Here is a 55,629-nt window from a genome sequence, read left to right on the forward strand (position 1 = left end):
CGACGGACAGCGACCACTACGGCGGCGGCGACCTGGTCAGGTTCCTCGTGTTCCCAGAATCGGAGCACCGTCCAGCCGGCAGCGCACAGCTGTGCCGTCGTATCAGCGTCTCGAGCGACGTTTCGGCGCAGCTTCTCAGCCCAGTAGGGCGCGTTCGAACGCGCGATGGTCCGATGCTGTGGACAGGCATGCCAGTAGCAGCCGTCGATGAAGACGGCGATGCGCTGCTTGGTGAAGACGATGTCCGCGGTACGACGGAGGGATGGTTCGGGACGATGGGCGACCCGAAACCGAAGGCCGGCGGCGTGCAACCGTCGGCGAACCGCTAACTCGGGCGAAGTGTCCCGTGACCGGTTTCCTTGCATGACCTTCCGGGAGGCGGGGCTGCTCGCCCAACTCACGTAACGCTCCATCGGTCCATTGTTGCCCGCGTGGAACCATCGACAAGCCATTGCCAGTTGGTGCCCAAACGGCGGCCCGATCAGACCGGAAGTTTCCAAACCCCGTCATAGGCCCTGCCGGCAAGGAGTTCACAACGCAGCTCGATCTCGCGAGCGGTCCAGACCGACTTGTCGAGAACGCCGCCGATATCGAACGCCAGGCCGGCCGCCCCCAAGATCTTCTTCTTGCTGGCGAAGTCTGCATTGTCGAGCTTGCCGTTGACCTTCTCGCTCACAAGCAGCAGGTTGCCAATTGAGCCCACCGTCTCGACAGCCACCCCGGCGGCGATCTGGTCCTGTGGCATTAGGTGCTCGATGGTGAGATCGGCGAGTCCGGTGGTCGGATTGGCGTGTTGGAGCAGGCGCCGTAGGACGTACTGCACAAGCTTCTTGTCGCGCGTGTGACTGTTAGTGAAGAGGAATCTCTCCTTGAAAGCCAGGATGAACTGGTCGCGATCTGGACGCCGCTTTTCCAGCTTCTCCCGAATGTCCTTGAGCACGCTCGCGCGTGCCTGCTGATCCGAGCCGGCGCCGTAGAGATCGCGCGCCGCCTTCGCATACATCTGTGACAGGCCACCGCTACTGCTCAGCTGGCTCACGACCGTGTGCTGGAAGTGGTAGCGCTCGATCGACTGCAGCGTCTTGTTGAAGTGCACCGCCTTCAGCTTTGGTGTGCTGCTCCGTGCACGCATGAGCGAGAGCAACGGGGCTGCTGCACGAGTAGGTGACATCTGATCTGTGGTGCCGAGAGGTGCCACTGGAAGGATGTGCACTGTGCCGAAGCCGTATCCCAAGGAGTTCCGCGAGGACGTCGTTCGGGTTGCCAGGAATCGTGAGCCGGGCGTCCACTTGAAGCAGATCGCTGCCGACTTCGGCATCAGCGAGTCGTGCCTGACGAACTGGATGAAGACCGCCGACGTCGAGGACGGCGTGAAGCCCGGCACGACATCGGCTGAGAACGCCGAGAACCGCGAGTTGAAGAAGCGGATCCGGCTGCTGGAGCAGGAGAACGAGGTCCTGCGCCGGGCGGCTGCCTATCTGTCGCAGGCCAACCTGCCGGGAAAATGATGTACCCGCTCGTCCGCGAGCTGGCCGCCAAGGACGCCCCGATCCGGGTGCCCGTGACGGTGACGTGCCGGGTGCTCAAGATCGCTCGCCAGCCCTACTACCGCTGGCTGGCTGCCCCGGTCACCGATGCCGAGCTCGAGCAGGCCTACCGCGCCAATGCTCTGTTCGACGCCCACCGCGACGATCCGGAGTTCGGCTACCGGTTCCTCGTCGACGAGGCCCGTGAAGCGGGCGAGGCGATGGCCGAGCGGACCGCGTGGCGGATCTGCTCACAGCAGGGCTGGTGGTCGACGTTCGGCAAGCCCAAGCGCGGCAAGCCCAAGAAGCCCGGCCCTCCGGTCCACGACGACCTGTGTGCCGTGACCGACAGGCACGGCGTGATCCGCCATGTCTTCGCCGCTGAGGGTCCGAACCAGCTGTGGCTCAGCGACATCACCGAGCACTGGACCGGTGAGGGCAAGCTCTACGTTTGCGCGATCAAGGATGTCTACTCCAACCGGATCGTGGGCTACTCGATCGACTCGAGGATGAAGTCCCGGCTGGCCGTCGCCGCACTCAACAACGCCGTGGCCCGACGTGGTGACGTGGCCGGCTGCGTGGTTCACACCGATAGAGGATCGCAATTTCGCAGTCGCAAGTTCGTACACGCGCTCAACCGTCACGGCATGGTCGGATCGATGGGTCGCGTCGGTGCTGCGGGCGACAACGCCGCCATGGAGAGCTTCTTCAGCTTGCTCCAGAGGAATGTCCTCGATCGTCGCTCCTGGGCCACTCGCGAGGAGCTCCGGATCGAGGTCGTGACCTGGATCGAGAGGACCTACCACCGCCGCCGTCGACAGGCAGCCCTCGGCCGATTGACCCCCATCGAGTTCGAGACCATCATGACCGCGCCAGCCACTCAGGCTGCGTGACCCAACCTGTCACCTGACCGTGCAGCAGCCCCAACAGAGGGGCCGGCTGCACGACACCAAATAGTGCGAGAGCTTCGAGGCTGTCGCGGGCAGCGGCCTCCTCCAGGGGCCACGTACGAGTCCCGGGCTCGACTACAGCCCGGTACAGCGGACCGTCCAGCGTGAGTTGCTCCAAGCAAGCCTGAGCCGCTGGCTTCGACTTGATCGTCTTCTTGATCTCGGAGAAGAGCTTGCGCTGGGCGACGTAGTCAGTCCGGGACTGCCACCAGTGCAGGATGAAACGATTGGCATCGATCCGGGCTCGCCCGTCGGATGCTTCGAGTTGATCGCGCATCTTGTCCCACTTCAGCCTGACTGTGTCTGCGCGCGCGTTGCGGGTGCCGCGAAGTCGGTTCAGGAGGTGGTTCTTCAGCAGGTCGACGACCTCAAGGTCCTTGCCGCGGCTGTTGAGCGTCTCGAAAATGATGTAGGCGTCGTCTTCGTTGCCGTGCTCAACCCAGATCACCTTCAGGCCGAGCAGTCGATCGCGCAACTCGATCAGCCACTTCTGCGGATGCTGACGCCTGGCAACCTCGGCACCGATCAGCTGGCGGATCTGCTGGAGTGCGTTCGACAGCGCCGACTCCTCCTCGGACGCCGGCTCGATGGTGGAGTCGGGCGGCGACTTCAGGATCGCGTTGCTGAGGAAGACCGAACTGACCTCGGTCTGCAAGGTGAACTGCAGCTCGTTGTTCCGGTCAGCCTTCTCGAGGTAGCGGTGCACGCCACTGGCGAGCTTGCTCTCACTGAGTTCCTGCAGCTGGTCACGCAAGACGGCGAACATGATGGCGATGGTGGTCAGGCGTTGCTGCCCATCGACGATACGTCGGATCGGGTTGTCCTTGTCCCGCCAGGCGACCATAGGACCGATGAAGTAGCCGACGTCGTTGTCGAAGACGACGTCGGTCCAGAAATCCTCGAGGTTCGCTGCCTCCCAGCTGTAAGGGCGCTGGAAGCGTGGGATGACGTAATAGTCGGCTCCGACTAACAGATCCTCGATGGACTTCTTCTCGGGGTTGAAGTCGATCACTGACACGACTGCTCCGCTCATTCCGGCTGCTGGGTGCCGATCCTAGTTGCGCGCTCCACCCTGGGGACCTGGTCCTGATTCACTCTTTCTGAGCCTTTTGCCGACGAGATTGCAGTCGCTGAACCCCGGGGACCAGGTCTGATGCGCCGCAGTCGGACGCGTGGACGAGTGGATGAACCACCAGATCCTGGACCCATCGGCAGCGACCGGAGACGGTCGACCGACTCCAACTCTTGCGACGATTACTGACGAACTTTGACGAGTCCGATAACCCGCTCTCCGTAAGCGAATCCGAAGCCTCGAAACCGAGCGGCACGCATGCTACGAAGGTCCGTAGATCGGTCCGCCCTCAGGGGCGGACCGAGCGTCATTTCAAGGCTAGATGACGAGTACTTATGGGCAGTGACGAGGCTGATGCACGGGGGAGTGAAGTTCTACCGCGGCTGTGCCGCTGCCGCGCGTTCCTACGTGGAGGCCGACCCCTCACGCGCCGACGATTACTACCTGGCCGAAGGCAGCGGCTTGGCCGAGCACTGCATCGCCGGCCCCGGAGCTGTGCAGCGCGTCGGCTACCTCGACGGTCCGACGTACGAGCGCTGGGTCGGCGGGTACGACGTGCTGACTGGTGCTGCTAAGGGGCGCCTGCGCAACGACGCACGCGCGCTGCGGTTCGTCGAGGTCGTCATCAACGGGCCAAAGTCCTGGTCGCTCGCCGCCGCGCTCCACCCCGACATCGCCGCGGCGTACGACGCGGCGATGGATCGGGCGTCTAGTGAGTTGATCGGGTGGGTGGCTGAGCACGCCACCACTCGGGTTGGGCCGCGTGGCCGTCAGGTGCAGGTGCCGGTGGAGATGATCGAGGCCGCCGTTGTCCGTCACTACACCTCGCGAGCCGGCGACCCGCACCGTCACCTCCACGTCCAGATCAACGCGCGCGTCTTCGCGCGCGGGGCGTGGCGCGGACTGCACTCAGTTGGCGTCGTCGACAACATCGAGGCGCTCAACGGGATCGGTCACGCCGCCGTGATGTGCGACCCCGGGTTCCGCGCCGCGCTCGCGGGCCGTGGCTACACCCTCGACGACGAGGGTGAGATCCAGCAGCTCGCTCGGTACGCCGGTGGGTTCAGCCAGCGCGCGGCTCAGATGAGCCGCAACGTCGACCGGTACGAGGCGGGATGGCGAGCCGAGCACCCCGACCAGGAGCCGGGGCCGCGACTGCGTCGTACCTGGGACCGACGCGCGTGGGCGGACGCTCGACCCGACAAGGTTGTGCCCCAGGGTGGCGCCGACCTCGTCGCCGCATGGAACAGCGAGCTGCGCGACCTCGGCTTCACGCCACCGACCAACCCGGTGCCGGGCCCGGGCCTCCAGATCGGTCGGATCAACCGTGACGTCGCCGCCGACCTCGTGCTCACCCGGCTCGGCGCCAAACGCTCGGCGTGGAATGGCGCGGACATTCGCGGCGAGGCCGAACGACTGATCGCCTCCGTTGGCGTGGTCGCCGAACGACCCGTGCGGCACGAACTGGTCGGGGATGTCGTCGACCGTGCCAGATCGCGGTGCGTGCCGTTGCTGGAACGCGACGACGTCCCCGCGCACGTCCGCAGCCTGACGTCCGAACGTGTCCTCACCGTGGAAGCCGACCTGGTCGAGAGCATCGCCGCACGCTCCGCGGGTCCGGTCACCCACGCGAGCCGGCTCTCTGGCATCGACCACCTCGACCCTGCCCAACGACGGGTCGTCGCGGCGCTCGCCGGCGACTCCGGCCTGCTAGTGATCGAAGGGGCCGCAGGCACCGGCAAGACCACCACGCTGGCCGCCGCACGCCACGTACTCGACGATGCCTATCGCCGACTCGTGGTCGTCATACCCACCCTCAAGGCAGCCCAAGCAGCGCGACAGCAGGTCGGCTACGACGCCTTCTCCGCGGCCTGGCTCATCCATCAGCACGGCTACCGCTGGGACGACGACGGCCACTGGTCGCAGATCGACGCCTCGCCCGAGGAACGCGCACGCCTGCTCCCCGGCGACGTCCTCCTCGTCGACGAGGCCGGCATGCTCGACCAGGACACCGCCCGTGCTCTGTTCGCCATCGCCGACCGAGCACACGCGACCGTCGCGCTCCTCGGCGATCGGCACCAGTTGCCGGCCGTCGGCCGCGGCGGCGTTCTCGACCTCGCCGCGCGCTGGGTGCGACCCGACGCTCACCACGAGCTCGACTCCGTCCATCGGTTCAGCGATCCTGCGTACGCCGACCTCAGCCTGCAGATGCGTTCTGGTGAGCGTTCTGGTGAGGTTTTCGACGCTCTCCTCGAGCGCGGCGAGGTCGTCGTCCATGCCAGTGAGGTCGAACGCACAACGGCCCTAGCCGGGATCGGCGCCGACCGCGACCAACTTGTCATCACCGACACGCGCGATCAGGTCGGCGCGCTCAACTCGGCCATCCGCGACCGTCGCCGCGCCGCTGGTGAGGATGCTGGTGAGCATGTCACCCGTCGTGGTGAGCGCATCGGGCTCGGCGACAGGGTCAGCACCCGGCGCAACGACCGCTTTCTCGCAGTCGCGAACCGGGACATCTGGACCGTGACCGAGGTTGGTTGCGACGGCAGCCTGCTGGTCACGGGCCACCCGGGCCAACGCATCCTCCCCGCCGCGTACGTGCGCGAGCACGTCGAGCTCGCGTTCGCCACTACCGTCTACGGAGCGCAGGGAGAGACCGTCAACTCCGCCCACCTCGCGCTAGGGGATGCCACCGGCGCCGCCTCGGCATATGTCGGCATGACCCGCGGCCGCCACCGGAACGTGGCACACCTCGTTGCTGAGTCCATCGAGGATGCCCGCAGCCAATGGGTGGACGTCTTCAACCGTGACCGCGCCGATCTGGGGCCCTGGCACGCAGCGGCGAGGGCCGCAGTCGACATTGACCGGTACGGACCGAACGCCCAGACCGGCGTTATAGGCCGTCGGGCCGCGGTTCCGCGCAACGTGCCCCGTCCGGCGCCCCGACCAATACCGCGTCCCCGACCGAGCTCTCGCGGGGTTGACCGCTGACCGGTTCCTCGTATCGAACAATCGCGCGGGGCCAGGACGTCGATGGCCAGGACGGGCCCGAGTCTCGACAACAACGGATACAAGCGTCCGAGATGCAGGACGCGCCTTGCTTCTCCCGGTAGGAGTCGCCCAATCAGCTCGGCGACCGTGGCGAGAGGCGAAGTGATGGTGACACCCATCGGCATCCCGGACGACTGGGACGACGACTCCCTGATCTTGTTCGGGGAGTTCTGCGAGCTCATCCGCACACCGCAGCGAACCGTCCGTGACTGGCGCCGGCGAGGCGTCGGGCCGCGATGGGCCCGCTTCCAAGGCGTCGGCCGGCTGTACATCACCGTCGCGGAGGCCCGACGCTTCCTCGCCTCAGCCACCGTCACGCGGGCGGAGGTGCGTTCCGATGGCTGAGCGACGCGCCGTCCCGGTGTATGTCAGTCTCGGCGAGGCGGCCGACGCCATGTCGGTCTCCGTCAAGACCATCCGACGGTGGATCGCAAGCGGCGCTCTCCCGGCGTACCGATGTGGCAAGCGAGCAATCCGGATCCGGCTCGAGGACCTCGAGGCCGCCCCTCGGCAGATTCCGACAGCGCGGTGGTGACTCTGATGAGCGTCAGCGACTCCACTCCGTCGGTGTCTGCCGCGCAATGCGCTGAATGATGTTTGTTCGGTTCAAGTCACCTGAGGCGCCGTATGGTCAGTCAGGCGGGACTTGAGTTGTCGAGTGTGTCTTCGAGCGCGCAAACGACCCGCGTCCTTTAGCGTCTCGGTATGAACGACGCTGCAGCGGGACGGCCGGATGATCTCGTCCGCGCTCATGAGGAGCGGGTCAATGCGTTGGCCGAAAGGCTCTTGCGTCCGTACTTAAGTGCATTGAGCGGGCGACCGTCGTCGAAGCAGGCGAAGGAGTTCAACGACCCGATCTGGGGAACGCTGTACCTGCACTCGGAGGAGATCGTCGTCCTCGACAGCCCCGTCCTGCAGCGTCTTCGTCGCATCCGGCAACTGGGCGTGGGGCACTACGTCTATCCGGCAGCCACGCACACGCGTCTGGAGCACAGCCTTGGTGTGGTCCATCAGGTCCAGCGGATGGTATCGAGCATCAACGACCGCGGCGCGATCAGCGGAGAGAACGGACAAACGACCCCTGGTGACGTAATCGACGAGGACTTGCTGCGCGTCCTTCGCATGGCTGCGCTCTGCCACGACGTCGGCCACGGTTTCATGTCGCACGTCAGCGAATACGCATTGGACTCAAACCGGGATTGCGAGGACCTACGGCTCCAGTTCCAGCAGTTCATCCAACGGCCGCAGAAGAGTCAGCTCTCCGAGATGACCGCACACTTCTTGGTCAAGAGCCCAGCGTTTGCGGAACTCATTGACATCGCGTATTCCACCACCCCGAGGCACCCACCTGAGGATCTGACCGAGCGCATGGGCCAACTCATCCTTGGCCGACCGATTGACGAGAAGGTCCTTCTTCTTCACGAGTTCATCAGCGGTCCATTCGACGCCGACAAGATGGACTACCTGGCGCGCGACGCGATGATGTGCGGCGTACCAAATATCACTGACATTCCTCGCTTAGTGCAGAAGCTACGAGCTACCGAACGCAGCAAGGAGCAGTTGCCCGATGGGCTACGGCGGGCCGTGAAGGCTCAGCGCGCGGCATACGTTGTGACCGGCGTGGCCGCTTCTGGCGGTCGGACGCTGGATGAGATTGCGCTGGCACGAACGTTGTTGTTCGACAAGGTGTATCGGCACCAGAAGGTACGTGCTGTGGAGTCGATGGTGACGCAGATCGTCATCCTCTTGGCCGAGCACGGGGCCGGCCACGCCTCCGACATCCCGTTCCGGCTCTCGGACGATCAGCTTCTGGAACTCAACGACGACGCCCTCGAGCAAGCCCTCGGCCGGCAGCTCGTCGACGACGATGCGTCCTGGGCCCCGGTCGTCCGCGACCTCTCGCGTTGTCTTCGTGACCGTGACCTCTTCGTACGCGGCTTCGCGTTCGCATCGGTAATGACCGGCGACGACTACCGAGACGATCCGGATCAGAAAGATGCGCTGAGGGCGTTCCTGGATGCATGCACCATGCCCGCGGCGGCGGCCGAGTTCATGGGCGAGGTCATCCAACTGCTCGTCGGTATCGCGGACATCCTGGATCAACCCTTGCCGGTTGACCCTTCGCAGCTTGCTCACTACGTGTGCCTATCGCGGCCGAAGCCCGCGCCTCGGCTTGACGGGTCGGATACGGGTAGGGCGCACCTGATCGAGGCGGATGGAAAGGCGACGCAGGCCTCGGTTGACGCTGCGGAGACAAGCCCGTGGGCAGATGCGTACATCGCGACTCGAGACCTGGGTCATATCTTCTGCCCGCGGCAACTCGCCCACCTTGTCTACGTCGCCGCGGAGAACGTTGTCTTCGAGAGATTTGGGCTCCGGCTTCCGTCGTCGATGCAGCACTACGCGAAACAGGTGCCGTCCGAGGTGGACACAGTGCGCCGAAAGCTCCAAGAAGCCGGCTGGTACGACGACCGTCCGTTGGAGTTGCGTCCCATCCCCGAGGCGCTGCGTGCAGGCGACATCGAGGATCGGCTTCAGAAGGTCGTCGACGCGCTCACCAACTACCAGGGGCCAGCGCGAGCTGATGACGCCGGATCGAAGGCTGGTGGGGCAGGCAGCGTAGGACGGGCTCAGGTCCTCTCCTATGTACGGCAATTCGCTGAGGGCGGGGACGACGTGGTGAACGCTGCCCTAGACGTGTTGGCACAGGTTCGGGTGATCGATAGGGATGCCGTTGTGTCGTCTCTACGGGCATTCCTCGACTCGAACGAAACGTTCCGTGGTGCTTCGATCGCCCCGTTAGGTTCTCCGAAGGACTCCAGCGCAGTCTTGACATATTTCGTGGGCGACCTCGCCGAAGAGTACGAACTCAACATCCGGTCCTTGGACCAGGCGCTGATCTACCCAGAGCCGATTGTTCTGGTGGACGACTTCATCGGCACAGGTCGCCAAGCCGTTGACATCCTCCAGGTCTACATGGGCGTCGAACGCGACGATCCACTAGACGAGGAGCGGGAGACGCTCCCTGACGACGGACGGGCCCTGCTGACGACGCGGCCGGTAGCCTTCGTATTCGCCACGGGAACTGAGGCGGGCCGCATGAAGCTCGAGGAGAAGGCCGCCGAACTCGGAATCGACGCAACCGCGTACGTCCATACGAGCGAGATCCCGAGCCTGGACAGTGTGTTGAACGGTCACCCCCACCGGGTCGCGTTCATCGAGTTCGCACGTAAGAAGGGGTACGAGGCGACGGCGATGCTCAATGGCGAGGAGCGCGACGACGAGTGGCGCACCGAACGATCGCTAGGCTACGGCAACCGTGGCCTGTTGCTGACGAGTGCGTTCAACACCCCGACCGCGGCGACCACCATCCTGTGGGCTGACGGCGCAGGCTGGGTGCCGCTCATGCCGAGGCGGACGAAGCGATGAGGTCTCGCGTGGCGGGGATTCCGCGAGGTGTGATAGGTCGTACAGTCTGCTCTGGGAAGGCACTACGCCCGCACGAGGTTGTGGACGGAGACGGGAGGCGCCAAATCGTGTCAGAGTGTCGGAGCTGGAAGGCAGGATGAGCTCATGAGCACTGATATCACGGTAGATGACTTCATGACTGGCGTGATCGCCGCTTGTAAAGCCAAGGGTTACCAGTCGATCTCGATGCGAGATGAGCGCTTCTACCGCGGCATGAAGGCCGGTTTCGACGAGTTGCAGCGCGAAGCAACCGAACACGACCTCGACGTTCGATTCTGGGTGTTCTTGGACCAGTTCCACCACGACAGCCCGGTTATCAGCGAGGCCGTTCGAGGTGCTGTCGTCCGCAACCTTGTGAGCTTGGACAACCCCGAATTTGTGAACATGAGGATCAAGGTCGACGTCCCGACCGCCGAGTCGCTACTAGACCGACTTCCGGGGGGCGCTGATCTCTACCTCCGCTTGGCGGACGTCTTCCTATCGTCAGCATCGGCGCCAGTCGGTGCAGACGCCTGACGGGGGATTCGATTCCGCGCCGTGACACTGAACGAAGTCATGCGCGGTCACGCCACGCCAGATACGTGGCCCCGATCTTCTCGGCCAACGACTGGTCGCGGTCGAGGGTTGCGTGCTGGTAGATCGCCATCGCCGATTGGGAGGCGTGCCCGGCGCGGGCCTGAAGTTCGGCGGCGGTGGCGCCGTGCTGACCTGCCAGAGTCAAGGCGGTGTGGCGCAGGTGGTGGATGGTCAGGTCGGGACGGCCAGCCGCCTCGCGAGCCGGACGGTAGCGGTCCATGACGTACCGAACGCTCATGTGGTCGGTGCGGTCGCCGGGGAAGAGTAGGCCGGCCGGTCCCGCGGTGGTGTGCTCGAGCAGGTGCTGCTGCAACATCGGCAGGAATGGCGGCGGCACGTGGACTGTGCGAACGCCGCTCGCCGTCTTTGGGGCGCCAATCACGCGGCCACAGTTCGAACAGGCGCCCGCCGCACCCGGAATAGCGTCCTTGTCGATCTTGCGCGTCACCGAGATTCGTCCGGTTACGCCGTCGACGTCGGAGCGCCGCAGCTCGAGCAGCTCGCCCTGCCGCAGACCGACGTACGCCGCAAGGACGATGAGCAGCTTCAACCGGTCGGGCATGTGGTCGGTGATGGTCGCCAGTTCGTCGAGCGTCGCCGGCACGGCCACCCGTCGTACCCTAGCCGTGGATGCGCCGCGGACCTTCGGCGGAACCCGGTCGATCAGCTCTTCCTCCTCCGCGGCTTGAAGGATCGATCGCAGCAGGCGGTAAGCGGCCGCGTTGGTCGAATCGGTCGACGGGTTTAACGATGTCCGCCACGCCTTGATCGCTGACAGCGTGATGTCACGCAGGGCCGTCTCACCGAAGTAGGGGAGAATCCGCGACCTGAGCAGTGCGCGGTAGCCCTTCACGGTGTTCGGCCGCAGCCCCCGCTCCGTCAGATAGCGCTCGGCGAAGCTCGGAAGGGTGTTGAACGCGGCCTCCCGTAGTCGGCGTTCCTCCGCTTCTCGGCGAGCCCTGGGCGGCGTCCACTCGTCGCGGTCGATCAGGGCCCGCTCTGACGTGAGCCACGCTTCCGCATCCATCTTGGTTGCGAGCGTCCGCGAGAACCGAGTCCCGTCAGGTCTGGCGTAGCGAGCCCGATAGCTCACCTGGCCGGACTTGCTGACGCGTCGCTCGACCTCACCGAAACCGCGCCGCCCTGCTGTGGACGGCGCTCGAAGACTGGTCGAATGCGGCAGTTGAAAAGTGAGCGGTTGTCGGGAGTCTAGGACTCGCCTTGGTCGGCGGTGGTGCGGATGCTGGGCAGGCTGTCGATGCCCCGCCCGCGGAGTCGGTAGCTGGCGCCTTTGAGGGTCAGGACGTCGGCGTGGTGGACGATTCGGTCGATCATCGCCGCGGCGACTGCTTGGTCGCCGAACACGCCGCCCCAGCTGCTGAATGGCAGGTTGCTGGTGAGGATCAGCGAGGCGTGCTCGTAGCGGGAGGACACGAGCTGGAAGAACAGGTTCGCCGCGTCTTGCTCAAAGGGCAGGTAGCCGACCTCGTCGACGACGATCAGCCCGTAGCGGCGCAGTCGTGTGAGCTCGTTGGGGAGCCGGCCGGCGCGGTGGGCCTCAGTGAGCCGGGTGACCCACTCGGTCGCGGTCGCGAACAGCACGCGGTGTCCTGTCCGTGCGGCGGCTACGCCCAGGGCGGTGGCCAGGTGGGTCTTCCCGGTGCCCGGTGGGCCGAGGAGGACGACGTTGCGGGCCTCGGCCAAGAACCCACCTGATGCGAGTGCGGCGACCTGCTGACGGACGGCCGGTTGGGCGTCGAAGTCGAAGTCCTCGAGCGTCTTCACGCCGGGGAAGCCAGCGGCACGGATCCGTAACTGGGCACCGGAAGCGTTGCGGGCGGACACCTCGCGTTCCAGGACCGCTGCGAGGTAGTCCTCATGGGTCCAGCCGGCGTCGCGGGCTTGGTCGGCCAACCGGGCGGCGGCCTCGGTGATCCGCGGTGCCTTCAACGCAGTCGCCAGATAGGTGATCTGCTTGACCGCCTCGGTCGGCTTGCCAGTTCCGGTCGCGGTGCTCTTCGTCGCCATCAGCCGATCTCCTGCTCGCCAACGGGATCGGCCAGTCGGTCTTCAAGCCCGAAGGCTCGGTCGTAGTCGGCCAGGTCCCGCACCAGCTCGTCATCGCCAGCAGCGACAGCACGAGGGTGTTGGAACTGGTGTTGGAACTGGTGACGCAACCGCGCTGCTGCCTCGACGTGCGCCGGATCGGTGACGGTGGTGCCTCTGGCCCACACGCGAGCGTGTTCGGCCACGACCCGGCCTTCGACGCGGACCCTGACGCGGTCGAGGTCGGCTGCCACGTCGACCATCCGGCCGATCACGTGCGGGTCCACGGAGTAGTCGTTGGTGTCCAGGCGCACGTAGTAGTCGCGGCCGAGCCGGATCTTGTTGCGCCAGCCCAGGTGCAGCGGGATCGGTGGCAGCGGCAGCATCGCCGCCCTGTCGGCATCGAGCCGGCTGATCGGCGTGGCCTTGATCGTCCGAACCACCCGCGCGTTCGCGCGGGTCAGCCAGTCAGCGAACTGGACGTTGAAGTCGGCAGGCGACTCGAAGTCGCGCCCGGGCATGAAGGAGGTCTCGAACCAGCCGTTGCGTCGCTCCACCACGCCCTTGGACTCCGGATCGTTCGGTGGCAGCAGCACCAACTTGGTCGCCAGGGTCCCCATGAACGCCGCGACTCCCTCGGCGCGCCGCTGACCCCGCCCGATGCCGGGCTCGTTGTCCCAGATCAGCCGCCGCGGGACCCGCCCCAGCTGCTGGATCAGCTCCCACGACCCGAGCAGCAGGTCCTCGGTCTTCCTGGTCGGGATCATCCGGGCGACCATGAAGCGCGAGTGCGCGGCGGTGATCACCAGTACCGGCAACAACTTCGTGGTGCCGTCCTCGAGCGGGATCTTGCGCGGCGGGAACCATAGGTCGCACTGCGCCGCATCACCAGGTGCCCACACGATCCGGTCGGCCGGGTCGACCGGCCGGTGCTCGGGCCGCAGCCGCTTCACGTTCTCGCTGAACCAGCGGATCGACCCGGTCCACCCCACCCGCTCGGCCAGCACCGTCGCCGGCATGTCCGGGACCTCTGCCAGCAGCGCCCGTACGTGGGGCTCGAACTCGGTGAACGACGTCGGCCCCGGCGACCGCACATACCTCGGCGGGGCATCTGAGTTCACCGCCTTGATGACTGTGGTCCGCGAGATCCCCAGCCGCGCCGCGATCCGCGCCTTCGGCACACCCTCAGCCGCCAGCCTCCTGATCAGCGCCCAGTCCTCCAAAGTGATCACACTCCAATCGTTGAGTGCTCACTTTTCACCGCCGAAACTGTTCAGTTTTCGAGCGCCGCCGACACCTGCCACCCGAGACCTCCGACTCCCATGCTGCTTCAGCAGTCACACGGTACGCCGTGGGGGACTGGCGGGGGAAGTTGTGACGAAGCGTGTCCTCGAACGACTACTTCTGACCTGCACTTACACGCTCAGGAGCCTAGTTGACGAAGGTTCTGCACCTGCTTTGCAAGCAGGGGGTTAGGGGTTCGAGTCCCCTAGGCTCCACCACCGATCCTCCACCGCTCCTCCGCCGATCGTCGGCCGTTCCACCACCGATCCTCGACCCGGGCCCTTCGACCCTGGTCGCCGGGCGCGGGTGGCCCGACCGTGGGTGGGTGTGGACGCACCTCGGGGGCGTCAGGGCCTGACCGGCCTCGCCGTCGGTCGTGACGGATCGGAGGATCCCCGTGTACGTGCTCATGAGCGACGCAGGCTGGCTGGGCCTGGGCATCATCGGACTGATCATCTGGATCGCGATCGCCTTCTGGCCGGCGCGGGTGGCGAGCCGCAAGGGGCACAGCTTCTTCGGCTACTTCGTGCTCAGCCTGTTCTTCTTCCCGCTGGCGCTGATCATGGCGTACGTCGTCAAGGACCGGGCCGGCAACTACGTGCGCTGATCCGGGGCCGAACGGCGTCGCTCGACGCCTCAGGCCGGCCCGCGCAGGGCGGCGTACTCCTCCGGGTCGTGCGCCGAGAAGATCGTGACCTCGTCGGCGTGGGTGCGCTGCAGCTCGCGGAGCCGCTCCTGGTTGGCCCGCCGGCGCTTGTCGTCGACGGCCATCGTGGCCTGGAACGCCTTGAGGGCGAACGGCGGCGTGGGCGGGGTCAGCTTCTCCGCGCCGTGGAAGTAGGAGTCGCCGGCGTGGAGGAGCCAGCCGCCGTCGGCTCGGCGGACCGCGACGCCGCAGTGCCCCCGGGTGTGACCCCGGAGGGGCACCAGGAGCATGTCGTCGGCGAGCGCCGTGACCGAGTCGAAGCCGAACCAGGCGTCTCCGGGGACGTCGTGCCGGACCCAGCGCGGCCCGTGGGCGCGCTGCACCGCGAGGTAGCGGGCGCGCTCGCGCGCGGTCGGGTGCAACGCCGCCTCGAGCTCGTCGGTGAAGACGTGCACGCGGGCGTCCGGGAAGTCGGCGAGGCCGCCGACGTGGTCAAGGTCGAGGTGGGTCAGTGCGATGTCGGTGACGTCGGCCGGGTCGTGACCGAGCGCGCGGACCTGGGCGACCGCGGTCTCGGCCGGGTCGAGCACCGGACGCACCACGGCGCGGAACGGTCGGCCCAGGCGCTTCGGGTCGGCGCAGTCGGCGGCCCCGAAGCCGGTGTCGACGAGCAGCAGGCCTCCCGGCCGCTCGACCAGCAGGCAGTGCGCCACCATCGGAGCCGTCGCGAGCGGGCGCATCGTCGCGCAGTTGAGGTGCCGGACCGTCATGCGCGCATCCTGCCGTGCTCAGCCCTCCGCGCGGGCGTGAAGTGCGCGCACGGTCGGTGAGGTCGCGACCGTCGCCGGGTCGGGGTAGGTGCCGAAGAGCCGGTCCGCGGTGCCCGCCGTGGTCACGGTGAACCAGTAGTGCTCGTTCTTGTAGTGGTGCAGCCGGTGGTTGCGCCACACGGCCCGGAACCACCGGGTCCGCGGCCGGTAGTCGCTGTGGACCAGGTAGTGGGTCCACTCGTAGCCGAGCTTGATGCCGTAGACCGACACCAGCAGCGTGAACATGCTCGTGGTCGACGGGGTGGCCAGCCACGCCACCACGACGTACGACGGCAGCAGCCACACCAACGCGGGCCACGGGATGAACACCAGCGGGATGTCACGCGGGTCGGCGTGGTGCGCCCGGTGCTTGCGGGCCAGCAGCGAGTCGATCTCGACCGGGCCGAGCCGCCGGGGGCGCCAGTGCAGGATGCACACGTGGATCACCCACTCGATCACCGGGAAGAGCGCGACCAGCCCGACCGGGACGAGCAGCTCCCACCACGAGCCCGGTCCGGTCAGCACCCGGCCGGCGACCGCGGCGACGAGGAACGTCGAGATCATCCAGGGGCTCGGCGCCCGCCAGAACGAGCGCCAGGCCGTGCCGAGCGAGACGTTCGTGCGGCGGGCTCCGGTGATCCGCTGCTCGTCGGCGGCGAGCCGGCGGGCGGCCAGCGCCTCCACCTCGGCCGGCGACATCCGGCGCTGCGACTCGGTCATGCGTCCTCCAGGGCCTCGAGGGCGGTCAGGATGCTGCTGGTGGCGGGCCGGAGCACCCGGTCGGCGGCCGCCCGGGCCGTCTCCGGGTCGCCCGCGCCGAGCGCCGCGGTGAGCACCCGGTAGGCGCCGACCTGGCCGACCTCCTCGGCCATCACCGGCGCGAGCGCCTCCAGCGCGGGCTCGTAGGCCGCCCGCAGGCTGTTGAACATCAGCCGGAAGACCATCGAGTCGGCGGCGTCGACCACCTGGTCCCAGAACGCCAGGGCGTGCCGCTGCCGCTCGATGCCGGCGTCCGGGCCGTCGGCGGCCGCCAGGGCGTCGACCGTGGCGGTCAACGTGGCCTCGAGCTCCGGCCCGCCGCGCTCGGCGGCAAGGGCCGCGACCCCCGGTCCGACGACCAGCCGGGCCTCCAGGACGCTCCGGGCGACCGCCGCGTCCAGGTGCCCGCCGCGCACCAGCAGCCGCGGCAGCAGGTCCAGGCCGCCGTACCGACGGAAGTCGCGGACGGTGGTCGCGCCGCCGTGGCGCACGTCGAGGAGCCGGGTCTGGGTCATCCGCTGCAGCGCCTCGCGCACCGCCGGCCGGGAGACGCCGAGCACCTCCGCCAGGCGACGCTCGCTGGGCAGCGGGTCGCCCGCGGCCAGGCCGCCGTCGACGACCTCGCCGAGCACCTGGTCGAAGACCTCGTCGGGGACCGAGCGGCGGGTCACGGGCTGGAGCGGCATGTCGAGGACCGTAAGCAGCGGGGAGGTCGCTGGTCAAGTGGTCTGACCAGATACCGGCACCGTACCCTGGCAGGCGTGACCAGCAAGCTCGCCCCGCGGTACTGGGGCGGCCACCTGCTGGCGCTGGTCGCCGTCGCCATCGCGGTCTGGCTCGGCCTGTGGCAGTTCGGCGCCTGGCAGGCGCACCGCGACGCCCAGGCCGTCGACCTCACCAGCTCCGCCCCGGTGCCGCTGGCGGACGCGATCGGTCCCGACGACCCGTTCCCGGGCAACCGGGTCGGCCAGCCGGTCACCGTCTCCGGGACCTGGGTGCCCGACGGCACCGTCTACGTCTCCGGCCGGGAGCGGGCCGGGGTCGACGGCTACTGGGTGGTCACCCCGCTGGCGGTCGACGGCGCGGACGGCTCCGCGCTGCCCGTCGTGCGCGGCTGGGTCGCCGAGCCGGACCGGGCCCCGGCGCCTCCGACCGGCAGCGTCGAGCTCGAGGCCTGGCTCCAGCCGCCGGAGGGCACCGGCCAGGTCGACGACGACCCCACCGACGACGTCCTCCCCCAGCTGCGGATCGCCGACGTCATCCAGCACGTCGACCAGGACCTGTACGGCGCCTACGGGGTGGCCGAGCAGCCGGAGCCGGGGCTCGACGCGGCGACCCTCGAGCAGCTCCCGGACGTCGGTGCCCTCACCAGCATCCGCAACCTGCTCTACGCCGTCGAGTGGTGGTTCTTCGGCGCCTTCGCCGCGTTCATCTGGTGGCGGTGGGTGACCGAGACGACACCGGAGGAGGCCGCCGAGCAGGAGGCCGCCGACCCCTCGGGCGTGACTCCGTAGGCTGTCGGCGTGAAGCTGTTCCAGACCTACCGGGTGCTCGCGTTCGTCGTCGGCGTGCTGCTCGCCTTCTGCTCCTTCGTCGCCCTGCCGCTGCGCTACATCCCGGCCGAGGGCAGCGACCTCCAGCAGCTCGGCGAGACGATCAGCGTGATGTGGGTGGCGCACGGCTGGGCGTTCATGGCCTACGTGGTCGTCACCTTCCTGCTGGCCCGACGGCTGCGCTGGTCGATCGGCTTCACCGTGCTCAACCTCGCGGCCGGCCTGATCCCACTGCTGATCTTCTGGATGGAGCACCAGGTCAACCTCAAGGTCCGTGCCGAGCACCCCGAGCTCGTGGGACCCTCTCCCGTGTGAGCTGCGCCCGCGAGACCTGCGTCCGGGACGCCGCGTGACCACGGCGTTCGTGCTCGGCGGGGGCGGGGTCCTCGGCGCCGTCGAGGTCGGCATGCTCCGCGCGCTGCTCGAGCGCGACGTGCGCCCCGACCTGGTGCTCGGCACCAGCGTCGGTGCCCTCAACGGCGCGCTGGTCGCCCGCGACCCGGAGCCGACCGTCGTCGAGACCCTCACCTCGCTCTGGCGCCGGGCTGGGGAGTCGCCGTCCACCCCGGTGTACGGCGACAGCGCGCTGCGCACCGTGCGGCGGGCCATGTCGACCGGGACCCACCTGTGGTCGTCCGAGCCGCTGCGCCAGGCCCTCGACGAGGAGCTCGGCGACGTCACCTTCGAGGAGCTGCCGGTCCGGTTCCAGGTCTGTGCGGCGAGCATCGAGCGGGCCGCCGAGCACTGGTTCACCAGCGGCCGGGTCGTCGACGCGGTCGTCGCGAGCGCCGCCGTACCGGGCCTGCTGCCGCCGGCCGCCGTGGGGGACGAGCACTTCCTCGACGGCGGCATCGTCAACTCGATCCCGCTGGGCCGGGCGGTCCAGCTCGGGGCGACCCGGGTCTTCGTGCTGCAGGTGGGCAGGATCGACCGGCCGCTCACCGTCCCGCGCCGACCGTGGGAGGTCGCCCGGGTCTCCTTCGAGATCGCCCGGCGGCACCGCTTCAACCGGGAGCTCGCGGAGCTGCCCGACGGGGTCGAGGCGCACGTGCTCCCGGCCCGCGGGACGTCGTCGAAGGACGACACCCTCCTCGGGAGCCGCGACTTCGCCGGCGTCCAGCAGCGCATCGACGAGACCTACGCCGCGTCGGTGGCCTACCTCGACGAGCACCTGTGACCGCACCCGCGCGCACGCACCTGCGACGGACGCCCGGGAGCTGGGTGCTGCGCCGGCTGGTGCTCGCCCCGGTGACGGTCGGCCTCGTGACGCTGCTCTGGCTGACCCTGCCGGTGTGGCTGCTGGCCGCGGCCGCGCTGTCGCCGCTGGTGCCCGGCCGGCTGCGCCCGCTGCGGATCCTGTGGATCGCGATCGTCTACCTGACCTGCGAGGCGCTGCTCCTCGTGGTCATGTTCGGGCTCTGGGTGTCCTCCGGCTTCGGGTGGCGGCTGCGCACGCCGTACTTCGAGGGCATCCACTACGACCTGGTGCAGGGCACGATGTGGGTGTTCTTCCGCGAGGCGCGCCGCGTGCTGCGGCTGCGGATCGAGACCGAGGGACCGGCGCCGGACGCCTACCCGGGCCGCCCGATCCTGGTGTGCTGCCGGCACGCCGGGCCGGGTGACTCGTTCGTGCTGATCCACACCCTGATGGCCTGGTACGACCGCGAGCCGCGGGTCGTGCTCAAGGACACGCTGTCGTGGGACCCGGCCATCGACGTGCTGCTGCACCGGATCCCGGCGCGGTTCATCACCCCCAACCCGGGCGCGAGCGAGCAACTGGAGGACCAGATCGCGTCGCTGGCCGCGGGGCTGGACGAGAACGACGCCTTCGTGATCTTCCCCGAGGGCGGCAACTTCACCCCGCACCGCCGGCAGCGCGCGATCGACCGGCTCACCCGCCTCGGGCTGGACCGGATGGCCCAGCGCGCGGAGAAGATGATGAACGTCCTGGCGCCGCGCCCGGGCGGCTTCCTCGCCGCCCTCGACGCCGCCCCGGCGGCGGACGTGGTGCTGGTCGCCCACACCGGCCTCGACCACCTGGTCACCGTCGGCGACGTGTGGCGCGAGCTGCCGATGGACAAGCGGATCGTGATGCGCTGGTGGCAGGTGCCGCGCGACGAGATCCCGGCCGGCCGCGAGGAGCGCATCGACTGGCTGTTCGGCTGGTGGGAGCGCATCGACGCCTGGATCGACGTCAACCGCACCTAGGCGAGGAACGCGAACGGCGCGTCCCGCCCACGGTGGTGGGCAGGACGCGCCGTCGGCGCTGCTGGGTGCTGCTACTTCTTCGGCTCGTCCGCCACGTCGACGACCTCGGCCGGGTCGTCCGGCGTCGTCACGGGGTGGGGCGCCTCGGCCTGGTCGGCGATCGCCTCGTCGGGCGACGCGCCGGCCGCCTCGTCGGGGACAGCGGTCGGGCGCGGAGCCGGGGTCGGGGTGTACGACGACTGCCAGTTCTCACTCTCGCCGCCACCGCGCACCTTCTTGATGACCACGGCCGCGAGCGCCACGAGACCGGTGAGGACGAGCAGCTTCTTGACCTTGCCGCCCTTCTTCTTCTCGGGGGCGGCCACCTCCTCGACCTTGTCGGCCGCGGCGAGGGCGGCGTCGGCGGCCTTCTCGGCTGCGATCGCCGCGCCGGCGGCGATCTTCTCGGCCGCGATCGCTGCGCCGGACGCCACCGCGGGGCCGGCCTTGGCCTTGGCGTCCGCGAGGACGGGGGCGGCCTTGGCCCGCGCGTCCGCGAGCGCCGGGCCCGCCTTGTCCTTCGCCGTGGCCACGGCCGACTCGACCTGGGGCTTCACCTGGTCGACGTACTGGTTGACCGTGTCGCTCGCCTGGTCGAGGAAAGACTTGTTCTTGCGGAGACCCATATCGGTGGCACTTCCTCTCGTCGTGTCCTGCTCCATTCGATCATGACACCCGCGCCCGGTCCCAGGGACCTTGGTCGCCGGACTGGTCTGGTCGCAGGACTGACTGCTGGTCCGCCTTGGTACCCGTGCGAGGATCGGACGGCACAGACAGCGCGGTACGCCCGAGGTGTACCCACCGGACGCGAGAGGCACTCATGGCTGACCTGCAGGCGGTCCTCAAGACCAACCGGGGTGACATCACCCTCAACCTGTTCCCCGACCACGCTCCCGAGACGGTCGCGAACTTCACCGGCCTGGCGGAGGACACCAAGCCCTACGACGCCGGCAACGGTCGCAGCGGCCCCTTCTACGACGGCCTCACCTTCCACCGGGTGATCCCGGGCTTCATGATCCAGGGCGGCTGCCCGCTGGGCAGCGGCACCGGCGGCCCGGGCTACACCTTCAAGGACGAGCCGCACCCCGAGCTGGTCTTCGACAAGCCCTACCTGCTGGCCATGGCCAACGCCGGCCCGGGCACCAACGGCTCGCAGTTCTTCATCACCGTGGGCGCGACCACCTGGCTGAACTTCAAGCACACGATCTTCGGCGAGGTCGCCGACCAGGCCTCGCGCGACGTCGTCGACGCGATCGCCGGCACCGCGACCGGACCCGGCGACCGGCCGGTCGAGCCGGTGGTCATCGAGTCGGTCCAGATCGTCCGCGGCTGACCCCACCTGTCCGTGACCTCCTCTCCGACCCCTGAGACCGGGGTGCCGGTCTGCTACCGGCACCCCGGCCGGGAGTCGCACATCCGCTGCCAACGGTGCGGGCGACCGATCTGCCCGGACTGCATGCGGGACGCGGCGGTCGGGTTCCACTGCCCCGACTGCGTGGCCGAGGCGAAGCGGACCACGCGCAGCGCGCGGACGACGTACGGCGGGCTGCGCCCGACCAACGCGGCCCTGACCTCGATGGTGATCATCGGGATCAACGTCGCCGTGTGGCTCTCGATCCTGGTCACCGGCGGCTCCGGCAGCCGGCTGCTCGACTACCTCGAGCTGCGCCCCCGGGGCTTCTGCGACCTCGGGCAGGGCCTGATCAACATCCAGGTCGGCCAGGCGACCTGCACCAGCCACGGCGCGACCTGGATGCCGGGCGTCGCGGACGGCGCCTGGTGGCAGCTGGTCACCAGCGAGTTCACCCACGTCCAGGTGATGCACATCGCCTTCAACATGTTCGCGCTCTACGTCCTCGGGCCCCAGCTGGAGATGGTCGTCGGTCGGGCCCGGTTCCTGGCGGTCTACCTGATCTCGGCGCTCGCCGGCTCGGCGCTCGTCTACGCCGTCGGCCCGATCTACACGCCGACGGTGGGTGCGTCCGGAGCGATCTTCGGCCTCATGGGTGCGCTGCTCGTGGTCCTGCTCAAGATGCGGGTCAACCCGCAGGGCATCCTGGTGTGGATCGGCATCAACTTCCTGCTGACCTTCACCGTCAGCGGCATCTCGTGGCAGGGCCACCTCGGCGGCTTCCTCGGCGGTGTCGCCGCGGCCGCGGTGCTGGTCTACGCACCCCGCGGCCCGCGCCGGACGACGGTCCAGGTGGCTGGCCTGGTCGCCCTCTCCGCCGTGCTCGTCGTCGTGATCGCGCTGCGCACCGCCGCGCTGACCTGACCCGCCCCGGCGTCGCGGCCCGGACGTCATACGGGGTGGCTGCTCGGGCGACCGGTTCGTATGACGTTCCGGTGGCAGCGCGCGGACGTCATACGTGGTGGCTGTTCGGGGGACCGGTTCGTATGACGTCCCTGCGGCGGCGGCCGGGCGTCATGCGGGGTGGTGGTCGGGGGGACCGGTTCGTATGACGTCCCAGTGGCCGCGCGCGGACGTCATACGGGGTGGCTGCTCGGGCGACCGGTTCGTATGACGTGCCGACGGCCGCGCGCGGACGTCATGCGAGGTGGCTGTTCGGGGGACCGGTTCGGATGACGTCCCGAGGCGCGCCGGCCGGGGCCCGCTGAGTGCACAGCTGTGGAATCACCTGTGGAGAACTACACGTATGTAGTTCTCCACAGGTTGTCCCCAGATGTGGAAATGCCGGACGCCGGCCGGCCCCCAGGGGGACCGACCGGCGTCGGGTGCGATCGGACGTCGCGCGCGCTGGCGCGTCCTCACTCCCAGCGGGTGGCGAAGGTGAAGCCGACGGCCATGAAGCCGATGCCGACGAACAGGTTCTTCTGGCCCAGGTCGTTGATGACCGGGATGTTCGAGAGGTCGTTGCTGAAGACGTAGTAGGTGCAGATCCACAGCAGGCCGATGAGGAAGCAGCCGAGCATGCCGACGACCACGCCGCGGCCGCGGCCCAGCGGGGTGGAGGGGTGGGCGGAGACGATCAGGCCCACGAACAGCAGCCCGAAGCCGATCAGGTAGTTCCAGTTGCCGAGGTCGGCCATGAAGGCGGGCTTGCCCGGGTCCGGCGCCGGGATCGTCGTCGGGTCGACCCGGACCACGACGTAGTAGTAGGCCATCCAGGCGATGCCGCCGAGCATGAGGACGAGGGCGACGATGAAACGCGGGGAGAGGACGGGACCCCGGGCGGGGGCGAGCGGGTCGAGCTTGGCCTTGGCCACGGGTGCTCCTCGATCGTGATGGTGCATTGGCTCCGCGCTACCTTAGTCGGCGTGACCGGGGGATCGCATGCGCGGGGGCCGGAGTCCGACGACGTCGGCTCCGGGTCGTCGCGACGTCGCCGCCTCCGGCTGCCCTCCCGGCCGCAGCCGCGCCGCCCCCGTGGAGCCTGGCGGATCGGGACACCGGTCGTGGTGCTGCTCTGCGGCGGGCTCTTCGTGGTCAGTGCCGCCAACAGCGACGGCACCGACCTGCGACCGGGCCGCTACACCGATCTCGCCTCCCTGGTGAAGGACGAGTCCGACCAGTACGACGCCCTCCGCGAGCGGGTCGCGGACCTCGACTCCCAGGTGCAGACCCTGAGCGCCTCCCTGAGCGACAAGGACGTGCGGCGCTTCCACCAGCGGGTCGCCGAGCTCAAGGACCCGGCCGGGCTGGTGCCGCGCACCGGACCCGGCGTCACCATCACGCTCTCCGACGCCCCCGAGGACGTCATCAACTCCACGACCGGCGACGTCAACCTGCTCCTGGTGCACCAGCAGGACATCCAGGCGGTCGTGAACGCCCTCTGGCGCGGCGGCGCCACCGCCGTCACCGTCCAGGGTCAGCGGATCGTCTCGACGACCGGCATCAAGTGCGAGGGCAACGCGGTCCAGCTCCAGGGCGTGCCCTACCCCCAGCCCTACGTGATCTCGGCCGTCGGCGACCAGGGCGAGCTGCTGACCTCCATCGAGGAGGACGACTACCTCCAGGCCTACCGCGAGCAGGCGGCCGACCCCGCGATCTCGGTCGGCTGGGACCTCCAGCTGGAGTCGACGGTCGTCGCCCCGGCGTACGACGGCCTGCTGGACCTCAGCTACGCCGTCCCGATCGACGACGCGTCGTCGTCCGGCTGACCCGGTCCGCGGCCCGCCCCGGCACGGCTGCCGGCTGCTGGCGGGGCAGCAGCGTGGGGCTCTCGGTCGGGCTCTCCGACGGGCTGGGCGAGGTCGAGTCGGTGGGGCTCGGCGACCCCGACGGCTCCACGAACGTGGACACCAGGATCGTCACCGTGGATCCCTGGGCGGGCGTCTCCCCGGCGGCCGGGCTCTGGTCGGTGACGGTCCCCTTCGGCTCGGTGGAGCTGCTGTCGGGGATCACCCGCGGCTCGAAGCCGGCGGCGCGGATCCGGTTCTTCGCCTGCCCCTCGAGCAGGCCGACCACGTTCGGGACCTCCTCGGGACCGTCGGAGTAGAAGACGGTGACGTCGCTGCCGGGGTCGAGCTGGGTGTTGGCGCCCGGGTCGGTGCGCAGCACCTGGTCGGCCGGCTCGTCGGAGTCCTCCTCCTTCAGCGTGACCGAGAAGCGGTACGGGTCGCTCTCCAGCTGGCGCTGCGCGTCGTCCTTGTCGAGGCCGACGACCGACGGCATGGCGACCTGGGCCTCACCGAGAGAGACGACGAGGTCGACCACCGAGTCGGGGTCGACGTAGGTGTCGGCCTCGGGGTCCTGGCTGATGACCTTGCCCGCCTCGACGGTGTCGCTGTTCTTGCGGTCGATGGTGCCGACCGCCAGCCCGGCGTCGCCGATCGCGGCGCGCGCCTGGTTCTCGGTCTTGCCGATGACGTTGGGGGCGGGGACCTGCTCGGGTGCGGACTCGAAGAGCCGCGGCATCAGGTACGCCGCGCCGGCGATCAGCACGACCAGCAGCAGGCCGAGCGCGACGAGCAGGCCGGTGCGGCTGCGCGGCTCCTCGTCCTCCTCGGGCGGCGGCGGGAGCGTGGTGACCGCGGTGGGGTAGGTCGGGGGCGGCGGCGCCGGCACCGGCGGGGGGATCGGCGCCTGCACGGGACGGCCGGCGAGGTAGCGCTCGATGTCGGCCCGCATCGCGGCGGCCGACTGGTAGCGGTCCTCGACCCGCTTGGCCAGCGCCTTCATCACGATCGCGTCGACCTCCGGCGGCAGCGCGGTGTCGTGGTCCGACGGGGGTACGGCGGGCTCGCGGACGTGCTGGTAGGCGACCGCCACCGGGCTGTCGCCGACGAACGGCGGCCGCCCGGTGAGGAGCTCGTAGAGCAGGCAGCCGGCGGAGTAGACGTCCGAGCGCGAGTCGACGGTCTCGCCGCGCGCCTGCTCCGGCGAGAGGTACTGCGCGGTGCCGACGACCGCGGCGGTCTGGGTCATCGTGGACGCCGCGTCGCTGACGGCACGGGCGATGCCGAAGTCCATCACCTTGACGTCGCCGGTGGGGGTGAGCATCACGTTGCCGGGCTTGATGTCGCGGTGGATGATCCCCGCGCGGTGGCTGTAGTCCAGCGCCGACAGCACGCCGCTGGTGATCTCGAGGGCGCGCTCGGGGAGGATCTTGCGGCCCTCGCGCAGGATGTCGCGCAGGGTCCGCCCGGCGACGTACTCCATCACGATGTAGGGCTGGGACACGCCCGAGCCGTCGGCGGCCGGCTCCTCGCCGGTGTCGTAGACCGCGACGATCGCCGGGTGGTTGAGCGAGGCCGCTGACTGGGCCTCGCGGCGGAACCGCGCCTGGAAGGTCGCGTCGCTCGCGAGGTCGGTGCGCAGCCGCTTCACCGCGACCACCCGGCCCAGCCGGGTGTCGGTGCCCTTGCGCACCTCGGCCATGCCGCCGCGGCCCAGCAGCTCACCGAGCTCGTAGCGGCCGCCGACGACGGTCGGCTGTTGGTTCGTCATCGGGGATCAGCCTGCCTGACTGGGCGTGGTGCTGGCGGGAGGCGACACCGCCGCGCCGGAGGCCGGTGCGGACGCCGCCGCGCTCGGGCTCGGGGAGGCGGTGTCCGTCGGGGTGGGCGTGGGGGTGTCCGTCGGGGTGGGTGTGGGGGTCGGCGTCGGGGTCGGCGTCGGCGTCGGCGTGTCCGTCGGGGTCGGCGTCGGCGTCGGGGTGGGGGTCGGGGTCGGGGAGCTCGTCGTCGGCGGCTCGCTGGTCGGCTCGGACGGGCTGCTCGAGGTGTCGCTCGACGACGGCGTCCGGCTCGGCTGGTCGGTCGGCTCGTCGTCGCCGTTGGCGTGGGCGACGAGGTAGATCGCCAGGACCGCGACGAGGACCACGGCGATCACCGCCAGCACCGGCCAGAGCGCGTTCTTGCGCTTGACCTGCTCGTCGTCCTCGGGCTGGTGGCCGGCGGTGGGCCCGGCGTGGGTGGGGGGCACCGGAGGGACGACCGGAGGCATCACCTGGGTGCTCTCCACCGAAGGCACGGCGGCGACCTGGGTCGCCGCCGTCGCGGGGTCGCGCAGCGCCGCGGCGAGGGCCGCGCCGTCGGCGTACCGGTCCTGGGGGAGCTTCGCCATCGCGCGCCGGACGACGACCGCGAGGTCGGCCGGGACCGACGGGGGCAGCTCGGGGACCGGCTCGCGCAGGTGGGCCAGCGCGGTGGCGACGGCGGTGTCGGCGACGTAGGGGCGGTGACCGGCGAGGCACTCGAACGCCACGACGCCGAGGGAGTAGACGTCCGAGGCCGGGGTCGAGGTCTGGCCCTGCGCCTGCTCCGGCGAGAGGTACTGCGGGGTGCCCATCACCTCGCCGGTCTGGGTCAGCCCGATGCCCTCGGCGGCCCGGGCGATCCCGAAGTCGGTCACCTTGACCTGGCGCTCTGGGGTGACCAGCAGGTTCGCCGGCTTCACGTCGCGGTGCACGATCCCGGCGGCGTGCGCCGCCGCGAGCCCGTCGGCCGCCTGGGCGAGCAGGTCGCGGACCGCGTCGGGGTCGAGCGGGGTCTCGGGGCGCAGCAGCGCGGAGAGCGGCTGCCCGTCGACCAGCTCCATCACGAGGTAGGGGCGGTGCGCGCCCGAGCCGTCGGTCGCCGGCGTCTCGCCGAAGTCGTAGACAGCCGCGATGTTCGGGTGGTGCAGGGACGCGGCATGACGCGCCTCGACCTCGAACCGGGTGCGGAACGACGGGTCGTCGGCGTACTCGGGCTTGAGCAGCTTGATCGCCACCGCACGGCCGAGCGTGGTGTCGGTCGCCCGCCACACCTCGCCCATGCCGCCGGTCGCGAGCCGCGCCTCGAGGCGGTACCGCCGTTCGCCGTCCGCGAAGGTCTCTCCGGGCTGGTCGCTCACTTGATCACCGCCTCCATCACTGCCTTGGCGATCGGTCCGCCGAGCAGGCCGCCCGCGATCTCGCTGCGAGGGATGTCGGCGTTCTGGATCATCACCGCCACCGCGACCTGGGGGTCGTCGGCCGGTGCGTACGAGATGAACCACGCGTACGGCGACCGGTCGGTCTGCCCGGTCTGGGCGGTGCCGGTCTTGCCGGCGACCTGGACGCCCGGGATCGCCGCGGGCGAGGCGGTGCCGTTGTCGACGGTCGCCACCATCAGCTTGGTGACCTCGCTCGCCGTGGTCGAGGAGACCGCCTTCGACAGCTCCTGCGGCTCGGTCTTGTCGAGCACGTCGAGGTCGGCGGACTGCTCCTCGTCGACGATGTAGGGGCGCATCACGGTGCCGCCGTTGGCGAGCCCGGCCGCCACCATCGCCATCTGGAGCGGTGTGGCGGAGACGTCGAACTGGCCGAACCCGGTCTGCCCGAGCTGCGCGTCGTCGATGTCGGTCGGGAAGACCGACTCCGCCTGCGGGGTCAGCTCGTCGAAGTAGTGGCTGTTGAACCCGAAGCCCTCGGCGGTCTCGGCCATGTCGTCGGCCCCGACCTGCCCGGCGATCTGGGCGAAGGAGGTGTTGCAGGACTGCTCCATCGCCTGGGTGAAGGGGATCTTCGACCCGTTCGCGCCGCAGGAGCGGCCCTCGTTGTCGATCAGGCCGGTCTCTCCCCGGGTGAGCGGCAGCTGGTAGGTCACGCCGCCGGGGACCAGGTCGTCGGCCTTGTAGAGGCCCTTCTCGATCGCGGCCGCGGCGGTGACGACCTTGAAGGTCGAGCCGGGGGGCAGCCGGGTCTGGATCGCCCGGTTGAGCAGCGGCTCGGCCGGGTCGGCGTTGAGCGTCTTGAAGTCCTCGGTGACCTGCGCCAGGTCGTGCGAGGCGAGCTTGTTGGGGTCGTAGGTCGGCAGCGACACCATCGCCAGGATCTTGCCGGTGTCAGGCTCGATCGCCACGACCGCCCCCTGCACGCCGGCACCGAGGCCCTTGAGCCCGTTGTACGCCGCCGCCTGCGCGTCGGGGTCGACGGTCAGCAGCACGTTGCCGCCCTGCGGCGGGTCGTTGCTGATCAGGTCGACGAGCTTGGTGACGAACAGCCGCGAGTCCTCGCCCGACAGGACGTCGTTCTGGGTCCGCTCGATCCCGGTGGAGCTGTAGTAGGAGAACCAGCCGGTGATCGGGGCGTACTGCAGCGGCGCCGGGTAGGTGCGCTGGTACTGGTACTCGTCGTGCGACTTCACGCTCTTCGCGACCGCGTCGTTGCGGCCCACGAGGATCGCGCCGCGCTCGCGGGAGTACGACGCCACCAGCTCGCGCCGGTTGCGCGGGTCGTCGTCCAGCTTGCCGGCCTTCCAGTACTGCAGGTAGGTCGCGTTCACCATCAGCGCCAGGAACAGCAGCAGGCAGAAGATCGAGATCGTCCGGATCGGCTTGTTCATCGCGGCATCACCGTCATCACGTCGTCCATCACAGCTTCACGACCTGAGTGGCGTCTGAGTCGATGGCCGCGGTGTCGTCGGACAGCTGCGGAGCGGGGCGGCGGGCCTGGTCGGAGATGCGCAGCAGCAGCGCGATGATCACCCAGTTCGCGATCAGCGAGGAGCCGCCGTAGGAGAGGAAGGGGGTGGTGAGGCCGGTGAGCGGGATCAGCCCGGTGACGCCGCCCACGACGACGAACACCTGGAGCGCGAACACGCTCCCGAGGCCGGTCGCGAGCAGCTTGCCGAAGCCGTCGCGGCAGATGAGCGCGGTGCGCAGCGCCCGCTCGACGATCAGGCCGTACATCATGATCACGGCGATGACCGCGGTGAGCCCGAGCTCCTCGCCGATCGCGGCGAGGATGAAGTCGGAGTTGGCGTAGGGGATCCGGAACGGGTCGCCGTCGCCGAAGCCGCGGCCGATCAGACCGCCCCAGCCGAGGCCGAACATCGCCTCCACCGGCTGGTAGGAGAGGTCCCCGTTGGTGTTGTAGTAGTCGAACGGGTGCAGCCAGATGTCGAACCGGATCCGCACGTGCCCGAACAGGTAGTAGGCGAGCGTCGCGCCGCCCACGAACAGCAGGCTCCCGACGACCAGCCAGCCGGGTCGCTCCGTGGCGACGTACAGCATGATCAGGAAGACCCCGAAGAACAGCAGGCTCGAGCCGAGGTCGTGCTGGAACACCAGGATGCCGAGGCTGACCAGCCACATCGCCAGGATCGGGCCGAGGTCGCGCCCGCGGGGCAGGTCGATGAAGAGCACCCGGCGCCCGGCGAGCGCCAGCGCGTCGCGGTGCAGGACGAGGTAGCCGGCGAAGGCGATGACCAGCAGCACCTTGGCGACCTCGCCGGGCTGGAAGCTGAACGGGCCCAGGTGGATCCAGATCCGGGCCCCGTTGATGGTGCGGCCGATGCCGGGCAGCATCGGCAGGAGCAGCAGCACGATCGCGGCCAGCCCGCTGGTGTAGGTGAAGCGCTGGAGCACGCGGTGGTCGCGGAGCAGGACCAAGGTGGCGATGAACAGCCCGACCCCGAGGGTCATCCAGATCAGCTGTTGCTGGGCGAAGCCGTGCGGCTTGCCGGCGTCCTCCGCGGCCAGGTCGAGGCGGTGGATGACGGCGAGGCCGAGCCCGTTCAGTGCACCGACGACGGGCAGCAGCACCGGGTCGGCGTACGGCGCCACCAGGCGGATCACCACGTGGGAGCCGATCAGCAGCGCGGCCAGCCACCCGCCGTACGCGAACAGGTTGGCGGGGACCTCCTGGTCGACACCGAGGCCGACGGCGACGTAGGCGCCGATCCCGACGGCGAGGGAGAGGACGAGCAGGAACAGCTCCGCGCCCCGGCGGCGCCGGTGCACGAAGCCCATCAGGGTGCTCTGCTGGGGCATCAGCCCGACGCCCCCGTGTCGGTGGTCCCGGTGGCGGTCTCGTCCGGGGTCTGCCGGGCCGCGAGGTCGCGGACCTTGGCCTCGGCGTCGGCGAGGTTGTCGTAGGCGATGCCCTCGCGGACCCGGTCGGCCTCGATCTCGCTGAGCCGGTCCAGCGAGACGTCGGTGGTCTCGTAGGGGTCGGAGAGCGCGAGGCCGGCGAGCTCGGTGTTGATGCCACGGAAGATGACGACGCTGCCGTCCTGCTCGCCGACGTAGTACTGCTGCTGGGTCCACGACCACGCCCAGGCGAGGCCGATCCAGACCAGGCCCACGAGGACGAGGGTGGCGAGGATCCGCTTGAGCCACACGAAGCGACGCGGCGCCCGGGGCGCGTAGCGCGCCTCCTCGGGGTCGATCGGGTCGGCGGTGATCGCGTGGTCGCGCACGTCGTCGGGGATGTCGGCCAGGACCGGCTCGAGCTCGCCGGTGTCGCCGGAGCGGTGGCCGCGGAACAGCCCGCCCATGCCGCCGCGGCGCTGGAGCCGGCGCTCGGCGGCGGCCCCGACCACGAGCGGCTCGGTCGCCTCGCCCGGCCCGGCCGGGGTCTCGGCGGGGACCGCGTCGGCGACCAGGCAGGTGACGTTGTCGGAGCTGCCCGCCTCCAGGCTGGCGCGGACCAGCTCGACGGCGGCGTACTCGGGGCTGCCGCTGCTGAGGATGTCCGCGAGCCGGCCGTCCGGCAGCACCCCGCTCGCGCCGTCGCTGCACAGCAGCAGGCGGTCACCGGCGGCGAGCTCGATGACGAACAGGTCCGGCTCGGCCTCGTGGACGCCGTCGAGGGCCTTGAGGATCAGGTTGCGGTTGGGGTGGACCCGCGCCTCGTCGGCGGTGATCCGGCCCTCGTCGATGAGCGTCTGGACGAAGGTGTGGTCGGCGGTGAGCTGGGTGATCTCGCCGCTGCGGTAGAGGTAGGCGCGGCTGTCGCCCACGTGGCCGAGGCCGACCCGGGCGCCGTCGAAGAGCGCCAGCGTGGCGGTCGTGCTGGTGCCGTTGAGCGCCGGGTCCTCGTCGACCAGCTCGCCGATCCGGTCGTGCGCACGGTGCAGCGCTCCCGCGACCCGGCCGAGCAGGTCGTGGTCGGGGTCGTCGGTGGGCGGCACGTCGATCTTGCGCAGCTGGGAGATCGCGGTCGCCGAGGCGATGTCGCCACGGGCAGCGCCCCCGACGCCGTCGCACACCGCGAGCAGCCACGGGCCGACGTACCCGGAGTCCTGGTTGTCCTTGCGGACCCGGCCGACGTCGGAGACCGCCGCGAACCGCAGGCGGAGGGTCGCGGTGGGCTCAGGGGTGCCCTCGGGGCTGGCCGTCATGCCCGGTTACTTCCTGAGCTCCAGGACGGTCTTCCCGATGCGGACCTGGGTGCCGAGCGTGATCGTGGTGGGCTGGGTGATCCGCACCGTGCCGACGTAGGTGCCGTTGGTCGAGCCGAGGTCCTCGACGAACCACTGCTCGCCGGACGCCGCGATCCGGGCGTGCCGGGTGGAGACGTAGTCGTCGTCGAGCCGGATCGCCGCGTCGGACCCGCGGCCGATGAGGATCGGCGCCTGCGCCAGGTCGGCGCGGGCACCGACGTTCGACCCGGCCGTCACGGCGACGTGGGTCGGGGCGCCGCGCCGCTTGCTCGTCGGCTTCGGCGGCTTCGGGGCCTTGCCGGCGCGCTCGCCTCGACCGCCGCGCGCTGCCTCGGGGACCCGGGCGCCGAACATGTCGGAGCGGATCACCGAGATCGCCGACAGCACGAAGATCCAGAGGATCGCCAGGTAGGCGATGCGGATCAGGAACAGCGTGAGCTCGGACAACCTCAGCCCTCCTCGAGGACCCGGACGGTCATCGTGGTGTTGCCGATGCGCACCTGGGACCCGTCGTGCAGCTGGGTGGACGTGGTCCGGTGGCCGTCGACGAGCAGGCCGTTGGTCGAGCCGAGGTCGGTGACCGAGATGCTCAGGCCGGCGCCGGCCGGTGCGCCCGCGACGCTGAACTCGGCGTGCCGCCGGCTCACCCCCGGGTCGTTGATGCGGACGTCCGCCTCGGTGCCGCGGCCGACGACGAGGCCGGGCGGTTGCAGCGGGTGCCGCGTCCCGTTGACCTCGAGGATGGCGCGGGCCCGGCCGACCTGCGTGTGCGTCGCCTGGCTGGTGACCTTGGCCTGCGCCCGGCTGCGGATGCGGAACCGGCCGGTGGTGAGGTCCTCCGCGGCCTCGAACGCGATCGCCACCGGGCCCGGGAAGGTGTAGCTCTGCTGGTCGGCGTACGCCGTCAGCTGGGTGCGCATCTCCTCGGCCAGCGCCGTGTCGTACGGCGAGAGCCGGTCCAGGTCGGTCTGGGCGAGCTCGACGTGGAAGTCGTTGGGGACCAGCCGGCGGTCGCGGGAGAGGATCTGGGCGTTGTTGTCGCACTCGCGCTGGAGCGCGGCGGAGATCTCCACGGGCTGGACCGCCGAGCGGAACGCCTTGGCGAACGCGCCGGAGATCATCTGCTCGAGCCGTTGCTCGAGTCGCTGGAGTCCGCTCACGCCGCCTCCCTTCCTCGGTCCCGGTCGTCGTGCCCGCTCCTGCGCCCCCCAAACCGCGCGGACCGGTCCCCGAGGTGTCGGGCTCGTCACGGCAGGTCGCAGGCCCGGCGGTGCCGGGTTGCCACGATCGTAACGGGACCGGCGCAGACGGCCCGGTTTGGGCGGAGGCGACGCGCTGGGATAGCCTTGCCCCCGCTTCACGCGCGAGTGGCGGAATAGGCAGACGCGCACGGTTCAGGTCCGTGTGCCCGAAAGGGCGTGGGGGTTCAACTCCCCCCTCGCGCACGTGACAGGCCCCGGATCCTGGGATCCGGGGCCTTTGTCATGTGCGCCTTGGCTCAGGCGCCCGGCGGTGGGCCCTCCCAGGGGTAGCCGAGACGGACGAACGCGTCGCGGATCGCGGTCTTGTCGCCCTCGACCTCGTCGTCGAAGAGGCGCCGGCCCTCCCTCGTCTCGATCACGGTGTGCGACCGTCGCCGGTACACGGCAGCGACCGTCGACCGGTCGATGACGCGCTCGACCGCACCGCGTCGCTCGACCCGAATGCCCTCGCCCGAGAGGTGCAGCACGGGGGTGTTGATGATGACCCAGGCGGAGAACACGACACCCGCCACCAGCCCGAGGAGCGGCCTGCCCACGAGCAGCCACTGCTGGTCGGAGTCCCCGAGCAGCCTGACCGGGCCCTCGAACGGCATCCACGGCAGGTCCGCCGCCAGCCGGGCGGCGTACGGCAGGATGGCGCCCACGACGGCGCCCCCGAGACCGAACAGTCCGATCACCCAGAGCCGGTCCTGCCGGCCGAACCCCCCGATGGTCTCGGCTGCCTCGCCCGGCGACCTGGAGCTCGTCATGGCTCGAGGCTAGGAACCTCCCGCGGTGGGGAACACCGACCAGAGTCTCGTCGTACGGTGACTTTGGGCTAGGTCCCCGCTTGGCAGCGGTCGGGTTGCGGCCGGACGATGGGGCCATGGAGCGAGCCATGGACCGGACAGCCCTGGTGGTCGTCGACGTGCAGCAGGGCTTCGACAGCCCGTGGTGGGGCCCGCGCAACAACCCCGCCTGCGACGCCAACATCGAGGCGCTCGTCGCCGCGTTCGCCGGGAGCGGGCGGCCGGTCGTCCACGTCCGGCACGAGTCGGCGAACCCGGAGAGTCCGCTGCACCCGCAGCAGCCCGGCAACCGGCTCAAGCCCTACCTCGACCGGTTCGATCCCGACCTCGTCGTCACCAAGAGCGTCAACTCGAGCTTCCACGGCGAGCCCGACCTCGATGCCTGGCTGCGCGGTCAGGGGCTGACCGGCATCGTGGTCGTGGGCATCACCACCAACCACTGCTGCGAGACCACGGCTCGGGTGGGCGGCAACCTCGGGTACGACGTGGCGTTCGTCCTCGACGCGACCCACACCTTCGACCGGGCGGGACCGGACGGGTCGGTCATGACGGCCGACGAGCTGGCCCGGGCCACGGCGACCAACCTGCACGGTGAGTTCGCCACCGTGGTGACGACCCGGCAGCTGCTCGACGCGCTGGCGTGACGCCGGCAGCACCGCCGAGTCGGCGCGTCATGCACGCCCGGACTCGGCGGTGCTCTGTTGGGTCAGATCTTCGGCTTCTTGAGCTCGCCGCCGTGGACCATGATCGCCCAGATGATGACGATGTCGATGCCGATGGCGACCGCGCCCAGCACCGGGCTGGCCTGGAGGAAGGCGATGTGGCCGATCGCGCTGAAGAACGCGATGACGACGCCGACGAAGCGCGCCCACCACTGACCGGCGAGCAGGCAGCAGCCGACGAGGATGGCCAGGGCGCCCCAGATCACGTGCACCCAGCCCCACGTGGTGTAGCCGACGCTGACGGTCAGCCCGCTGCTGCCGACGGCGTACACCTCCTTGTTGAACAGCGCGACGAAGCCCTGGATCAGGTGGACCGAGCCGGTGAGCATCAGCATCACGGCTGCGAACTGCACCCAGACGACCCACGCCGACTCACGGACGTAGTTGGCGGGCGCCTCGCCGGTGCGGAAGTTGCTGACGCTCTGGGCATCCGCCATGCTCCGCGGGTCCAGCTGGTGACTGCTCATGGTGTGACCTCCGGTTCCGGCCGCAGTCGGCCATGTCGAGGCTGGCACCGCCCTCCGGGGGTGACTTCACCCCGTACGGGTGAATCCCGCCGCCGCCGGGCAAGCCATGGTGGGCGGGCTGGACCGTCACCCACTCCTCGGAGGCAGCCATGGCCCCTGCGGCCGGAACCGACGCCCACGCCCCGGCCGACGTCCTCGTCGTCTTCGGCATCACCGGCGACCTGGCGCGGGTGATGACCTTCCGCTCGCTCTACCGCCTGGAGCGGCGCGGGGTGCTCGACTGCCCGGTCGTCGGGGTCGCCGTCGACGACTGGAGCGTCGACCAGCTGGTCGCCCGCGCCCGCGACTCGATCGAGAAGACCGGCGAGCCGCTGGACGAGGAGGTCTTCGCGCGCCTCGCGGCCCGGTTCTCCTACGTGAGCGGCGACTTCACCGACCCGGCGACCTACGACCGCGTCGGCCGGGCCATCGGTACGGCGGCGCTGCCGGTCTTCTACCTGGAGATCCCGCCGTCGCTGTTCGGGACCGTCGTCGGCCGGCTCGCGGACGCGGGTCTCGCGCAGCACGCGCGGATCGTGGTCGAGAAGCCCTTCGGCCACGACGCGGAGTCGGCCCGCGCCCTGGCCGACGAGCTGCACCAGCACGTCGACGAGTCGCAGCTGTACCGGATCGACCACTACCTCGGGAAGATGGGCCTCGAGGAGATCCTGCACCTGCGCTTCGCCAACCAGATGATGTGGCCGCTGTGGAACCGCGACCACGTCAGCCACGTGCAGATCACCATGGCCGAGCGGTTCGGCGTCGAGGACCGCGGCCACTTCTACGACCCGGTCGGCGCGCTGCGCGACGTCGTGCAGAACCACCTGATGCAGGTGGTCGCGGCGACCGCGATGGAGCCGCCCTCGCGCGGCGACCTCGGCTCGCTCAAGGACGCCCAGGTCGCGCTCTTCCACGCGGTCGTCGAGGCCGACCCGGCGCACTACGTGCGCGGTCAGTACGACGGCTACCGCTCGATCGCCGGGGTGGCTCCCGACTCGACGACCGAGACGTACGCCGCCCTGCGCCTGGAGATCCAGAACTGGCGCTGGGAGGGGGTCCCGTTCCTCATCCGGGCCGGGAAGCGGCTCGCGACCTCCCAGACCGAGGTCCGGCTGATCTTCAAGCAGGTGCCCTACCTCGGGTTCCTGCCGCGCGACCGGCGCCCGGACCGCAACGAGCTCGTGGTGCGCTTCGACCCCGGGACCGGCGTGCGCCTGGTCGTCGACGCGCGCCGCGCGGACGTCGGCGGCACCGCGCCGATCGAGCTGGACATGGAGTTCGCGAACGAGGGCGGCGAGGGCCCCACGCCGTACGAGGTGCTGCTGAGGGCGGCGATGCGGGGTGACAGCACCCGGTTCACCCGGCAGGACGCGATCGACGAGACCTGGCGGGTGATGCAGCCGCTGCTCGACGACCCGCCGCCGGTGCAGCCCTACGTCCCGGGCACCTGGGGCCCGGCCGCGGCGGACGCGCTGGCCGCCGACGTGGGCGGCTGGCGCGAGCCCTGGCTGCCCGGGTGACCGACCGCCTCACCACTATCGGGTGATGCCAGCACGGGCCGCGTCGACGACGGTGGACCGATGGGACTGTCCGACTCGCCGTTCCCGCCGATCGCGGACTACGCCTTCCTGTCCGACTGCCACACCGGGGCGCTCGTCGCACCGGACGGGTCCGTGGACTGGTTGTGCCCGCCGGCCTTCGACGCGCCCAGCGCGTTCGGCAACCTGCTGGACCGCGGCGCGGGCTCGTTCCGCTTCGGTCCCTACGGCATCACCCAGCCGACGGCGCGGACCTACGTGCCCGGCACGAACGTCCTGACGACGACCTGGCACACGCCCAGCGGCTGGGTGGTCGTGCACGACGCCCTCACGATGGGGCCGCGCACCAGCCCGGACACCGTCACCCCGCACACCCGCCCACCGGCCGACGACGACGCCGACCACATGCTGGTCCGCGTCGTCGAGTGCGTGGACGGCGCGGTCGAGGTCGAGCTGGTCTGCGAGCCGGCGTTCGACTACGGGCGGCACCCGGCGGTCTGGGAGCTCCAGGGCGAGCACGGCGGCATCGCCGACGCCACCGGCGCGGGCCAGGGCCTGCGCCTGGGCACCAGCCTGCTCCTCGGCGTCGAGGGCAGCTCGGTGCGGGGCCGGCACGTGCTCGAGCTGGGGGAGCGGGCCTGGTGCGCGCTCTCCTGGGCGGACGGGCTGGTGCTCCCGAGCGGCGTCGACGACGCGATGGGCCGCATCGACACCACCATCCGGTTCTGGCGCCGCTGGCTGGCCCGGGCGCGGATCCCCGACCACCCGCTGCGGCACCCGCTCGAGCGCTCCGCGCTGACGATCAAGGGCCTCACCTACATGCCGACCGGGGCGACGGTCGCGGCGCTGACCACCTCGCTCCCGGAGACCCCGGGCGGGGAGCGCAACTGGGACTACCGCTACGCGTGGATGCGCGACAGCACCTTCACCCTCCAGGCCCTGCACTACCTCAACCTGGACTGGGAGGCCGACGAGTTCATCCAGTTCGTGGCCGACCTCGAGCCCAACGAGGACGGCAGCCTGCAGATCATGTACGGCATCGACGGCCGCCGGGACCTGACCGAGTCGACCCGCGACGACCTGACGGGCTACGAGGGCGCCCGCCCCGTCCGGATCGGCAACGGGGCCTTCGACCAGCGGCAGAACGACGTGTACGGCGCCGTCCTCGACTCGATCCTGCTGCACACCAGCCGTAGCAAGCACCTGCCGCGGCGGCTCTGGCCGCTGGTGGAGAAGCAGGCCGAGTGCGCGCTCGCCGTCTGGCGCCAGCCCGACCAGGGCATCTGGGAGGCCCGCGGCGAGCCGCAGCACTACGTGTCGTCGAAGCTGATGTGCTGGGTCGCCCTCGACCGGGCCGCCCGGCTGGCCGCCATCCGGGACGACGAACGGCTCGAGGCCCGCTGGGCGGCGGCCGCTGCGGAGGTCCGGGCCGACATCCTCGAGCACGGGGTGAGCGAGGCCGGCGTGCTGCGGCAGCACTACGGCACCGACGCGCTGGACGCCTCGACGCTCCTCGCCTCGCTCTTCGGGTTCCTGCCGGGGACCGACGAGGTGATGCGTCGTACCGTCGACGCGATCGAGCAGGACCTCACCGACCACGGGTTCGTGCTGCGCTACCGGACCGACGAGACCGACGACGGGCTCTCGGGCAAGGAGGGCACCTTCTTGATCTGCTCGTTCTGGCTGGTCTCGGCGCTCACCCACGTCGGCGAGCTCGAGCGCGCCCGCAACCTGATGGAGCGGCTGCTGCGCATCCGCTCGCCGCTGGGCCTCTACGCCGAGGAGTTCGAGGTCGAGCGGGCCCGGCACCTGGGCAACTTCCCGCAGGCCTTCTCCCACCTCGCGCTGATCCAGGCCGCGGGCCGCCTGGTGCTGGAGGAGCGGCGGGCCGAGCTGTCGCTGTGAGGTCGCGGGTCAGCGGCCGGCGACGGCGCCCGCCGCGAGCGCGGCCAGGCGCTCGGGGGTCTCGGCGCCGCGGCAGTCCTCGCGGAAGCCGGGCCGCACGACCGCGGTCGTGACCTTGCGCAGGAGCTGGAGGTACTGGTCGGCCGCGTCCGCGGGGACGCCGAGCAGGAAGACGAGGTCGAAGGTCTCGCCGTTCGGGGCCGTGACCTCGGTCGGCAGGCTCGCCACGGCGACCGTGGGGACGAGGACGGCCGTGCTGCGGGCGTGCGGCAGGGCGACGCCGCCGGGGAGCGCGGTCGCCCCCTGGGCCTCGCGGGCGAGCACGTCGGCGACGTACACCTCGGGGTCGGCCAGCCGGCCGGTCCCGGCGAGCCGGGCCGCGAGGGCGCGGATGCACTCCTCGAGGGTGGATCCGAGGTCCGTGCGGACCGAGGCGGTGTCGACGTCCACGAGCTGGTCGGCCATGCGGTCAGTCTTCCACGGCCCGCGGCCGACGCCGGGGCTCGGCCCTCAGGACGCCTCGAGCACCCAGGCGGGGGCGAACGGCTTGGCCGTGAACGCGGCGCCCTCGGAGAGCCGGATCCGCACGAGCTGCACCTCGTTCGTGTCGAGCTGGTCGTGCTCCACGTCCGCGACCGTGCCGTGCTTCCACTCGCCGTGCTCGAGGACGTAGGCCCACACGAAGACGACGTCGCCCGGGCGCAGGTCGACGACCTGGCAGCGCCCACCCGCGCGGGCACGCTCCGCCACGTCGCGCCAGTACGCGACGCGTCTGACGCACCAGACGGCCATCCCCACGACCAGCGCGCAGCCGACCGCGAGGACGACCGTGCCGAGATCCACGGCCATCCTGCTCACCCCCGGCAGGAACCCCCACCAACCCCACTTGTACAGCTCAAGGTACGTCCAGCGCGGCCACCGGGGAAGAGCGCACAGCCGAATTGCTGGTAGGACTGGTTCATGAGCGAGCGGCCCGTGGACGAGGGCATGGTGCTGGTGCCGGGTGGGACCGCCACGATCGGCAGTGCGGGCTGGTACGCCGAGGAGCAGCCGGTCCGCGAGGCGCCGGTCGGCGACGTGTGGTTCGACGTGCACCCGGTCACCACCGCCGAGTTCGCGCGCTTCGTCGAGGAGACCGGGCACGTCACCGTGGCCGAGGTCGCGCCGGACCCGGAGGACTTCCCGGGCGCCGACCCGGCGCTGCTCGTGGCCGGCTCGCAGGTCTTCACGCCGACCCCCGGGCCGGTCCACCTCGGGGACTGGACCCAGTGGTGGCGCTGGCAGCCGGGGGCGACCTGGCGGACGCCGCTGGGCCCGGGCAGCACCGCCGTCGCCGACCACCCGGTCGTGCACGTCGCGTGGGGTGACGCGGCGGCGTACGCGCGCTGGGCGGGCAAGGAGCTGCCCACCGAGGTGGAGTGGGAGCACGCCGCCCGCGGCGGGCTGGTGGGCCGGGACTTCGGCTGGGCCGAGGAGTGGCCCGACGAGCTGTGGCCCGACGGTGCGGTCCTGGCCAACACCTGGCACGGGCCGTTCCCGTGGCGCAGCGAGGACCCCGACGGCCACGACCGCACGTCACCGGTCGGGAGCTACCCCGCCAACGGCTTCGGCCTGCACGACATGATCGGCAACGTCTGGGAGTGGACGCGGACCCGCTGGAGCGGCTCGCACGCCGGACCGGCCGAGGAGGTCTCGCCCTGCTGCGGCGGATCGATGCGGCTGGGGGAGTCCGACCGGATGGTCAGCAAGGGCGGCTCGCACCTGTGCTCACCGCAGTACTGTCAGCGCTACCGGCCCGGCGCCCGCCAGGGCAACGGCGCCAACGACAGCACCTCTCACCTCGGGTTCCGGTGCGTGCGGCGGGTGCGCGCCGGCGGGTGATCGGCCGCCGGGTTCTGCCGGCGCTCCTCGACCCGCTCCTGCGCCCGGCGCCGCACGGCGTTGCTGAGCGTCGTCACGGCGGTGGCGACCACCAGCACGTTGAAGATCATCGCCACCAGGACCATCGCCCGCGCGGTCTGGCCCTGCGCATGGATGTCGCCGAAGCCCACGGTGAGCAGGGTGGAGACGGTGAAGTAGAGCGAGTCCAGCCGGGTGTTCAACCCGTAGATCTCCCCCGGGTTGGCCATCTCCAGCCGGTAGAAGCCCAGTGCGAACGCCAGCACCGCCAGCACCACGGCGAACACCAGCCCGTCGACCCGCATCTGCGGGTGCTCGAGGTGCCGCACCACCTGCCAGATCACGCCCGCGGTGAGCACGGAGACGATGAGGACGCTGACCACCAGCCGCATCGCCACGTCCTCGGCGTTCACCTCGACGGGGACGACGAAGTACGCCGTCACCGCGAGCGCGACGCCGATCCCGAGACGCAGGAACCGGCGCCATCCGGTCACGGCGAGCCTCCTTCGCTTTCACCCGCTACGGGTGAGCGGTGCGGCCCCGTCCCCGCCCACGCTGGGGCCATCCTGCCGGATGCGGCGACGACGGGAGGCCAGGCACGCATGGACGTCGGCTCGCGCCGCCACCGGCTGGTCGCCGCGGTCCGCGCTCGCAGCGACCAGGCGAAGGACCTGGTGGAGCGGATCCCGATCCTCGGTCGGCTGCTCACCGAGTTCGTCCGCATCGAGTTCATCGACCGGTGCATGCTCATCGCCGCGCAGGGACTGCTGGCCCTGATCCCCACGTTCGTGGTGCTGGTGGCGTTCTTCCCGGGCCTGGTGCACGACGGGATCGGCCAGTTCTCCGACGCCACCGGGCTCGGCTCGACCGGCGACGGCACGATCGCCGGCGAGGTCACCGTCGACCAGGTCCGGGCCCAGACCGGGGTCATCGGCATCGTGATCACGCTGTTCTCGGCGACCAGCTTCGCGCGGGCGATCCAGCGGATGTACGAGCGGATCTGGGAGGAGCCGCACATCGGCGGCGTCAGCGGCACCCGGCGCTGCTTCTTCTGGCTGATGGGGTGGCTGGTCAGCATCCAGACCGTCAGCGGCGTGCTCCACCTGCTCGACGGCCCCGACGGGCTGCTGCCGGTGATGGCCCGGTTCGGGCTGCAGGTCGTGCTGGTGGCCGCCACCTGGCTGGTCACCTCCTGGGTGCTGCTGTTCGGCCGGGTGGCCTGGCAGCGGCTGCTCCTCGGCGCCGTCCTCACCGGCGTGGTCCAGGTGCTGTACACCCGGAGCTCGGGGTTCGTGATGGAGCCGTACGTCCGCCAGAACGCGGAGCAGTTCGGGACGCTGGGCGTGATCCTCGCGATCTCCACCTGGATGATCGGGTTCGGCGCGATCCTGGTCGGCTGCGCGCTCGTGGGCCGGGTGGTGTCGGAGGACCCGACGGTCCTGCACATCGTCAGGTCGTCGGAGGCAGCTGCTCGCTCGAGCTGGCAGCGGCTGCGGCCGGGGGACGGGACAACAGCTCCACCACCAGGAGCACCACCGCGGCGACCACGAGGAGAGTGAAGGTGAACGCCCCCGTCGGGTGGTCGGCCATGATGTAGCCCAGCAGGGCCAGGCCCAGCACGGTGCCGCGGATGACGGCCTTGTTGACGTAGAGGAACGTGCCGAAGCGGCCGGTGTCGAGGCCGACCCGTTCGCCGCCCTCCCGGACCGAGCCGATCAGCCGGCTCGTGCCGCCCCGCACCCGGGTCGCGGCACCGCCCGAGCCGCTGACCCAGGCGATGAACGCGATCGCGAGGCTGAGCACGAGGATCGCGCGCAGGTTGAGCCGGATGAACCAGACCAGCGTGTCGTAGATGGCGCCGGCCGCGGCCGTGTCCACGTCCGTGGGCAGTGCGTCGAGGTAGACGATGCGGAACGCGTTGAGGCCGACGCCGAGCGCGAGCATCGACCCGGCGATCACGAGCATCGCCGCGATCAGCGTGCGCCGCCGCTGCCGCGCGATGCCGATCGCCGCACCGAGCAGCACCAGCGCCAGGATCGGCAGCCAGGTGTTGATGGCGCTGAGGATCCGGAAGGCGTTCTGGGCCTTGGTGATGTCGGCGGACTGGAAGATCGTGAACTGGGCGTTCACCGTCGGCAGCTTGCCGGCGAGGCTGAAGCCGCGGTTGACGAGGTCCTGCTGGATGGTGTCGATGATCGTGGCCAGGTTGACGCTCACCGTGTTGCCGTCGACCTGGACGGTGTCGCTGTCCTTGCCGGTGAGCACCGCGACCATCTGGGTGTGGGCCTGGCGGTTGGCCTCCTCCCACGCGCTCTTGAACGTGTCGGAGGAGACGAACTTGGCGACGGCGTCGTGGATGAAGCCGGTGATGGCGTTGGCCAGCGGGGTGCCCAGCGCCTCGAGGCTGGTCACCGCGAGCGGCGGCAGCCCACGGTCGGCCAGCGCCTGGACGGCCTGGTCGGTGACGGCCTGGATCTCGAGCCGGGAGGAGATCTCGTCGGTGATCCGGTTCGTGATGGCGTTCTGGACGGCCGGGTCGCTGGCCAGCGGAGCCACCGACTGGACGTAGCGGTCGGTGTCGGCCACCTCGTTGTTGGCCCACCGGGCCACCACACCGAGCGGGGTGAGCACGGCGATCATCGCGATCAGGACCGTGACGACGACGGGTCGCCACCAGCCCGACCGGCTCTCGGCCGGCGCGGCGACCACCGGGGTCGCCGCGGTCTCGACGCGGGCGGCGGCCTGCTCCTCGCGGAGGCGCGCGACCTCGGCCCGCAGCTCCTCGACCTCCGAGAGCTCGCGGGTCTGCTCCGTGACCTCCTGCGTGTCCTCCGGCGTGGACTCCGGCGTGGGCTCCGGCGTGGGCTCCGGCGTGGGCTCCGGCGTGGGCTCCTTGGTCGGCTCGACGTCGCTCATGCTGCACCTCCCGCCAGCTCGGGCCGCGCACTGCGCAGCCGCAGCGCGGCGACCGTGGCCACCACGCCCACGACGACCAACCAGATCCCGACGAGCACCACCAGCAGCTTCAGCGAGATCTCGGTGTCGACGATGAGAAACCCGCCGAACAGGATGCTCAGCACCCCGGTCAGGACGTCCCAGCCGCGGCCCTCGCGCTCGACGCCGAGACCGGCCTGGAGCAGGTCGATCACTCCGGAGATCACCCAGAAGGCACCCAGGACCATCGTGAGCACGAGCACCGACTGGAGCGGGTCCCGCAGGATGAGGAGGCCGACGACGAGGGCGACCCCGCCGAGCAGGCCGACGAGCGCACGGGCCGCGCCGTCGAGCCGGTCGGTCGACAGCGCCTGGACGATCCGGACGATCCCGACGACCACCAGCTGGATCGCGAGCAGCACGGCGAAGACGGTGACGGACGCGTCCGGCCACACGAGGAGCGCGACGCCGAGACCGAGCGTGATGAGGCCGTAGGTGAGGACCAGGCCCCAGTGGTCGGCCAGCGCCCGGAGGGCGGGCGGGACCGGAGCGGTCCGGGTGTCGGGCGCAGTGGTGCTCATGCGCCCCATCGTCGTGCTCGTGCGCACGGCCGAGGGTCGCCCGATTCGGGTGGACTCACGATGTCGTGCTGGCGCACTCGCTCAGAGCAGGTGCATGCTGCGCGCGGCGGCGAGGGCCGCACTGCGCCGGTTGACCGACAGCTTGCCGTACAGGCTCGAGACGTGGGTCTTCACGGTGTTCTCGGACACGAACAGGTTGGTCGCGATGTCGGCGTACGTCGACCCGCGCGCCAGCTCGTAGAGGACGTCGCGCTCGCGCGGGCTGAGCACCGGGACGACGACGCCGTCGGGCAGGTCGACCCGCTCGTTCGGGGCCGCGGTCGTCGGTCCGAAGTGGGTGGCGATGCTGGCCAGCTCGGCCGTCGCGGCGGTGAGCTCCCGGACCCACGGGGTCGGCCGGGCGCGGCCCTGGCGGTCGAGCAGCTCGTGCACCCCGGTGCCGTGCCGGGTCCAGCCGAGGAACGGCACCGCGTTGCGCCGCACCTCGGTCGCGACCAGCGCCTGGTGCATCAGCTCGCGGCCGGTGTCGCGCTCGCCGAGCTCGTCGCGCAGCTGGGCGGCCGCCACGAGGGCGATCGGCCCGACCGGCGGCTGTCGGAGCCGCACTCCGTCCGCGGCCCGCTCGTAGCGCGCGGCCGCGGCCCGCCGGTCGCCGCGCAGGTCCGCGCGCAGCCCGTCGACCAGCGCCGCCTCGCCGGCGTACCCCCGCTCGTCCAGCTCGTCCCGCACCCGGGTCAGCGGACTCTGGTCGGCGGCCAGTCCGGCGAGGAAGACCCGCTCGAGCTGGAGGACGGCCCACACGTCGTCGGGCAGGTCGGGCGTCTCGATGGGGAGGTCGAGGGCACGCTCGGCGCCGGAGAGCGACCCCGCGGCCAGCTCGAGCCGCGACCGGCGCAGCCGGGCCCAGAACCGGGTCACCGGGTCGGCGGCGTGCTCGGGCACGTGCTCGGCGGCGAGCACCTCGCGGCCCAGCTCGAGGGCCGGCAGGTCCGCGAGCGCCACCAGGTCCTTGACCAGAGCGGCCCGGCCGCAGGAGAAGGTCGCCTGCCACGGCCGGCCGGCGCTGACCGTCAGCACCTCGTCGGCGATCTCGGCCGCGGCGGCCTCGTTGCCGCTGAGGTAGCGGGTGAAGGCGAGGTGCGAGAGCGCGACGGCGACCATCGCGGGGAGGTCGCGCGACCGCGCCAGCTGCAGCGCGGCGCTCAGCAGGTCACCGGCCCGGTCGAGGTCGCCGGTCCAGTTGAGCGTGACGGCGAGCTCGCAGCAGAGGATCGGCACGAGCGCGTCGTCGGGCTCCGCCTCGTCGGAGGCGAGCACCGCGTCCGCGTGCTCGACCGCGGCCGCCATCGGCTCCAGCCGCAGCCGGGCCCGCATCACCCGGGCACACGCCACCTGGATCCGGGTGTCCCGGGTGTCGGGCATCGGGTCGCTGACGATCCGGTCCAGCCAGTGCCGCGAGTCGTGCACCGCAGCCGTGAACCAGCGCTCGAGCGCGAGGGTGAACCAGGACGCCGGCGTGACGTCGACCGCGGACGGGTTGGTGAGCGCCCAGGCGTGGATGCCCTCCCCGTGGCCGCGCAGCAGCAGGGTGGGTCCGACGGTCGCCAGCAGGTCGGCCGCTCCGAGCTGGTCACCGATCGCGACCAGCCGCCGGAACGCATCGGCGGTCGCACCGCGCGCCACGTCGAGCCGGACCGCGCGCTGGACGGTGGCCGCCGCCCGCAGGACGTCCACGCCGCCGGCGGTCGTACGACGGCGGACCACCTCGGCGAGCAGGGGGTGGATGGCGTAGCGGGCACCGCCCTCGCCCTCGTCGGAGTCCGGCAGGCGGGTGACCAGCAGGCCCATGCCCTCGAGGTCGGCCAGCGCCTCGGCGGCGCGCGGGTCGTGGGTGAGGTGGACGGCCAGGTCGGGGGTGACCTCGGGCTCGGAGGCCACGCACAGCAGCAGGTGGCGCTGCCGGGGCTGGAGGGTCGCGAACACCTCGCTGGCGACCCGGTCGGCGACGGTGGCCCCCTCGGCGGCGTACCGCCGGGCGACCGTGACCGGGTCGGCCGAGGAGGCCACGGCGCGCGCGGTCATCACGACCGCGGCGCACCAGCCCTGGGTCCGCTCGGCGATCGCACGGGACACCTCGGCGGCGTCCACGGGCACGTGCGCCGCGACCAGGGCGGCGGACTCCTCCTCGTCGAGCCGGAGCAGCTCACCGCGCAGCACGGAGTACTGGCCGAGCAGCTCCGAGGAGAGCCGGGTGAACGGCAGGTCCCAGCGGGAGATCAGCAGCAGGCGCAGCGAGTCCGGATCACGCTCCAGGCGGTCGTCGAGCGCGCGGACGGTGGCGATGGGCAGGTCGTGGGCGTCGTCGACGACCACCAGCCGGTCCGGGTGCAGGAGGTCGAGCAGCCGGGCCGGGGTCCAGGCGGCGTCGGCGCGCACCCAGGTCGAGGTCTCGGTGCGTCCCGTCTCGCGCAGCCAGCCGGCGACGCCGAGGGTCTTGCCCGCACCACCCGGGCCGACCAGCAGCGTGGCGGCACCCTGGGTCGCGTCCTCGAGCCGCTGCCAGAGCCGGTGGCGGGGGACGTAGGCGCGCGGCAACCGGGGCAGGTGGCCGGCCACCGCCTGTCCCTGGGGTCGCGACGACATCGCGCCTCCTCCACCTGCGGGGGCAGACCCCGAGCGCCCGGCCCCTCGAGTCCGAATCTAGGGCAGGCTCTCATGGATCCGCTACAGCCGCAGCGAATGGAGGGAGGTCGGTGTTCAGCTGTTGGAGAGCAGGGAGCTCAGGGCCCAGATGACGAGGACGTCGAGGGTGATGACGAGCAGCGACCAGATCGGGAAGTGGGGCAGGAACGCGAAGCTCGAGACGGCCGACAGCACCGCGATCAGGAGCCCGACCGCCCGGGCCCAGGTCTGCCCGTAGAGCACGCAGATGCCGACCACCATCATCACGGCTCCGACGCCGAGGTGGATCCAGCCCCAGCCGGTGAGGCTGATCGAGTACAGGTAGTCGTGGGTGACGACGAGGACGTCGTCCTCGAGCACGGCCGAGATGCCCTCGAGGAGCTGGAACAGCCCGACGGTCACCATGACGACCCCGGCGAACGCCCCGATGCCCCACGCCCACAGGCCGCGGGTGGAGACGTCGTACTCCTGCTTCCGGGAGGTCGTGCTCATGCCAGCACGCTAGGGCGTCGGGCACGGCCGCGGGTCACCCGAAACCGACGAGCGCCGCTCAGTCCTCGAACAGCCGGCGCAGCTCATCGGAGGTCGCGTCGTCGACCTCGGCGTGGATCAAGGTGGCCCCGCTGGCGGTGATCTCGGGGCCGACGACCTCGGGCTTCGCGCCGCTCGCCACGAGGACGAGCGCCGAGGTCCCAGGCGTCAGGGCGGTGCACAGGTTCGCGATGGTCTGCTCGTCGACGCCGGCGTTGCGGAGCCGCTCGATGACCGCTCCCGCGGTCGCGCCGACGGCCGCGCCGGCGACGGGCGCGAGCACGAGCGTCCCGAGCACGGCGCCCCAGAGTGCGCCCTGCCCGGTCGCGCTGGCCTTGCGGTGGCGCAGGTGCCGGACCACGGGCTTCTCGGCCCGCGGCATCCAGATCACGGCGGTCGCGTCGTGCACCGTGATCGCGCCCTGCTGCTCCAGCCGCTTGAGCCGCAGCTCGCCGGAGTCGACGCCGAGGGGGGTGTCGAAGCGCCAGATGGTCAGGTTGGGCATCGCATGCTCCTCGGCTCCTGGTCGCCGTCACTCCGAGAAGATCTCGCGGAGTGCCGCCTCCTGCTCCGGGGTGAGGTCGGTGTGGATCAGCTCGCCCTGCGGTCCACCGACGAAGGCCTCCGCGATCCGGTCGACGTCGGCGTCGCTGGTGAGGACGAACAGGGCCGAGGTCCCGGGCGTCACCTGGTCGCGGACCAGGTTGATGAAGCGGTCGTCGATGCCGACGTCGGTGAGCGAGCCGGTGATCGCACCGGTGGCCGCGCCGATCGCCGCACCGAGCAGGGGCACGAAGAAGATCAGCCCGAACAGCAGCCCCCAGAAGCCGCCACCGAGAGCGCCCGCGACCGTCGTGTTCGTCAGCTGGCGGGTCTTCGGCTTCCGCTTGCCGACCTCCCACTCGACCGTCGCCGCGTCCTGGATCACGACGACGTCCGCGCGCTCGAGGTCGGCGAGGATGTCCGCCGCCTCCCCGGCACCGGCGGTGGTGTCGAACCTCCACACCGTCAACGTGGCCACGCGGTCAGGGTGCCCCGGCCGGGAGGACCCGGGGCTCACCCGTTCCGCGTGATCCGCGCCGGATCCGACGCTCCTGCGGAGGTCTCGCCCGTTTCCGGTGAGGCGTCCGTGCGCCGCTGCCGCCTACCGTCTGGTCCACACCGAGCGACGATCGGAGGGACCGAGGGCGATGACCAGGATGATGATCCGCGTCGATGCGGAGATCTCCGACGAGCTCTCGGGAGCGTTCCCCCACCTGACCGCGCGGACCCAGCGCGCGACCACCACGCTGACCGGCGAGATGACCGACCAGCAGGAGCTCCAGGGCGTGCTCAACCTCCTCAACTCCCTCGGCATCGAGGTCGTCGAGGTGCTCACGATCCCGGACTGACCTCCGGTGCTGCGGCCGGCGCACCGGGCCGGTCGCCCGCGGTGTCGGTCCCGTCGGTGTCGTCGTCCGCCTCGGTCTCGTCGTCCGCCTCGTCGGGCGGTGGCTGCTCGTCCCGGTTCGAGATGAGGGGACGCAACCACCGCGCGGTCGGGTCGGAGTCGACCAGCAGGGCCTTGCCGAACAGCGTCAGCGGGATCGCGAGGATCGCGCCGAGGGGACCCACGACCCAGGTCCAGAAGACCAGGGAGAAGAAGCTCAGCGTCGTGGACAGACCGACGGTGTCGCCGACGACCTTCGGCTGGATCACCGACTGGATGATCACGTTGAGCACGCAGTAGACCGCGATCACCGCGAGCATCAGCCCCGGGCCGCCCTCGAGGAGCGCGAGGATCGCGGGCGGGATCAGGCCGATGACGAAGCCGATGTTGGGGATGTAGTTGGTGATGAACGCCAGCAGGCCCCAGGTCATCGGGAGCGGGACGCCGAGCATGGCGAGCGCGATCGTGTCGAGGACCGCCACGATCAGGCCGAAGACGGTCGAGACGCCGAGGTAGCGCCGGGTCTGGTGGGCGAAGTCCTCGAGCGAGCCGACCATCAGCGGTCGGGCGGCACGCGCCCGCTCGAGCTGGCGGGGGAACGAGCTCGCGTCGAAGGTCATGAAGAGGATCAGGGCGAAGATGAAGAAGAGGTTGGAGACCATGCCGAGCAGCTGTCCGAGCAGCCCGGTGAGGAACCCGCCCAGCGAGCCGAGGTCGAAGGACGACTCGGCCTTCTTGATGTCGGACTGCGAGACACCCATCTTGTCGAGCCACGCCGTGAGGTTGCTCAGCTGCTCGCCGAACTTGTCGGCGTACGTCGGCAGCAGCTCGGCGAAGCGCGCGATCGACACGAGCATGGCGAGCGCGAGGAGCACGATCCCGACGTAGACCACGACGATGCAGATCGCCGAGGCCGCCCACGACGGCATCCAGTGGTCCAGCCAGCGCCGGATCGGGTGCGCGAGCACGGTGAGGATCAGCGCGAGGAACAGCGGGGCGAGGAGGCCGGACACGGCCTTCATGCCGGCGACGACGATCACCGCGGCGGCCATGCCGAGCAGCAGCAGCAGGGCCCGGGGCAGCCCGGACCGAGGCGCCGGCTCGATCATCGTCGACATTGCCTCATCGTCCGGCCTGCGTCCGGCCGCCGGGCTCACCCGACTCGGGTGACCTGATGCCGCTCCGGGATCCCTAGCGTGGCGGCATGTCTGACTGGGCGAGCGTGGCGTCCGCCCTCGGGGGCATCATCGCCGTGGTCCTGGCTGTGGCCACCATCGCGATCTACGTCATCGCGCTGGGCGTGCTGCCCGGGAACCGGCGGCCGCAGACGGCGATGGCCTGGCTGCTGCTGATCTTCATGATCCCGTGGGGCGGGTTCCTGCTGTTCCTGCTCATCGGCAGGACCTCCGTCGGCCGCAAGCGCCGCGAGGAGCAGGAGGAGGTGAACGCGGCGATCCTCGGCGCCGCCCAGCTCGACCGGATCGGGGACGACGTCGCGCGCGCGGCCCTCCCGCCGCTCGTGCAGTCCTTCGCCCACCTCAACAGCGAGCTCGGCGTGCTCCCGCTGTCGTTCGGCAACACGGTGGAGCTGATCGCCGACTACAACGGCTCCATCGAGGCGATGCGCCAGGAGGTCGCGGCCGCCGAGCACTACGTCCACGTCCAGTTCTACATCTCCGCCTGGGACGAGGTGACCACCCCGTTCTTCGAGGAGCTGGTCCGCGCGACCGAGCGCGGCGTCGACGTGCGGTTCCTCTTCGACCACCTCGGCTCGCGCGGCATCCCGGGCTACAAGGACTTCGTCAAGAAGCTGAAGGCGACCAAGATCCAGTGGTCCCCGATGCTGCCGATCATGCCGCTGAAGGGGGAGTTCCGCCGGCCGGACCTGCGCAACCACCGCAAGATCCTGGTCGTCGACGGCCGGGTCGCGTTCAGCGGGTCCCAGAACCTGACGGAGGCCTGCTACAACAAGCCGAAGAACCAGAAGCTGGGCCGCGCGTGGGTCGAGCTGATGGCCCGGGTCGAGGGTCCGGTGGTCCAGGAGCTGAACGTCGTCTTCGCGACGGACTGGTACAGCGAGACCGGCGAGCGGCTGCAGGACATCGTCTCGGCGCTGCCGCCTCCGCCGAGCGACCGGCCCGGTGCCCTGAGGGACGTCGGGGTGCAGGTCGTCCCGAGCGGGCCGGGCTTCGTGACCGAGAACAACCTGCGGCTCTTCAACAGCATGCTCTACTCCGCCGAGCGCCGGCTGTCGCTGACGAGCCCCTACTTCGTCCCGGACGACTCCCTCCTCTACGCGGTCACCACCGCGGCCCAGCGGGGGGTCGACGTCGAGCTCTTCGTCGGCGCGACCGCCGACCAGTTCATGGTCTCCCACGCCCAGCGCTCCTACTACGAGGTGCTGCTCCGGGCCGGGGTGCGGATCTGGCTCTACCCCGAGCCGTTCGTGCTGCACGCCAAGCACTTCACCGTCGACGACCGGGTGGCCGTCATCGGGTCGAGCAACATGGACATGCGCTCCTTCGCCCTCAACTACGAGGTCGTCATGATGATGACCGGCTCGGACGTGGTGGCGCGGATGTCGGAGGTGCAGGACGTCTACCGCTCGCTGTCCACGGAGCTGACGCTCGACGCCTGGGTCGGCCGCAGCCGCGGCCAGCGCTACCTCGACAACCTGATGCGGCTGACCGCCACGCTCCAGTGACGGCGCGGCGCTGTGCGCCGTGGCCGATACTGGCCGGCATGGGAGTCCCGAGGTGACCCGGTCCCGCCGCCGGGGTGCGCTGCTCGTCATCCTGCTCGCGGTGGTGATCAACCTGCCGGTGGCCCACAGCGCCTGGACCGACCAGCGCGTCGAGGCCTCGGGCACCGACGTCACGGCCACGGTCGTCGACGACCGCGTCGTCGGGGGCGAGGAGAACTGGCTGTCCTTCACGTTCCCCACCGACGTCGACCCCGACCAGCAGACCTGGCAGGTCCAGGTCGACGAGGAGGCGTACGACGACGCGGTCGCCGCCGGCGAGCTCCAGGTGCGGGTCCTCGAGAGCCAGCCGTCGGCGTACCGCGTCGAGGGGCAGGTCGACAGCGCGGTGCCGCTCGTCGTCACGCTCGTCGCCGACGGCCTGCTGGTCGTGGTCGCGGTGCTCCTGTTCCGGTACGGCGGCCGCCGGCGCGCCACGCTGCGCGCGGTCGCCCTCGGGGACGTCGAGCGGTGCCCGCCGGCGGTGGTCCTCGAGCGGATCGGCGGCGAGGACTACCTCGTGCGCGGCGACGTGCTGGAGCTCGGCGAGGGGGTCGTGGTGCTCGACCTCGGCGACCGCACCCTGCGGGTCGACCTGGACGGGCACCACAACCCGGTCGGCTACCAGCAGCCGGCGCAGGTGCGCGTGCGGCTCATCGACTGACGCCGACCGGCTCCGCGACCTCGAACGTCTCGAACGTCTCGAACGCCTCGACCGGGTCGGCCGGGTCGTCGGCGCGTCGGGACAGCCCGGACACGAGCACCGCGACCATGAGCGTGGGGGCGAGGAGCACGAAGGCCATCAGCAGCACCTGGATGAGCTCGGCGATCGACATCTCGTCCTCCTCGGGATCGGGCTGGGGCGTGCAGTCCTGACGTTTCCGCCCGGCGGGCGGCCGAAACCCCGGGGCCGGCGTGTCCTCCGCAACACTCCCTCGTCGACGCTGCGCACATCGAAACCGGCGTGGGTGGGTAGTGCACCTGCATGACCCGCTTCTCCGCCGACACCCGGGCCGAGGCCGTCGTGGCCGCGCCGCGCGCCGAGATCTGGGCGGCGCTGACCGACCCGTCCCTGGTCGCCGAGCTCACGCCGTTCGTCCGCCGCATCACCGAGGACGGCGACCACTGGCGCTGGGAGATGTCCGGGCTCAAGGTGCTCGGGGTGGGCGTCGCGCCCGCGTTCACCGAGCGGATGTCCTACGACGAGCCGAGCCGGATCGACTTCCGCCACGACCCGCCCGCGGGCGCCACGGAGCGGTCGTCGGTCGAGGGCTGGTACGCGCTCGAGGAGGTCGAGGCGGGCACCCGGCTGACGACCTCGCTCGAGATCACCCTCGACCTGCCGCTGCCCCGCGCCTCGCGGCGGGCGGTCCGCCGGACGATGAGCAGCGTGATCGACCAGATGGGCGACCGGTTCGCCCGCAACCTGCTCGACCACCTGGGCGCCGAGGAGATCGCCGTCTGACGCGCCGACTCGGCGGTCCTGCGGGTGCAAGACACGCCGAGTCGGCAGTGCTGCCTCAGACCGCGCGCACCCGGAACCCGTGCAGCCGGTGGTGCCGGACCGCGTCCCGGTAGCGCGGCGCGATCCGGATGTGCACCCGTTCGCGGTCCCCGGCGCGCACCCGGTACGACGCCGTGCCGATGACCACGCGGCGTCCCGAGGACTGCGCGGTGAGCTGCAGCGTGCCCCGGCAGGAGCTGTCGCCGCACCGCACCGTCACCGACGCCCGGGCGCCGCTGGGGGCCACCTGGAGCGTCGCGGGCAGCGGCACCAGCTGGTCCCCGGTCCCCGCGCTGATGGTGGCCTGCACCGTGTCGGAGTCGCTGTTGTTGCTCGGGTCGGGGTCGTAGGTCGCCGACGCCACCGAGGCGGCGTTGGTGATCGTGACGTCCTCGTCGAGCGCGGGGCCGGTCCGGATCCCGATGCACTCGAGGTCCAAGGTGACGTCCACGTGCCCGCCGGTGGTGTTCAGCAGGCGGAAGTCGCGGTTGATCGGCTGCGGCTCGTTGCCGAGGCTGTAGACGCCCGGCGGCAGGTCGTAGGTCCCGACGACACCCTTGTAGCCGTCCGGGCAGGTGACCCGCTGGACGCTCTCGCCCTGCGGCAGCGAGACCGTGCGGACCACGTGCCGGAAGTCGAGCGCGTGGCGGTGCTGGGACGGCGGCGCCGGCAGCGTGCTGTCGCCGAGCTCACGCAGGCTCAGGGTGGCCTGGGCCGGCTCGTCGTTCTCGACCACGAACTTCCACCCGCCGGAGACCGGCTCGGACGCGACCAGCCGCGCGTCGCCGGACACCAGCGAGATGCCGGGGTCGATGGCGTGGTGGCCGCTGCTGACCGGGATCACGAAGCTGTGCCGGCCCGGCGTCATCAGGCCCGTGTCCTGGGTGAGGAGACCGCCGACGTCGAGGCCGTGCGAGTGCCCGGCCGTGACCTCGGTGTCGTGCGGCAGGCAGGTCCCGAACAGCTTGACCTGGGCCTGGCCGATGGTGTCGTTCCACACCCGGAACCGGTAGGTGCTCGGGCTGATCGAGCTCGCCTGGAGGACGTGGACGTCCGCCGCGGTGCCGGCGTCCTGGTCGACGTGCATCACCTCGACCGACCCGTCGGCGAGGTAGCCGCCGTTGGGGCAGGTCAGGTCGGACGTCGCGAAGTCACCGTCCTGGAGGGACAGGACCTGCTCGACCTTGGACACGGTCAGCTGGTGGGTGTGCTCGGGGACCGTCGTGTTCGACGGCGGCAGCCCGCCGACCTCGGTGCGCACCGTGATGGTCCGCGTCTCCCCGGACGGGATCGACGCGTAGGTGCAGGTGAGGGTCTGGCCCGCCTTCGTGCACGTCGGTGCACCCGGGGTGACCGACAGGAAGGTCGCGTGGTCGGGCAGGTGGTCGGTCACGACGGCGTTCTGCGCCGGCGACAGCCCGTGGTTAATCACGACGATCGTCCAGGTGATCACGTCGCCACCGACGGCCGTGGTGCGGTCGGCGTGCTTGGTGATCTCCAGGTCGGCGTACTTGATCACGGTCAGGGTGACCGTGTCGTTCGGCCCGTGGTAGTCCCGCCACGTCGTGCCCGGCGCTGCGGTGCGCTCCGAGGAGGGGGCACCGAAGTAGTCCGGGATCGAGGCCGTGTTCGTGATCTGGGCGTCCGGCTGCACGACTCCCGCCGCCTTGACCTGCGCGGTGTAGGTGAAGGTCACCGTCGCCCCCGGGGCGACCGGGCCGGGGACGACCCAGCGCAGGTCCGGGTCGGCGTCGGTCCAGCCGTCGACCAGGAACGACGCGCCACCCGTCTGCACGACGTTGGTCAGCTCGGAGTCCGGCTGGTCGGTGACGACGACGTCGTACGCCGGCCAGGTGCCGGTGTTGCGGAAGGTCACCGTGTAGGTGACGACCTCGCCCGGCTTGACCGTCGGGCCCTTGTCGGCCGACTTGTCGATGGTGAGCCTCGGCTCACGGACGTGGGTGACGGCGGTCGCCGGGCCGGCCGTGTCGTCGTTGGACCCGGGCACCGTCGTCGGGTCGGTCGTGACCTTGTCGGTGCGGTTGGTCTTGACCGAGGCCGAGTTCGTCAGCGACTGGCCGTCGAGCACCTGGGCGCCACCGTTGCGGTAGGTGTCGGCCACGTGGCCGTGCAGCACCAGGTCGTAGGTGCGGTTGGCGGCGGACGGGGCGAGGTCGCCGAGGTACCACGCGGCGACCAGCGTCCCGGCGCTCCCGTTCGCCACGGGCAGCGTCGCGATCGCCGGGTCGGTGCCCGGGCAGCCGGCGGTGCACGTCGCGGGGCCGTAGCCGTCGACGACCATGCCGTCGGGGACGGTGTCGACGACGGTGGTGTCGTAGTACCGCACCAGCTTCGGGACGGTGACGAGCACGTGCCAGGTGACGGCGGTGCCGATCGTGGTCGGGTCGGGCGTGACCGTCTTGGTGATCGACGGCAGGAGGACGCTCACGGTGTCGGTCGCGTGTGCCTTGTAGTCACCGGGGTTCGTCGCGGACGTCGAGGTCCGGACACCCGGCACCGAGCCGTCCAGGCTGCTCGTCGTCGCGTCGGCGGTGTTGGTGTAGGACCGTCCGCCGACCGGGTTGTGCTCGACGCGCACCTGGTAGCCGAGGGTCTTCGACGTGCCGGGGTCGAGCTTCGCCAGGGCCGGGGTCGTGGCCTTGGTCCAGGTGATCGTGCGCGTCGTGGCGTTCCAGATGCCGCCGTCGCCCGGCACCGTGCCGCCGTCGGCGACCGGGTTGCCGCCGCCGTCGACCGGGTCGGTCCCGGCGGGCAGGGTGTCGACCACGACGACGTCGTGCGCCGGCGAGAAGAACGTCGAGCTGCTGTCCGCGGCCGCCGACACCGTCAGCCCGAAGCTCAGGATCTGGTCGGCGGAGACGCGACCACCCGGCGTGTGGGTCTTGCTCAGGGAGATCTTCGGCTCGACCACCTTCGTCGAGACCGACCCCGACGGCGTCAGGACGTGACCGTCCTGGTCGGTGAAGGTGAGGACCGCGGTGTTCGGGATCGACGCCCCGCGGACG

The 55,629-nt window shown here is 70.7% G+C and carries 55 protein-coding genes and 2 tRNA genes (2 of these 57 running past the window's edge); 25 read left to right on the plus strand and 32 right to left on the minus strand.

Annotation, left to right across the window (positions count from 1 at the left end; all coding sequences use genetic code 11):
• Positions 1–452: the 5' portion of a very short patch repair endonuclease gene (locus tag ACILQ5_RS11310; protein WP_395658099.1), read on the minus strand. The gene continues 16 nt to the left of window position 1, outside the view; only the first 452 of its 468 coding nucleotides appear in the window; its start codon is at positions 450–452; its stop codon lies beyond the left edge, outside the window.
• Between the two features lie 29 nt (positions 453–481).
• Positions 482–1,096 (minus strand): HNH endonuclease family protein, encoded by a 615-nt coding sequence (locus tag ACILQ5_RS11315; protein ID WP_395658100.1) that lies wholly within the window; start codon positions 1,094–1,096, stop codon positions 482–484.
• A 118-nt stretch (positions 1,097–1,214) separates the two neighbouring features.
• Here ACILQ5_RS11315 and ACILQ5_RS11320 point away from each other — a divergent pair.
• Positions 1,215–2,419 (plus strand): IS3 family transposase gene (locus ACILQ5_RS11320; protein WP_395658101.1). Its coding sequence is split into 2 segments (ribosomal slippage): positions 1,215–1,499 and positions 1,502–2,419, totalling 1,203 coding nucleotides; the frame shifts between segments, so codons are not numbered across the junction.
• Here the strand turns inward: ACILQ5_RS11320 and ACILQ5_RS11325 are convergent.
• Positions 2,388–3,488 (minus strand): DUF262 domain-containing protein, encoded by a 1,101-nt coding sequence (locus ACILQ5_RS11325; protein ID WP_395658102.1) that lies wholly within the window; start codon positions 3,486–3,488, stop codon positions 2,388–2,390. The two genes, ACILQ5_RS11320 and ACILQ5_RS11325, sit on opposite strands and share 32 nt — an antisense overlap.
• Before the next feature lie 426 nt (positions 3,489–3,914).
• Between ACILQ5_RS11325 and mobF the strand changes: the two genes are divergently transcribed.
• From mobF to ACILQ5_RS11350, 5 genes are all read left to right on the plus strand, one after another.
• Entirely contained in the window at positions 3,915–6,539 is a 2,625-nt protein-coding gene (gene mobF, locus ACILQ5_RS11330; protein ID WP_395658103.1) for a MobF family relaxase, read from the plus strand.
• Positions 6,540–6,704: 165 nt separating this feature from the next.
• Positions 6,705–6,944, plus strand: coding sequence for a hypothetical protein (locus tag ACILQ5_RS11335; RefSeq protein ID WP_395658104.1), 240 nt, complete (start codon positions 6,705–6,707; stop codon positions 6,942–6,944).
• Positions 6,937–7,134: a helix-turn-helix domain-containing protein gene (locus ACILQ5_RS11340; RefSeq protein WP_395658105.1), complete on the plus strand. Its 198-nt coding sequence runs from the start codon at positions 6,937–6,939 to the stop codon at positions 7,132–7,134. Before ACILQ5_RS11335 ends, ACILQ5_RS11340 begins: the two co-directional genes overlap by 8 nt.
• A gap of 170 nt (positions 7,135–7,304) precedes the next feature.
• Entirely contained in the window at positions 7,305–10,028 is a 2,724-nt protein-coding gene (locus tag ACILQ5_RS11345; protein ID WP_395658106.1) for an HD domain-containing protein, read from the plus strand.
• A 144-nt stretch (positions 10,029–10,172) separates the two neighbouring features.
• A complete protein-coding gene (locus ACILQ5_RS11350; RefSeq protein ID WP_395658107.1) occupies positions 10,173–10,583 on the plus strand; it encodes a hypothetical protein in 411 nt (136 codons plus the stop codon).
• Positions 10,584–10,620: 37 nt separating this feature from the next.
• Here ACILQ5_RS11350 and ACILQ5_RS11355 read toward each other — a convergent pair whose 3' ends face one another.
• The 3 genes from ACILQ5_RS11355 to istA all read right to left on the minus strand — a co-directional run bounded on the left by ACILQ5_RS11355 (position 10,621) and on the right by istA (position 13,921).
• Positions 10,621–11,670 (minus strand): tyrosine-type recombinase/integrase, encoded by a 1,050-nt coding sequence (locus ACILQ5_RS11355; protein ID WP_395658108.1) that lies wholly within the window; start codon positions 11,668–11,670, stop codon positions 10,621–10,623.
• Between the two features lie 182 nt (positions 11,671–11,852).
• Complete coding sequence (gene istB, locus ACILQ5_RS11360; RefSeq protein ID WP_395656532.1) at positions 11,853–12,671, minus strand: IS21-like element helper ATPase IstB; 819 nt, start codon at positions 12,669–12,671, stop codon at positions 11,853–11,855.
• The gene (gene istA / locus ACILQ5_RS11365) at positions 12,671–13,921 is read right to left on the minus strand and encodes an IS21 family transposase (RefSeq protein WP_395658109.1); all 1,251 of its coding nucleotides are present in this window, start codon (positions 13,919–13,921) and stop codon (positions 12,671–12,673) included. Before istA ends, istB begins: the two co-directional genes overlap by 1 nt.
• 194 nt (positions 13,922–14,115) lie before the next feature.
• On the opposite strand from istA, the gene ACILQ5_RS11370 reads away from it, so the two are divergent.
• Both ACILQ5_RS11370 and ACILQ5_RS11375 read left to right on the plus strand, forming a co-directional pair.
• A tRNA-Ala gene (locus tag ACILQ5_RS11370) sits at positions 14,116–14,191 on the plus strand.
• Between the two features lie 179 nt (positions 14,192–14,370).
• Complete coding sequence (locus ACILQ5_RS11375) at positions 14,371–14,580, plus strand: hypothetical protein (protein ID WP_395658110.1); 210 nt, start codon at positions 14,371–14,373, stop codon at positions 14,578–14,580.
• Positions 14,581–14,609: 29 nt separating this feature from the next.
• On the opposite strand, the gene ACILQ5_RS11380 is transcribed toward ACILQ5_RS11375, so the two are convergent.
• The 3 genes from ACILQ5_RS11380 to ACILQ5_RS11390 are packed head-to-tail and all read right to left on the minus strand — an operon-like array spanning position 14,610 to position 16,873.
• On the minus strand, positions 14,610–15,389 hold the full coding sequence (locus tag ACILQ5_RS11380) for an MBL fold metallo-hydrolase (protein WP_395658111.1): 780 nt from the start codon (positions 15,387–15,389) through the stop codon (positions 14,610–14,612).
• Between the two features lie 18 nt (positions 15,390–15,407).
• Positions 15,408–16,148, minus strand: coding sequence for a sterol desaturase family protein (locus tag ACILQ5_RS11385; protein WP_395658112.1), 741 nt, complete (start codon positions 16,146–16,148; stop codon positions 15,408–15,410).
• On the minus strand, positions 16,145–16,873 hold the full coding sequence (locus ACILQ5_RS11390; protein ID WP_395658113.1) for a FadR/GntR family transcriptional regulator: 729 nt from the start codon (positions 16,871–16,873) through the stop codon (positions 16,145–16,147). The genes ACILQ5_RS11385 and ACILQ5_RS11390 overlap by 4 nt, the downstream gene beginning before the upstream one ends.
• Positions 16,874–16,948: 75 nt before the next feature.
• On the opposite strand from ACILQ5_RS11390, the gene ACILQ5_RS11395 reads away from it, so the two are divergent.
• Genes ACILQ5_RS11395 through ACILQ5_RS11410 form a run of 4 tightly spaced genes read left to right on the plus strand, consistent with a single transcriptional unit; the run spans position 16,949 to position 19,948 of the window.
• Positions 16,949–17,701, plus strand: coding sequence for an SURF1 family protein (locus ACILQ5_RS11395; RefSeq protein WP_395658114.1), 753 nt, complete (start codon positions 16,949–16,951; stop codon positions 17,699–17,701).
• Between the two features lie 9 nt (positions 17,702–17,710).
• Positions 17,711–18,055, plus strand: a complete 345-nt coding sequence (locus ACILQ5_RS11400) for a DUF3817 domain-containing protein (RefSeq protein WP_395658115.1) — start codon at positions 17,711–17,713, stop codon at positions 18,053–18,055.
• A gap of 34 nt (positions 18,056–18,089) precedes the next feature.
• Complete coding sequence (locus ACILQ5_RS11405) at positions 18,090–18,917, plus strand: patatin-like phospholipase family protein (RefSeq protein WP_395658116.1); 828 nt, start codon at positions 18,090–18,092, stop codon at positions 18,915–18,917.
• Positions 18,914–19,948: a 1-acyl-sn-glycerol-3-phosphate acyltransferase gene (locus ACILQ5_RS11410; RefSeq protein ID WP_395658117.1), complete on the plus strand. Its 1,035-nt coding sequence runs from the start codon at positions 18,914–18,916 to the stop codon at positions 19,946–19,948. The genes ACILQ5_RS11405 and ACILQ5_RS11410 overlap by 4 nt, the downstream gene beginning before the upstream one ends.
• Before the next feature lie 71 nt (positions 19,949–20,019).
• Here the strand turns inward: ACILQ5_RS11410 and ACILQ5_RS11415 are convergent, their stop codons facing one another.
• Positions 20,020–20,613: a hypothetical protein gene (locus ACILQ5_RS11415; protein WP_395658118.1), complete on the minus strand. Its 594-nt coding sequence runs from the start codon at positions 20,611–20,613 to the stop codon at positions 20,020–20,022.
• Between the two features lie 194 nt (positions 20,614–20,807).
• Between ACILQ5_RS11415 and ACILQ5_RS11420 the strand changes: the two genes are divergently transcribed.
• Positions 20,808–21,320, plus strand: a complete 513-nt coding sequence (locus ACILQ5_RS11420) for a peptidylprolyl isomerase (protein WP_395658119.1) — start codon at positions 20,808–20,810, stop codon at positions 21,318–21,320.
• A 123-nt stretch (positions 21,321–21,443) separates the two neighbouring features.
• On the plus strand, positions 21,444–22,262 hold the full coding sequence (locus ACILQ5_RS11425; protein WP_395658120.1) for a rhomboid family intramembrane serine protease: 819 nt from the start codon (positions 21,444–21,446) through the stop codon (positions 22,260–22,262).
• A 494-nt stretch (positions 22,263–22,756) separates the two neighbouring features.
• On the opposite strand, the gene ACILQ5_RS11430 is transcribed toward ACILQ5_RS11425, so the two are convergent.
• A complete protein-coding gene (locus ACILQ5_RS11430; protein ID WP_395658121.1) occupies positions 22,757–23,215 on the minus strand; it encodes a cell division protein CrgA in 459 nt (152 codons plus the stop codon).
• 51 nt (positions 23,216–23,266) lie between these two features.
• On the opposite strand from ACILQ5_RS11430, the gene ACILQ5_RS11435 reads away from it, so the two are divergent.
• Positions 23,267–24,109 (plus strand): DUF881 domain-containing protein, encoded by an 843-nt coding sequence (locus ACILQ5_RS11435; protein ID WP_395658122.1) that lies wholly within the window; start codon positions 23,267–23,269, stop codon positions 24,107–24,109.
• Here ACILQ5_RS11435 and pknB read toward each other — a convergent pair.
• From pknB to ACILQ5_RS11470, 7 genes are read right to left on the minus strand one after another with little or no spacing between them, the layout of a single operon-like run.
• Complete coding sequence (gene pknB, locus ACILQ5_RS11440) at positions 24,066–25,898, minus strand: Stk1 family PASTA domain-containing Ser/Thr kinase (protein ID WP_395658123.1); 1,833 nt, start codon at positions 25,896–25,898, stop codon at positions 24,066–24,068. The two genes, ACILQ5_RS11435 and pknB, sit on opposite strands and share 44 nt — an antisense overlap.
• Before the next feature lie 6 nt (positions 25,899–25,904).
• The gene (locus ACILQ5_RS11445; RefSeq protein WP_395658124.1) at positions 25,905–27,287 is read right to left on the minus strand and encodes a serine/threonine-protein kinase; all 1,383 of its coding nucleotides are present in this window, start codon (positions 27,285–27,287) and stop codon (positions 25,905–25,907) included.
• Complete coding sequence (locus tag ACILQ5_RS11450) at positions 27,284–28,759, minus strand: peptidoglycan D,D-transpeptidase FtsI family protein (protein WP_395658125.1); 1,476 nt, start codon at positions 28,757–28,759, stop codon at positions 27,284–27,286. Before ACILQ5_RS11450 ends, ACILQ5_RS11445 begins: the two co-directional genes overlap by 4 nt.
• A 28-nt stretch (positions 28,760–28,787) precedes the next feature.
• Positions 28,788–30,188 (minus strand): FtsW/RodA/SpoVE family cell cycle protein, encoded by a 1,401-nt coding sequence (locus ACILQ5_RS11455; RefSeq protein ID WP_395658126.1) that lies wholly within the window; start codon positions 30,186–30,188, stop codon positions 28,788–28,790.
• Entirely contained in the window at positions 30,188–31,540 is a 1,353-nt protein-coding gene (locus ACILQ5_RS11460; RefSeq protein WP_395658127.1) for a PP2C family protein-serine/threonine phosphatase, read from the minus strand. The genes ACILQ5_RS11455 and ACILQ5_RS11460 overlap by 1 nt, the downstream gene beginning before the upstream one ends.
• Before the next feature lie 6 nt (positions 31,541–31,546).
• Positions 31,547–32,029 (minus strand): FHA domain-containing protein, encoded by a 483-nt coding sequence (locus ACILQ5_RS11465; protein ID WP_395658128.1) that lies wholly within the window; start codon positions 32,027–32,029, stop codon positions 31,547–31,549.
• A gap of 2 nt (positions 32,030–32,031) precedes the next feature.
• Entirely contained in the window at positions 32,032–32,742 is a 711-nt protein-coding gene (locus tag ACILQ5_RS11470) for an FhaA domain-containing protein (RefSeq protein ID WP_395658129.1), read from the minus strand.
• Between the two features lie 201 nt (positions 32,743–32,943).
• Here ACILQ5_RS11470 and ACILQ5_RS11475 point away from each other — a divergent pair.
• Positions 32,944–33,027 (plus strand) — tRNA-Leu (locus ACILQ5_RS11475).
• A 53-nt stretch (positions 33,028–33,080) separates the two neighbouring features.
• On the opposite strand, the gene ACILQ5_RS11480 is transcribed toward ACILQ5_RS11475, so the two are convergent.
• Positions 33,081–33,593 carry a hypothetical protein gene (locus ACILQ5_RS11480; protein ID WP_395658130.1) on the minus strand — a complete coding sequence of 171 codons (513 nt, stop codon included), beginning with the start codon at positions 33,591–33,593 and terminating at the stop codon, positions 33,081–33,083.
• A gap of 116 nt (positions 33,594–33,709) precedes the next feature.
• Here ACILQ5_RS11480 and ACILQ5_RS11485 point away from each other — a divergent pair, with 116 nt between their 5' ends.
• Positions 33,710–34,276, plus strand: coding sequence for a cysteine hydrolase family protein (locus ACILQ5_RS11485; RefSeq protein WP_395658131.1), 567 nt, complete (start codon positions 33,710–33,712; stop codon positions 34,274–34,276).
• A 62-nt stretch (positions 34,277–34,338) separates the two neighbouring features.
• Here ACILQ5_RS11485 and ACILQ5_RS11490 read toward each other — a convergent pair whose 3' ends face one another.
• Positions 34,339–34,821 (minus strand): hypothetical protein, encoded by a 483-nt coding sequence (locus ACILQ5_RS11490; protein WP_395658132.1) that lies wholly within the window; start codon positions 34,819–34,821, stop codon positions 34,339–34,341.
• A 149-nt stretch (positions 34,822–34,970) separates the two neighbouring features.
• Here ACILQ5_RS11490 and zwf point away from each other — a divergent pair, with 149 nt between their 5' ends.
• Together zwf and ACILQ5_RS11500 are read left to right on the plus strand one after the other, a co-directional pair.
• The gene (gene zwf, locus ACILQ5_RS11495) at positions 34,971–36,380 is read left to right on the plus strand and encodes a glucose-6-phosphate dehydrogenase (protein WP_395658133.1); all 1,410 of its coding nucleotides are present in this window, start codon (positions 34,971–34,973) and stop codon (positions 36,378–36,380) included.
• 60 nt (positions 36,381–36,440) lie between these two features.
• Complete coding sequence (locus tag ACILQ5_RS11500; RefSeq protein ID WP_395658134.1) at positions 36,441–38,303, plus strand: glycoside hydrolase family 15 protein; 1,863 nt, start codon at positions 36,441–36,443, stop codon at positions 38,301–38,303.
• 9 nt (positions 38,304–38,312) lie between these two features.
• On the opposite strand, the gene ACILQ5_RS11505 is transcribed toward ACILQ5_RS11500, so the two are convergent.
• Both ACILQ5_RS11505 and ACILQ5_RS11510 read right to left on the minus strand, forming a co-directional pair.
• The gene (locus ACILQ5_RS11505; RefSeq protein WP_395658135.1) at positions 38,313–38,768 is read right to left on the minus strand and encodes a PTS sugar transporter subunit IIA; all 456 of its coding nucleotides are present in this window, start codon (positions 38,766–38,768) and stop codon (positions 38,313–38,315) included.
• A gap of 45 nt (positions 38,769–38,813) precedes the next feature.
• Positions 38,814–39,146: a hypothetical protein gene (locus ACILQ5_RS11510; RefSeq protein ID WP_395658136.1), complete on the minus strand. Its 333-nt coding sequence runs from the start codon at positions 39,144–39,146 to the stop codon at positions 38,814–38,816.
• 117 nt (positions 39,147–39,263) lie between these two features.
• Between ACILQ5_RS11510 and ACILQ5_RS11515 the strand changes: the two genes are divergently transcribed.
• Positions 39,264–40,184 (plus strand): formylglycine-generating enzyme family protein, encoded by a 921-nt coding sequence (locus ACILQ5_RS11515; protein ID WP_395658137.1) that lies wholly within the window; start codon positions 39,264–39,266, stop codon positions 40,182–40,184.
• Here the strand turns inward: ACILQ5_RS11515 and ACILQ5_RS11520 are convergent.
• Positions 40,139–40,696: a potassium channel family protein gene (locus tag ACILQ5_RS11520; protein ID WP_395658138.1), complete on the minus strand. Its 558-nt coding sequence runs from the start codon at positions 40,694–40,696 to the stop codon at positions 40,139–40,141. The two genes, ACILQ5_RS11515 and ACILQ5_RS11520, sit on opposite strands and share 46 nt — an antisense overlap.
• 108 nt (positions 40,697–40,804) lie before the next feature.
• On the opposite strand from ACILQ5_RS11520, the gene ACILQ5_RS11525 reads away from it, so the two are divergent.
• Positions 40,805–41,761 (plus strand): YhjD/YihY/BrkB family envelope integrity protein, encoded by a 957-nt coding sequence (locus ACILQ5_RS11525; RefSeq protein WP_395658139.1) that lies wholly within the window; start codon positions 40,805–40,807, stop codon positions 41,759–41,761.
• On the opposite strand, the gene ACILQ5_RS11530 is transcribed toward ACILQ5_RS11525, so the two are convergent.
• From ACILQ5_RS11530 to ACILQ5_RS11555, 6 genes are all read right to left on the minus strand, one after another.
• The gene (locus ACILQ5_RS11530; RefSeq protein ID WP_395658140.1) at positions 41,652–43,118 is read right to left on the minus strand and encodes a hypothetical protein; all 1,467 of its coding nucleotides are present in this window, start codon (positions 43,116–43,118) and stop codon (positions 41,652–41,654) included. The two genes, ACILQ5_RS11525 and ACILQ5_RS11530, sit on opposite strands and share 110 nt — an antisense overlap.
• The gene (locus ACILQ5_RS11535) at positions 43,115–43,717 is read right to left on the minus strand and encodes an HdeD family acid-resistance protein (RefSeq protein WP_395658141.1); all 603 of its coding nucleotides are present in this window, start codon (positions 43,715–43,717) and stop codon (positions 43,115–43,117) included. The genes ACILQ5_RS11530 and ACILQ5_RS11535 overlap by 4 nt, the downstream gene beginning before the upstream one ends.
• 81 nt (positions 43,718–43,798) lie before the next feature.
• Positions 43,799–46,360, minus strand: a complete 2,562-nt coding sequence (locus tag ACILQ5_RS11540; RefSeq protein WP_395658142.1) for a LuxR C-terminal-related transcriptional regulator — start codon at positions 46,358–46,360, stop codon at positions 43,799–43,801.
• 114 nt (positions 46,361–46,474) lie between these two features.
• Positions 46,475–46,891 (minus strand): hypothetical protein, encoded by a 417-nt coding sequence (locus ACILQ5_RS11545; protein WP_395658143.1) that lies wholly within the window; start codon positions 46,889–46,891, stop codon positions 46,475–46,477.
• A gap of 58 nt (positions 46,892–46,949) precedes the next feature.
• Positions 46,950–47,435: a DUF1269 domain-containing protein gene (locus ACILQ5_RS11550; protein WP_395658144.1), complete on the minus strand. Its 486-nt coding sequence runs from the start codon at positions 47,433–47,435 to the stop codon at positions 46,950–46,952.
• Positions 47,436–47,462: 27 nt separating this feature from the next.
• Positions 47,463–47,951, minus strand: a complete 489-nt coding sequence (locus ACILQ5_RS11555; RefSeq protein WP_395658145.1) for a DUF1269 domain-containing protein — start codon at positions 47,949–47,951, stop codon at positions 47,463–47,465.
• Positions 47,952–48,120: 169 nt separating this feature from the next.
• Between ACILQ5_RS11555 and ACILQ5_RS11560 the strand changes: the two genes are divergently transcribed.
• On the plus strand, positions 48,121–48,321 hold the full coding sequence (locus ACILQ5_RS11560; protein WP_395658146.1) for a hypothetical protein: 201 nt from the start codon (positions 48,121–48,123) through the stop codon (positions 48,319–48,321).
• Here ACILQ5_RS11560 and ACILQ5_RS11565 read toward each other — a convergent pair.
• The gene (locus tag ACILQ5_RS11565; protein ID WP_395658147.1) at positions 48,305–49,477 is read right to left on the minus strand and encodes an AI-2E family transporter; all 1,173 of its coding nucleotides are present in this window, start codon (positions 49,475–49,477) and stop codon (positions 48,305–48,307) included. The genes ACILQ5_RS11560 and ACILQ5_RS11565 overlap by 17 nt on opposite strands.
• 86 nt (positions 49,478–49,563) lie before the next feature.
• On the opposite strand from ACILQ5_RS11565, the gene cls reads away from it, so the two are divergent.
• Both cls and ACILQ5_RS11575 read left to right on the plus strand, forming a co-directional pair.
• Positions 49,564–51,063, plus strand: a complete 1,500-nt coding sequence (cls, locus tag ACILQ5_RS11570; protein ID WP_395658148.1) for a cardiolipin synthase — start codon at positions 49,564–49,566, stop codon at positions 51,061–51,063.
• A gap of 52 nt (positions 51,064–51,115) precedes the next feature.
• Positions 51,116–51,763, plus strand: coding sequence for a hypothetical protein (locus ACILQ5_RS11575; RefSeq protein ID WP_395658149.1), 648 nt, complete (start codon positions 51,116–51,118; stop codon positions 51,761–51,763).
• Here the strand turns inward: ACILQ5_RS11575 and ACILQ5_RS11580 are convergent.
• Positions 51,753–51,935 carry a hypothetical protein gene (locus tag ACILQ5_RS11580; RefSeq protein ID WP_395658150.1) on the minus strand — a complete coding sequence of 61 codons (183 nt, stop codon included), beginning with the start codon at positions 51,933–51,935 and terminating at the stop codon, positions 51,753–51,755. The genes ACILQ5_RS11575 and ACILQ5_RS11580 overlap by 11 nt on opposite strands.
• A 149-nt stretch (positions 51,936–52,084) precedes the next feature.
• On the opposite strand from ACILQ5_RS11580, the gene ACILQ5_RS11585 reads away from it, so the two are divergent.
• Positions 52,085–52,564 (plus strand): CoxG family protein, encoded by a 480-nt coding sequence (locus ACILQ5_RS11585; protein ID WP_395658151.1) that lies wholly within the window; start codon positions 52,085–52,087, stop codon positions 52,562–52,564.
• A 55-nt stretch (positions 52,565–52,619) separates the two neighbouring features.
• Here ACILQ5_RS11585 and ACILQ5_RS11590 read toward each other — a convergent pair whose 3' ends face one another.
• A protein-coding gene (locus tag ACILQ5_RS11590; RefSeq protein ID WP_395658152.1) for an isopeptide-forming domain-containing fimbrial protein crosses the window boundary here: on the minus strand, positions 52,620–55,629 show its 3' portion. It continues 3,101 nt past the right edge of the window; only the last 3,010 of its 6,111 coding nucleotides appear in the window; the start codon falls outside the window, past its right edge; the stop codon is at positions 52,620–52,622.

Source organism: Nocardioides sp. (assembly GCF_044226305.1).
In the GTDB taxonomy this organism is placed as follows: Bacteria; Actinomycetota; Actinomycetes; order Propionibacteriales; family Nocardioidaceae; genus Nocardioides.

Excerpts from the sequence above, each read along its gene's own strand:
- ACILQ5_RS11335 (WP_395658104.1), top strand. The coding sequence starts at position 6,705 with ATGGTGACACCCATCGGCATCCCGGACGACTGGGACGACGACTCCCTG.
- ACILQ5_RS11340 (WP_395658105.1), top strand. The coding sequence starts at position 6,937 with ATGGCTGAGCGACGCGCCGTCCCGGTGTATGTCAGTCTCGGCGAGGCG.
- ACILQ5_RS11345 (WP_395658106.1), top strand. The coding sequence starts at position 7,305 with ATGAACGACGCTGCAGCGGGACGGCCGGATGATCTCGTCCGCGCTCAT.
- ACILQ5_RS11350 (WP_395658107.1), top strand. The coding sequence starts at position 10,173 with ATGAGCACTGATATCACGGTAGATGACTTCATGACTGGCGTGATCGCC.
- ACILQ5_RS11355 (WP_395658108.1), bottom strand. The coding sequence starts at position 11,670 with ATGGATGCGGAAGCGTGGCTCACGTCAGAGCGGGCCCTGATCGACCGC.
- istB (WP_395656532.1), bottom strand. The coding sequence starts at position 12,671 with ATGGCGACGAAGAGCACCGCGACCGGAACTGGCAAGCCGACCGAGGCG.
- ACILQ5_RS11380 (WP_395658111.1), bottom strand. The coding sequence starts at position 15,389 with ATGACGGTCCGGCACCTCAACTGCGCGACGATGCGCCCGCTCGCGACG.
- ACILQ5_RS11385 (WP_395658112.1), bottom strand. The coding sequence starts at position 16,148 with ATGACCGAGTCGCAGCGCCGGATGTCGCCGGCCGAGGTGGAGGCGCTG.
- ACILQ5_RS11390 (WP_395658113.1), bottom strand. The coding sequence starts at position 16,873 with ATGCCGCTCCAGCCCGTGACCCGCCGCTCGGTCCCCGACGAGGTCTTC.
- ACILQ5_RS11415 (WP_395658118.1), bottom strand. The coding sequence starts at position 20,613 with ATGGGTCTCCGCAAGAACAAGTCTTTCCTCGACCAGGCGAGCGACACG.
- ACILQ5_RS11420 (WP_395658119.1), top strand. The coding sequence starts at position 20,808 with ATGGCTGACCTGCAGGCGGTCCTCAAGACCAACCGGGGTGACATCACC.
- ACILQ5_RS11425 (WP_395658120.1), top strand. The coding sequence starts at position 21,444 with ATGCGGGACGCGGCGGTCGGGTTCCACTGCCCCGACTGCGTGGCCGAG.
- pknB (WP_395658123.1), bottom strand. The coding sequence starts at position 25,898 with ATGACGAACCAACAGCCGACCGTCGTCGGCGGCCGCTACGAGCTCGGT.
- ACILQ5_RS11450 (WP_395658125.1), bottom strand. The coding sequence starts at position 28,759 with ATGAACAAGCCGATCCGGACGATCTCGATCTTCTGCCTGCTGCTGTTC.
- ACILQ5_RS11455 (WP_395658126.1), bottom strand. The coding sequence starts at position 30,188 with ATGCCCCAGCAGAGCACCCTGATGGGCTTCGTGCACCGGCGCCGCCGG.
- ACILQ5_RS11460 (WP_395658127.1), bottom strand. The coding sequence starts at position 31,540 with ATGACGGCCAGCCCCGAGGGCACCCCTGAGCCCACCGCGACCCTCCGC.
- ACILQ5_RS11480 (WP_395658130.1), bottom strand. The coding sequence starts at position 33,593 with ATGACGAGCTCCAGGTCGCCGGGCGAGGCAGCCGAGACCATCGGGGGG.
- ACILQ5_RS11485 (WP_395658131.1), top strand. The coding sequence starts at position 33,710 with ATGGAGCGAGCCATGGACCGGACAGCCCTGGTGGTCGTCGACGTGCAG.
- ACILQ5_RS11490 (WP_395658132.1), bottom strand. The coding sequence starts at position 34,821 with ATGAGCAGTCACCAGCTGGACCCGCGGAGCATGGCGGATGCCCAGAGC.
- zwf (WP_395658133.1), top strand. The coding sequence starts at position 34,971 with ATGGCCCCTGCGGCCGGAACCGACGCCCACGCCCCGGCCGACGTCCTC.
- ACILQ5_RS11500 (WP_395658134.1), top strand. The coding sequence starts at position 36,441 with ATGGGACTGTCCGACTCGCCGTTCCCGCCGATCGCGGACTACGCCTTC.
- ACILQ5_RS11505 (WP_395658135.1), bottom strand. The coding sequence starts at position 38,768 with ATGGCCGACCAGCTCGTGGACGTCGACACCGCCTCGGTCCGCACGGAC.
- ACILQ5_RS11515 (WP_395658137.1), top strand. The coding sequence starts at position 39,264 with ATGAGCGAGCGGCCCGTGGACGAGGGCATGGTGCTGGTGCCGGGTGGG.
- ACILQ5_RS11525 (WP_395658139.1), top strand. The coding sequence starts at position 40,805 with ATGGACGTCGGCTCGCGCCGCCACCGGCTGGTCGCCGCGGTCCGCGCT.
- ACILQ5_RS11530 (WP_395658140.1), bottom strand. The coding sequence starts at position 43,118 with ATGAGCGACGTCGAGCCGACCAAGGAGCCCACGCCGGAGCCCACGCCG.
- ACILQ5_RS11535 (WP_395658141.1), bottom strand. The coding sequence starts at position 43,717 with ATGAGCACCACTGCGCCCGACACCCGGACCGCTCCGGTCCCGCCCGCC.
- ACILQ5_RS11540 (WP_395658142.1), bottom strand. The coding sequence starts at position 46,360 with ATGTCGTCGCGACCCCAGGGACAGGCGGTGGCCGGCCACCTGCCCCGG.
- ACILQ5_RS11545 (WP_395658143.1), bottom strand. The coding sequence starts at position 46,891 with ATGAGCACGACCTCCCGGAAGCAGGAGTACGACGTCTCCACCCGCGGC.
- ACILQ5_RS11550 (WP_395658144.1), bottom strand. The coding sequence starts at position 47,435 with ATGCCCAACCTGACCATCTGGCGCTTCGACACCCCCCTCGGCGTCGAC.
- ACILQ5_RS11560 (WP_395658146.1), top strand. The coding sequence starts at position 48,121 with ATGACCAGGATGATGATCCGCGTCGATGCGGAGATCTCCGACGAGCTC.
- ACILQ5_RS11565 (WP_395658147.1), bottom strand. The coding sequence starts at position 49,477 with ATGTCGACGATGATCGAGCCGGCGCCTCGGTCCGGGCTGCCCCGGGCC.
- cls (WP_395658148.1), top strand. The coding sequence starts at position 49,564 with ATGTCTGACTGGGCGAGCGTGGCGTCCGCCCTCGGGGGCATCATCGCC.
- ACILQ5_RS11580 (WP_395658150.1), bottom strand. The coding sequence starts at position 51,935 with ATGTCGATCGCCGAGCTCATCCAGGTGCTGCTGATGGCCTTCGTGCTC.
- ACILQ5_RS11585 (WP_395658151.1), top strand. The coding sequence starts at position 52,085 with ATGACCCGCTTCTCCGCCGACACCCGGGCCGAGGCCGTCGTGGCCGCG.